The organism is Vibrio sp. LaRot3, from assembly GCF_027587025.1.
Taxonomy (GTDB): Bacteria; Pseudomonadota; Gammaproteobacteria; order Enterobacterales; family Vibrionaceae; genus Vibrio.
This window is the reverse complement of the sequence record NZ_JAPPTI010000001.1, coordinates 402,115-459,785: the sequence shown is the minus strand read 5'-3', so window position 1 is coordinate 459,785 and position 57,671 is coordinate 402,115. Positions and strand designations below refer to the sequence as shown.

The following is a 57,671-nucleotide window of genomic DNA, read 5'->3' as shown; positions in this document are numbered from 1 at the left end:
GCTCGGGCACTAAGCCTGCAGAAAGATTAGCCAAATACGCACAGGTGTTTCATACCGTTGAAGGCAATACCACTTTCTACGCAACGCCTAATGGTCAAACGGTAAAAAACTGGAAAGACGCAACTCATGAACAGTTTAAATTTACCTTTAAACTGCCAAAAGCCATTACCCACCAACAAATGTTGCGCGGTTGCCAAGCGCAACTGAAAGAGTTCATGCTAATCATGGCGCCACTGCATGACAGAATAGGTCAGTGGACCATTCAATTACCTGCTGCATTTGGCCCCGAACACCTCCCTCAGCTAAAACGTTTCTGTGAGCTGTTTCCGCCCGGTTTCCCAATTGGGGTTGAGGTTCGACACCCAGAGTTTTTTGCCAAAGGAGAGGCGGAAAAAGCACTCAACCAATGGCTGATTGAAAAAGGCTATGACCGCATCATTATGGATAGCCGCCCAGTATTTTCTGAAGTCGCTAAGCCAAGCCATCCTCACTATGAGTCCTTGCTTGATGCACAACAAAAGAAACCTCGTGTACCCGTACATGCCATCGCGACAGCGAAGCAGCCCATGATTCGATTTATTGGCTACCCAGAAGCTGCGCAAAACATCGCATTCTTCAAACCATGGCTAAGCAAATTACCCCATTGGATTGAGCAAGGCTTAACCCCTTATGTGATGATCCACACATCTGATAATGTCGTCGCGCCAGAGCTTGCGTTGCAACTCTACCAGCAGCTACAGCAGCAGACTGCCCTGCCCGATTTAGCTGAATTTCCAGCTCATGCGGGCAACAATCAAATCAGCATATTTTAACCAAAGTGACAGGCTTAGGTATAAAGCATGACATGGCGCGGTTTTTCTCTTAAAATACGCGCCTTTTTTAATGTCTGTCGCCCAGCGAAAATCGCTAGGCAGAATGAGAAACGAGTTATGAATCCAAAAAGCAATCCAGATACCATTTTTTCGGCGCCAATCGACAAAATTGGTGATTTCACGTTTGATGAACGTGTGGCGGAAGTTTTCCCGGATATGATTCAACGTTCTGTCCCGGGCTACAGTAACATTATCTCTGCGATTGGTATGTTGGCAGAGCGTTTCGTTAAGCCACACAGCAATGTGTATGATCTTGGTTGCTCATTAGGGGCTGCGACGCTTTCTATGCGCCGTCATATTAACCAAGAAGGTTGCCAAATCATTGCCGTCGATAACTCATCGGCTATGGTTGAGCGTTGCAAATTGCACGTTAACGCTTACCGCAGCGATACCCCGGTCAATGTAGTGGAAGCCGATATTCGTAACATCGAGATCGAAAATGCTTCTGTCGTGGTACTAAACTTCACATTGCAATTTCTATCACCTGAAGACCGTTACATCCTACTTGAAAAGATCTACGCTGGTCTGCGTCCGGGTGGCATTCTTATTTTATCTGAAAAATATGTATTTGAAGACCAAGTATCGAATGAGCTTTTGATCGATCTTCACCACGATTTCAAACGAGCAAATGGCTACAGCGAGCTAGAGATCAGCCAAAAACGCAGCGCGATTGAAAACGTAATGCGCCCAGATTCTAAAAAAGAACACAAAGAACGCTTTGCTAAAATCGGCTTTACTAGCTTTGATGTTTGGTTCCAGTGCTTTAACTTCGGTTCAATGTTTGCGATTAAATAATCGCAACTCAAAAGCACATGACGTAACCTGTTTCCCAAATGGAGGGGAAACGCAAGATGACACTTTTACACAATTAACTCAGCGATAAACTCACTATGTTTAACTTTGCAAATTTTTACCAACTTATTGCCCAAGACACTCGTCTTCAACCTTGGCTAAACGTACTACCTCAACAGCTAACGGATTGGCAAAACGCAGAGCACGGTGACTTTGGTCGTTGGGTTAAAGCACTGAACAAAATCCCACAAGGTGCGCCTGATCAGATTGACATTAAAAACTCGGTCACTCTCACCAACGACACCCCGTTCCACATTGGCGAACAGAAGAAATTGGAAAGCTTACTACGCACTTTCCACCCATGGCGCAAAGGCCCATATACGGTTCATGGCATTCATATTGATACCGAGTGGCGCAGTGATTGGAAATGGGATCGCGTGCTTCCACACATCTCTCCACTTAAGAACCGCAGTGTACTTGATGTCGGTTGTGGTAATGGCTACCACATGTGGCGTATGCTCGGCGAAGGTGCGCGTTTAACGGTAGGGATTGACCCATCGCACCTATTCTTAATTCAGTTTGAAGCCATCCGTAAGTTAATGGGTGATGACCAGCGTGCTCACTTACTGCCACTTGGCATTGAACAACTACCTAAACTAGAAGCATTCGACACAGTATTTAGCATGGGTGTGCTATACCACCGTCGCTCTCCTCTTGACCATCTGATTCAACTGAAAGATCAACTGGTCTCTGGTGGTGAGTTGGTACTTGAAACCTTAGTTATCGAAGGTGACGAAACCTCTGTGCTTGTTCCTATCGATCGTTACGCTCAAATGCGCAATGTGTATTTCTTCCCATCAGCAAAAGCGCTAAAAGTCTGGTTAGAACAAGTTGGCTTTAAAGATGTTCGCATTGAGGATGAAAACGTTACCTCTATCGGTGAGCAGCGCACTACGGAGTGGATGACACACAACTCGTTACCCGATTACCTCGATCCGAACGACCCATCGAAAACGGTTGAAGGCTACCCTGCGCCACGCCGCGCTATCTTAGTCGCGACCAAGCCATAAATTTATTCGCGGATTTCTCTCTACGCGAGAGATTTAGTCGCTAAAGTTGAATCACACCTACACATTTGACATTGATTTAACGTACAATTCTGGCCAGATGTTTAATCTATCTGAAAAATATAAGGATGCATTTTTTGCATCCTTATTTTGTTTGCAGTTTGGCCTTTAACTTCACACTATTTTTGGCAGAATCTCTCAGCAAGATCGTCAATTTATGTAGTTTTGCTTTGCTTGGTCTAAACTCAAAACGTTAATTAACTCATACTATTATCATTTAGTTGATGAAACGAGCTTCATCGGCACTAATAACAATAACTGTAGGCGTTTGAATGTTGATCCGATTAACCCCTTTTTTGGCTATCGCGCTTCTTTCCGGATGCACGCTAACCAACAGTGAACAAAACACCCAGCAAACTCTCACCGCCATCAATGCGGTAGAGACCAATATTTCAACTCAAATAGAGTCGCTCAATCAGCAATTAGTCTCTCAAGCGCAGCAAATCGAGCGCTTAGAGCAACAAGTGACTTCGCTCGACTCTCAAGCCCGCTCTTACCATAAAACGACGCTTGCTCGCATCAAAAGCCATGACTCTCAATCTGCCGCACCCGTCGTCAAAGCGACGCCAGCAAAAACATCTCAAAGTGTCGTGTTAGGTGAGATAGAAAAAGTCACCATTGATGCAATCGACCAAACATTCGAAGCGCGTGTAGACACAGGCGCAGCTACCTCTTCTTTAAACGCTATCGACATCGAACAATTTGAACGCAACGGTAAAAACTGGGTGCGCTTCCACCTCTCTGATGGCTCTACTCCAATGAACGACGAAAACTGGATTGAAGCACCCGTCATCCGTTTCGTGAAAATTCGCCAATCAACCAATGAAGAAGTGGAACGCCGCGCCGTTATCGAACTTTGGGTAAAAGTGGGCAGCATTCATGAAAAAGCACAGTTTACTTTGGCTGACCGTTCTCAAATGAGTAACCCAATTCTGTTAGGTCGTGAGTTTATTCGCGATATCGCCGTTGTTGATGTCAGCAAAAAATACGTTCAATCAGCAGAAGAACAGAAAAAATAAGGCTATTTATGACCTCGAAAGTCCCGTTTTATATTTCCGTAGTGCTGCTTATTATCGTCGGCATTACGCTCAGTATTTTTAGACACCAAAACTACGGTGTGCCATGGACACCAGGCGAAACACGCCAAGTATGGGATATTGAAGCGCGTGTTGAATTTGACGCACAAGCAAAACCGGTAAAAGCCTCTCTTGCAGTGCCGGATACACAAACGGGATTTACCCTAGTCAGTGAATCTTCTTCCTCTCCGGGTTATGGCGTTGCTTACGTTAACTCTGATGCAGGCCGCCGCGCAGAATGGTCGGTACGTCACGCTACCGGCTCAGAGACGATTTACTACAAAGCTCAGTTTTTAGTTGACCCACAAGCCAAGGTTGACCCTATCCCGCCGAGCGAAGAAATCATCACGCCTACATTTGATGGCCCAGCAGAAGCCGCAGCGATCGCATTGATTGAGCGAGCGAACAAACGCTCCGCAGATAACATCACTTTCGCGCGTGAGTTGATCAAACAGATCAACGATGGCGATAGCCAGAACGCAGCTCTACTGCTTAACAACATGTCAAAAGTCGAAGCGGTAGATAAGGTATTAGCGCTAAGCAATATTCCTAGCAAAATTGTTGGGGTTATTGAGCTAGAAGATGGCCGCCGCCGCCAAGCGATTCAACACATGAACCAAGTTTGGCAAGATGGTCAATGGCACCTATTCAACCCAAAAAGTTCAGCACAGACTATCGCGCCAAACATTTTAATTTGGGACGAATCTAATGTATCGCTGCTCGATATCATGGGCGGCAATAACAGCCAAGTGCACTTTTCTATGATCGCGCAAGAGGTCTCTCCTCAACAAGCCACATTAGATAAAGTACAAGCAGATGGCCTACTCAATCTATCGATTCATAGCTTGCCGCTAGAAGAGCAAGCGATGTTTAAGACCATCATGCTGATTCCAATTGGCGCTTTAATTGTCGTGTTCTTGCGAGTAATCGTCGGTCTTAAAACGTCAGGCACTTTCATGCCCGTTCTGATTGCAGTGGCGTTCGTTCAGACCCAGCTTGTCACCGGTATCATCGGATTTTTGCTGATTGTAGGTACGGGCTTGATTATCCGTAGCTATCTTTCAAGACTCAACTTATTACTGGTTGCCCGGATATCCGCGGTCATCATCACGGTAATCATGATTATTTCCGTCTTCACCGTGGTGGCGTTTAAGATTGGTTTGACCGAAGGTCTATCCATTACTTTCTTCCCAATGATCATCCTATCTTGGACGATTGAACGTATGTCTATTCTATGGGAAGAGGAAGGCCCTAAAGAAGTCATCATGCAAGGTGGCGGTTCACTACTGACAGCGGTTTTGGTTTACCTAGCCATGACGAACCCGTTCGTTCAGCACTTAACCTTTAACTTTATTGGTCTACAGCTGATCGTATTGGCAGGCATTCTGCTACTCGGTACTTACACGGGTTACCGCATCACTGAACTGCGTCGCTTCAAGCCATTAGCTGAGGACTAACCTATGTTTTCCGCTATCAAAGAGCGCTTTACTTCACCCTATAAGCTACGCCACAAGGGTATTATGGGCATGAACCAACGTAACCACAGTTACATTGGTCGTTATAATGATCGCTCTAAATACCCTTTAGTAGACGATAAGTTAAAAACCAAAATTATCGCCCAAGCAGCAGGTGCAACCGTTCCTAAGCTGATTGGTGTGATCAATAATCAAGCTGAAGTAAAAACCATCCATGACATGGTGAAAGAGTGGCCGGGTTTTGTGATTAAACCAGCCCAAGGCAGTGGTGGTAAAGGTATTTTAGTCATTACGTCTCACAAAGATGGCGTGTACACCAAGCCATCTGGATCGACGATCGGCAAAGAAGACGTGGAGCGCCATATCAGTAATGCCTTAGCGGGATTATTTTCTCTGGGCGGTAAAAATGATGTGGCTGTCGTTGAGAACCTGATTAAGTTCGACGACTGCTTTGACGGCTTTAGCTACGAAGGCGTGCCAGATGTCCGCATCATCGTCTTTAAGGGTTACCCCGTGATGGCCATGATGCGCTGCTCTACGGCAGCATCTGATGGCAAAGCCAACTTACACCAAGGTGCAGTCGGCGTAGGGTTAGATATAGCGACAGGCCGCGCCATTCGTGCGGTTCAATTTGACCAACCGATTACCCATCATCCAGATACTGGTAAAGACTTACTGACGTTACAAGTTCCTCATTGGGAGCGTTTGCTCATACTGGCTTCTAGCGCTTGGGAAATGACTGGCCTTGGTTACATGGGTACAGACATGGTGTTAGACAAAGAAGAAGGGCCAATGGTACTTGAGTTGAATGCTCGCCCGGGATTGGCAATTCAAATTGCTAACGGCTCTGGTTTGCTGCCTCGCTTAAAACACATCGAAGCAATGGGCACACCGGCGGAGTATCCAAAACCTGCCGAGCGCGTGGCCTATGCGGCAAAACAATTTGGTTCAAACCTATAATTTATCCAACACAAACCGTCTCTATAGGCCACTGATTTAGTGGCCTTTTTTACATTTCCAAACCATAGAAAACAACGATAAACATTAAAAAATTATCGTTTTACGATAATTTGTTATTGATCTTTATTTTATAAATCCATATTATCCCCCCATCCAATCAATACGAGGAATAATAAATGGATAACCTATCTGGCATTCGCAAAATCAGTCAACGCTTGCTGATCTGTCTTTGGGCTGTACTAATCATCAACCCAGTGTTTAACGCTGTTATGTGGTTTGGTGCTGTTTTTGATGTCAACAATGAGTTCTTTATGGCGGACTTTCCATACTACCTTGAGCTACCTCTTGATATAGGCCCAGCATTGATTGGGTTCGCTGTATCAAACATCACTGTAGTGGTTGCAAGTATGATCGTTTGGCAACTGATTACCCTTTTCCGCCTATACCGAGATGGCAAAATCTTCGCTATGGACAATGTAAACTGTTACCACAACATTGCTAACTACATCATTTTGTACGTATTTGCCGGTTTTGCTGTTGGATTATTAATGGGTCCAGCGTTAACCTATAACCTTGAAGAGACTACCGTGAGCTTCGGTTTAACGGATAGTGACATCACATTGCTTATCATCGGTATTATGATTCGACTCATCGCCAAAGTAATGCGTGAAGCGAAAGGCTTATACGATGAACAAACTCTGACTATTTAAAGTGATTTTCTATGCCTATCATCATTAACTTGGACGTTATGCTCGCCAAGCGAAAAATGCGCTCCAATGAGCTTTCTGCATTAATCGGTATTACTGAGCAAAACTTATCCGTATTAAAAAACGGGCGGGCAAAAGCAGTCAAATTGGCGACTTTAGAAAGCATTTGTAAACATTTAGATTGTCAGCCGGGGGACATTCTAGAGTTCGTTGCAGAAGCAGAAGAGAAATAAAACAACAAGTAAACGTGGTTATCCACGAGTATGCAAACATAAAACAAAGGGCACCAATCGGTGCCCTTTCGCTATTTAACTCACGGCTAAAGTTCTTCGATTAACTCTTGAACTTCCGTTTTTGCCTTTGGCTCTTGGCCAAAACCGCGCAAACCAACCACGTGTACGTGTTCATGATCTTTAAACACTTTACGAACCAGTTTATAGGTGGTGCCTTTCTCTGGGCTGATGTTCTCAGGAGCAGCGATAAGCAACTGCATATCCAAACGGTCACAAAGCTCGAATAGCGTCGAGATAGATTTCGCATCCAGACGCGCTGCCTCATCAAGGAACAACAAGCGACATGGCACGATATCTTTACTGCGCAAGCGGCGTGACTCTTCTTCCCAGCTTTGCACCACCATCAATAGAATCGACTGACCGGTACCAATCGCCTCACCGGTAGACAGTGCGCCTGATTCCGCTTGTAACCAGCCATCCGAACCACGGTTGACTTCCACACTTAGCTCTAGATAGTTACGGTAATCAAGTAGCTCTTCACCCAAGACTTGTGGTGAACGTTGACCCATATCGATATGTGGATTCACACGTTGGAATAGCTTAGCCATCGCTTCAGAGAAGGTGTAACGCGGGCTTTCAAACAGATCTTTATGCTGCTCTTGCTGCGCTGCTAGACCATGAAGCAACACTTCGTGGCTCTCACGTACTTTCACGTTTAGACGTACGCCTTTCACCTGACCGAACGAAATGTTCGATAGGCCTTGGTTCAGCATGCGAATACGGTTTTGCTCACGCTGAATTGTCTTCTTAATGATGCTAGCAACTGAATCAGAGCTAATCGCTAGACGGTTTTCACGCTGAGTCAGTTCTTCAGTTAGACGAGCCAGCTCTACTTCCATTTCTTCGATAGCTTCAACAGGGTCATCTGTACGAATAATGTCTTGGCGAATACGTTCACGTAGGTGTTGGTACACCGCAATGTAGAACAGTACTTTGCGCTCTGGATGAGCTGTATCTTCTGATAAGCGCAGCGCATCACGAAGGTCATCGTTGTCTGCCACAGCAAGACGAAGTGCACCCAATGATTTATCCGACATTGAACGCAGCTCTGCCGCTGACAGGTAAGCCAGTTCACGCTTGTGCAGACGACGCTCTACATCGTTCTCACGAGCTAGACGCAGAACTGAACACCAGCCCGCTTTCGCTGCAACCACGAAGGTGCGTAGCTCGGCATACTCTTTTTGAACTTTCTTAAGACGCTTAGCCAGCCCCTTCATCTCAAGCTCAGTTGAAGTGATGGTACGTTCGTATTCACTCTTACGATTACGAGAGCTGTGTAGGCGTTCTTGTAGCTCGTCACGACGACGCTGTGCACGCTCTTGTGCACCCTCATCAGCAGTAACACCAAACTCTTGCAGCTCTTGCTTGAACTCTTGAACTGTTTCTTGTTTAGCTTGATGTGAGCTCTTCAATGACGCCAATACTTGGTTGTACTGGTTCATCTGGCTTTGCGCTTGTTTCAGCTCTTCACGGCCACGTGTACGTGCCGATTCCGCCTGTACCAGTTTCGCTTTTAGCTGTTCGCTTAGCTCACTGCTCTTGTTCAATAGGTCAACTGAATCTGAGTACGCAAAGTAGTGACGACGCTCAACCAAATCTGCCAACGCAAACAAGTTTGTTTTCAGCGTTTGTAGCTCTTGGTCAGCACGTTGATAGTTCGCCGTTAGTGCATCAAATTGCTCTGGGTCAGCATCCAGCGCAGAGACAATTGATTCAAGCTCTTGCACGGCTTTGCCATGTTGAGCAATGAATGCTTTCGCTTGAGAAAGCTGCTCTAACTGCGCATCAAGCTCAGCAAAACGCTCGGCTAATGTCTCGTCTTCTACCAACGCCATGGTCGGCGCAAGTTTATCTAGCAGTGCGATGGCCTGCTTGCTCGCTAAAAGCTGACTGCGTTGTTGCTGTTCTTTGTTGTCGAGATCAGACAATAGACGCACAACTTGATTACGCTTATCACGTGCTTTTTGCAGAGCTTGCTCAGGATCTGATTCAAATGCGACTTGAATGTGCTTAGCGACAAAGTTGTTGAACGCTTGGTATAGACGCTGCAATTTCTGCGAATCAAACGCAGCTTTCGCATGCTGCTCAACCACTTCTTCACGCTCGTTACGTAGCAACTCTAAACGTTGTTCACGCGCTGCACGGCCAAACAATGGAATTTCAGGTAAACGAGAGTAACGCATTTGGCGTTGGTTCATACGAACACAAACAGCGCCTTCTAGCTCTTCAGCATCAAAACTGCTGTCATCAAATGCATCTACATCACCTTCGATGATGTAAAGGTCTTCTGGACAGTCGTCCAGTTCCACCAACTTCTCTTCGATACCCGACAGGTCAGAAACAACAATTGCGTGACGTGCTGGGCCATACATCGCACTGAAATACGGCGCATCATCAATCGTGATGTCATCGTAAATCTCAGAAAGCAGTACGCCACCAAGCGTATCCGCTAAGCCTTTCAGACGTGGGTCATTAGAGCCACCCGGTGAAGCGAGACGTTCAATCTCACCATCAAGGAAAGTGCGACGCTCAGCTAACTTATCTTTTGCGATAGATTGCTGCTTCTCTTGTTCAAGAACCGTCTGCATGTGAGACATGACAGCTTGGCTATCTTCTAGCTCAGCGCCACTTTGTTCACGCAGACTTTCTAGCGCATCACTTGCCGCAATCCACGTTGGTGCGATGGCTTCAAGTTTGTTGATTTCAACCGTTGCATCTTGTTCTAGCCGACGCTGTTCACTGCGCTGCTCACGCACCTCTTCCTGCGCCACTTCTAGCGTTTCAATTTGCATGGCGTGACGCTCACGCTCTTGCTCAAAACTTAGCTCATCGGTTAGTTGAGCTTGATGCTGTTTTTGGTACTCATCAGCCAATTGCTTTGCTTGGCGCTGCTGAGCAATAGAACGTTCTAAGTCACGATGCTGCGCACGCCATTGCTGCTCATTTTGTGCTAATTGCTTAGCATCACGAGCTTGGTTAATGGCTTGCTTAGCGTGATCAGAAGCTTGGTTACGCGGGCAATCGCCCACAATGTTTTGAACCAATTTAAGCGCAGTTTCAAACTGCTGAGCCGCAGCCGAAGACATATCCAATTTGTGTTTAAGCGCAAGAAGTTCAGTGGTTTGCTGCTGTTCTTTGTTCTTTAATTCACTAACTAGAGATTGCGCGCTTTCCGCTGTTAATGACTCATCATCAAGCAGTTGTTTCGCTTTATCTAACGCTTGCACCGCTTGTTGATATTGCAATGCACGAGTTTGCTGTACGTCTAGCGCTTGTTGGTAATCAGCAAGTTGTGTTTTTAGGCTATCAACTTCTTCTTCACTAACGGTGGCTTGCTCTTCAGCCATCAGAACGCGCTCTTGCGCTTCTTCAACCACCATTAGCTGCTCTTCAAGACGCTCGTTTAGCTCTTCCAAATCTTCTTGGTAGCGCTCGATCTTCTCTTGTTGACGCAATGCGTTTTGCACCAGTTGCAGATGGTCTGAAGCAGCTTGGTAGTCTTGTTCTAGTGCTGATTCACTCTCTACCAGAAGCTCTAGCTCTTCTTGAACTCGGTTCAGTAGCTTGTTCTGCTCTAGCAAGGTTTCGCGTGAGCCAAATAGTTCAGAGCGCAGCGATAGGGTTTGCTCTAGCTTGTTACGACGATCATTGGCGTGGCGCATGTAGTCTGCGGCAACGTAATTGGTCGATTCGGTAATCAAGTGTTTGAACAGGTCGCGATCCGCTTGCGTGGTTTTGATCGCCTCTAGCGTCATGCGGTTTTCACGCAGCGCAGATTCCATATCTTGGAAGGCTTTCTTCACGCCGCCATTTTGTGGCAACAAGTAATCACGTAGTGAGCGAGTAATCGCACTTGAGATACCACCGTACAGTGATGCCTCAATCAAACGATAGAATTTAGAACGATCTGATGAGTTACGCAGTTTCTTCGGAATCACACCGAACTCAAACATTTGCGCATGGTAATCCACAATCGATGGGAAGGCTTTAAACTGAACACCTTCGTATTGCAGCGCACTCTCTTTAACATCATTAATTTGACGTACACGAGCTTGCGTATCTGAAACGCTTTCAATCAATAGATCGGTCGGCTTCACATGGCTTGGTAGACCTTGGATAACAAACGGTTTGATATCTACTTTCTTATCACGGCCCGCCACTTGCTGCAGCTTCACCGCAAATAGCAAACGCTGATTACGCGAGTTAACCACATCCAGAGCGGCATAACATGCGCCCGGTTGTAACTTACCGTATAGGCCTTTATCGCGTGAAGATTGGCTACTGCCCGCTTCAGTGGTGTTGCGGAAGTGCAGTAACGTTTGGTCAGGAATCAACGCGGTAATAAACGCCGCCATTGTGGTCGACTTACCAGCACCGTTACCACCAGAGAGAGTGGTAACTAGACCATCAATATCAAAAGTGCGAGCAAAGAAGCCGTTCCAGTTGATCATGGTCAGCGATTGATATTTACCTCTTTCAATCATGCTTCACCTTCTAATTCTTGTTGTTCTTGATCGTCGGTTTGATCTTCTTCATTCAATAGACTGCCTTGGCTTGGCTCTTTGGTGTGCACCACTGCTTCACCATCACGAATCAAGCGTAGCTGTGCTTCACGCATATCATCGCCCACGCGAACATCTGCACCGAAGCGGAACACCGCTTCGCTGATACGGAACTTGCCCGTTTCACCGATGTTAATCACCATGCCTAAACGACGTAAACGACGTAGCGAAGTGCGCACTTTTTCGAACAGCTTTTCTTTATCTAAGTCTGAACCCGTTGCACGGTTGGTCACTAACTTCATCAACTTAGTTTCATCAGCAAGTTGAAGCAGCTCATCGTACATTTCTTGATTAGTGAAAATACCTTCGTGAGCCAAACGCTCAGGGCTTAAGTAAAGGAAACACAGCACCTTGCCCACCAGCATATCCAGCTCTGAGAGCACACTACGGCCAATCAAAGAAGTGGAACGCGGACGCAAGTAAAAGAAACCTTCAGGTGCTTTCACTAGCTCAGTGTTGTAACGCTGATAAAACAGTGCCAACTCAGTTTCGAAATCCGCCAGTAACGCGTGATTGTCTAAATCTTCCGTTGAAATATGACGCCCTGCTCGCAGCATGCTATCTAGCGCTGGGAACAAAGGGTTAGAAATTGCTTTTGCCAGATTCTCTGACATGTATTCATTAATATCTGTCGATGACATTTGCTTGTACCTTTGCACCAAATTCGTTGATCGCTTGCCAATCAGGCTGAACCGCTTGGTAGTCGGATTCTGAATAACCCAGACGTACCGCTTGGTCGACAACGATGCGTGCTAAATCAAAGTGATGAGTATGTGGGTGTTGCGCTAAGTAATCACGCAGAACGATGCCAAGATCGATTGGTGTACCCTGCTCTTTGTGTACTTTAAGCATGTCACCAATACGTTCAGACAACTCATCATTGACCTGTTGAAACTCTTCGTATTCGACTTCCATTGGCACTTGGCCTGTTACTTCATCGTCACGCAATACCAGCGCTTCATCACGCAGGTCTGACAGACGTTCAGCATCGGCATAGGTTAAGAACCATGGAGCATCGAAATAATCTTTAACCGACTGACGTAGACGCGAGCTAAACGCGCGGTTCTTATCCATATCAATTGCAGTACGGATAAACTTGTGTACGTGTCGGTCGTAACCAATCCAAAGGTCAATCGCTTGTTGACCCCAGCTAGTAATGCGGTCGAGCTTCATCTGCAAACCAAACAAGGTTTCTTCAACGAAATCGAGCTCTTCATCACCGTAGACAATTTCTTGGATATCTAGGATTTGAGTTTGTAACTCATCACCAGCAGCTTGGAGGGTGTCTTGTAGCTCTTTTAATGTGTTGGATGTCTCTGATAACAGAGCTTCACAGTTGTTGATGGCGTCTCGCCAGTCTTTATTTAGCAGCTCAGCAATTTGGTTTTTCACCGATTGCTGCTGCTCATCCATCACACGTTGGTTGAGGTCGATTTGATCAAAAATCTCACCCACTGAGTATTTTAAAACGCCATAAACGTTCTTCTTCCAGTGGCCTGGCGTACCGCCTTTTTGCGCCGCTTCAATGGCCTTCGCCATTTCATCCGCGACCATAGACAACTGAATAGAAAGCTTAAGCTTAGAGAATTCACGGTGGCGCACGTAGTAATCGGTAATACCAATCGCCAGCGGAGATAAGCGGTAGATACTCGCGCCGTCCGTAATTTCACTAGTAAAACGGCTAATTAAACGCTGCTTTACCATTTCATTGATGGCATTGTTGGCACGAAATGCGGACGCTTCGCCCGTATCTTCAAATAATCGAGTGACGATAGTAAACGCATCGTGGAGTTCACCTTCACCCAATTCTTCATCAAACCTTTCATTGCTAAGCACTGCGATAGCAATCAAGAAAGCCAATCTTTCATTGCTAAGGTTCAATGAGAAATCGTGTTGCTTAACCCAGCCAACCAATTCATCGATTGGCTGCTCAGCAACATTGAGAGTCATCTCACTCATTGTTATTCCTGTTTATGTTTCTTTCTTGCCCATACATGAATGTATCGGCCTAGTGAGAGGTATGGCTCTTGTCGACATAATTGTTGTTCTAAAGCCAATACATCTTCTAGCTGGTAATCGCCCATGTACTGCATATTCCCGATGTAGTCACTAAAGCAGCGAATGCCAGATTTACCGCAAATTTCAAACCCTGCGTCTTCAATCCACTGATAGACGTCTGCTGGGATTAAGCCTTTTTGCGGCTGTAATTTGAATCTCTTGCGGTGCGGCATGCCATCCAACACATGCGGAATATTGCCACACACAACGTTTTTGTAGACTAACCCATGGTGGTTATAGAACATCACTGAAGCGATACCACCCGGTTTCACCTGATCTAATACTTTCTCAAGTGCAGGCTTTGGGTCTGCTAACCATTCCATCACCGCGTGGAACATCATCAGATCCACTGGCTGGTCTAAATGGGCGTCAATCTCCTGCACCGGAGAATGAATCAGCCGATACTGCTCAAGCAGCTGGTTTTTTTCAATCTCTTGCTCTGCTAATTGGAGCATTTCAGAAGATAGATCACACAACGCGACTTGATGTCCGAGTTTGGCAATCTTTTGCGACATTTGTGCTAAACCGCCACCCGCATCCAACACTTGAAGCGTTGTCGAGTCAGCGTTTAACATATCTAGGGCTTGCTCAAGATCTTGCCAGACAATGACTTGGCGAATCTCGCCTTTGTCAGAGCCGTAAATATTTTTTGCAAATTTGTGGGCAATATCGTCGAAATTGCGGTCTTCAGTCACAGCAGCTTGGGTTATCATGTCTAATCGTGCTGCTATTCTGTCACAAGAAAGGCAGATATAAAGAGGGATTCTCTTAAATTATCATCAACTGGTGTTTTTTCGGACTATTTAAGTATGTTTGAGCTGAAAAAAGTCGTATCTTCGTTGCTCATGCCTTTACCAGCTATGCTGATTATCGGTTTTCTCGGGCTAATGTTGATTATGTTTACGAGAAAGCAGAAAACAGGCTGCTTTGTTGTACTTTTCTCCTTCATTGGGATTTTCCTAATTTCTTTCCAACCCGTCGCTTCTCGTTTGCTTGCACCGATTGAGCGTCAATACACAGGGTTCTTACCGGTCGATAAATCCATCGACTACGTTATGGTTCTTGGCAGTGGTCACGTGGTCGATGACCAAATTCCACCCACTTCTGAACTAAGTCGCACTGCGTTGATGCGCCTTGCAGAAGGCATTCGTATTTTACGTATCTACCCAGGGTCTAAACTCATCCTTTCTGGCTACTCTGGTGGCTCTGAGGTAAGTAATGCTCGCATGATGGCCAAAGTTGCACTGGCGCTTGGCGTTTCTAAGTCCGATATTATTTTGCTCGAAACAGCAAAAGATACGTGGGAAGAAGCAAGACAAGCCGCAGCCTTTGTACAGCGTAAAGAGCTGGTATTGGTCACCTCGGCAAGTCACATGCAGCGCGCGTTAAATGAATTTCACGCCGCAGGCATGCAGCCTTACCCAGCTCCAACCAATTACCTTGCACAAAATGAAATTCATCAGTTTTGGAGTAAATACACGCCAAAAGCTATTTACCTAGAGCAAACCGAGCGCTACTGGCATGAAACTTTAGGTACAGCATGGCAAAGCCTGCGTGACTGGGCTTCAGACTATGAAGAAAAAAGCTTAGAGTCAGCGGAAAGCCAGCTTTAAGCCCCCAGCAGATACAAAAAAACCGAAGCCATTGCTTCGGTTTTTTTATTGATTCGAGACTTAAGTTAGTCGCCTGCGAACATGTAACCTTCACCGTGGACAGTGACAAAGATTTGCGGGTTCTTAGGGTCGAACTCCATCTTCGCGCGCATACGACGAATCAATACGTCGATCGTTCGATCATTGGGTGCATCTACGCGATGGCTGATCATATTCAGAATACGTTCACGGCTTAACACTTGGTTCGGGTATGAAGAAAGTGCCACTAACAGTTCGTATTCTGCTTTAGTTAACTTAACTGGCTCACCATTACGGCTTAGCGCACGGCGCTGAACGTCAAACGTCCACTCACCAAAACGCACCGTGTTACCATCGTTTTTGCTTTGTTCAGCAGCAGAATCTGAGTTACGAGCAGAAGAAATGCGCCATAACAAGTTCTTAACGCGAACTAACAGCTCACGAAGCTCAAACGGTTTGGTTACGTAATCGTCTGCACCCATCTCAAGGCCAACGATCTTATCAATGCTATCCGTGCGTCCTGTTACCAAGATAATTCCAATGTCTGACTGACTGCGTAGTTCACGCGTTAACATCAGACCATCCTCTCCAGGAAGGTTGATATCAAGCATCACTAGGTCAATGTCGTTATTTTGTAGAGTTTCACGCATCTGCTCGCCACTTTGAGCTTCGCTTACGGCATAACCTTCATTTTGAAAGTAACCAACCAGCTTACTGCGAGTTACTGCGTCATCTTCTACTACTAATACGTGATAGCTCATCTAAACCACTTATTTTACATTGGGAAATGTTATCAAGTGTATTCTATTCATAATCAGTAACATTTCTAGTATTTGTTAAATTAAAATCAAGAAAGATGATTTTTTATTGATTCAAAACAAAATTAGCCCATCCGTTCACAATTCGCCATTTTTACTCACACTCTTACATAATGTGTGTTATCGCTATTCACTTTTGTCCGCTAGAATAATAAAGATAAGAAAATTAGGAGCATGTTTGATGCAAGAGCTAAAAGCGTTCAACGAAAAACGCGCTGAAATCTACTGGTGGTTCTCTAGCCTTTTCGCTAAAGAGTTGACTGAAGCTGACCTAGAGCAATACCAAAGCCCTGAAATTCGTGGCTTTCTTACTGGCTTAGGTGAAAACCCAACCCTTAAACCAGCGACAGACAAACTGATCGATGCATTAAATCGCCTGATTGACCGTGAAGACGCGCAGTTAGAGCTTGCGGCGGACTTTTGTGATTTGTTCTTAAAGTCAGATAAAGACTCTGCCCTACCCTACGCCTCAATGTACATTGGTAAGACGGGTCTATTGAACGATGAACCTGCAAAACAAATGGACGAGCTATTAGCAAAACATGGCGTAGCGGTAGATAAAAACCTTAATGAGCCAGCGGATCATATTGCCATCGAGCTCGATCTTCTGGGCAACCTTATTATTCGCTCAAACGAGTTAGAGCAAGAACGCCATTTAGAAGATGCGCTGCATGAACAAGAAGCGTTTATTCGTCAGCATATTTTAAGTTGGGTACCTCAATTTAGCGCGAAGAGCCAAAAATTTGATGAGTTCGGTTTTTATGCTGCTGTCACCGCGCTATTAGTTGCCTTCTTAGAGTTAGATTGCAATTATTTGCTTGGTGAAGAGTAACTCGATCACAAACACCGCTATAACCGTACAGGTGACGGGTAATTTTCGTTGCTCCTTTGAGCAATGCGGTCTAAAATCGTGATCGCAAACGATAAAAATCAAAATGTACTCAGGTACCTTTATCAATAATTATTAATTTAATTGTCTGAGTACATATAAACAAACCGCTGTAAAAGAGCGGTTTTTGTTTTTCTAATACTTACTGCCAATATGATTCTTTGCCAATCTGAACAAGTAAGTGACCGTTTATTTTAAACCTATAAACATTTACTTTCTCAGGTAGGTATTAAGTTATATACCTACGTGGCAGCTATAGATAGGACAGACCTTATGGCCACTATTAAAGATGTAGCACGCTTAGCCGGCGTATCAACTACCACTGTTTCTCACGTAATTAACAAAACCCGTTTTGTGGCTGAAGCCACTCAAGAGCGTGTGATGGAAGCAGTAACAGAACTGAACTATGCACCAAGCGCTGTTGCACGTAGCTTAAAATGTAACACTACCCGTACTATCGGTATGCTAGTGACTCAATCGACCAACTTGTTCTTCTCAGAAGTTATCGATGGCGTAGAGAGCTACTGTTACCGTCAAGGCTACACACTTATCCTTTGTAACACTGGCGGTATCTACGAAAAGCAACGTGACTACATTCGCATGCTGGCTGAAAAACGCGTAGACGGCATTCTGGTTATGTGTTCTGACCTAACTGAAGAACTGAGCGAAATGCTGGATCGTCAAAAAGACATTCCTAAAGTCGTCATGGACTGGGGCCCAGAAAGCTCACAAGCAGACAAGATCATCGATAACTCAGAAGAAGGTGGCTACCTAGCAACTAAATACCTTATCGAGCACGGTCACAAAGACATCGCTTGCCTAAGCGGCCATTTTGAAAAAGCAGCATGCCAAGAGCGTATTCAAGGCTTTAAACGCGCTATGGGCGAAGCTAACTTAGCCGTTAATGAAGATTGGATTCTAGAAGGCAACTTCGAATGTGATACGGCTGTACTCGCAGCAGATAAAATCGTTGCGATGGACAAGCGCCCTAGCGCTATTTTCTGTTTCAACGACACAATGGCACTTGGCCTGATGAGTCGTCTGCAACAAAAAGGCATTCGTATTCCTGAAGACATGTCGGTTATTGGTTATGACAACATTGAACTTGCTGAATACTTCTCACCGCCGCTGACCACTGTTCACCAGCCTAAACGCCGTGTGGGTAAAAATGCATTTGAAATCTTGCTAGAGCGCATTAAAGACAAAGATCACGAAAAACGTGTCTTTGAGATGCATCCAGAGATCGTTGAGCGCTGTACAGTCGCGAAAAAATAAATAAACTCTTGAATTGTAAAATAATAGCCGGCAGCACAAATGCCGGCTTTGTCGTATTTTTCGGCCAATATTCTTGCATTGAGATCACACTTGTTGCATAGTATGTGCACTTCGAACAACACGATTTTTAATCTGTAGCAGAGCAAATTAAGTCACGCACAGGGCAAACCATTCTGAAAAGATGGGACGCAAAGCCACCGGCCTACACATGAAACATGCATGGCAGCGGGGTTACCGATGGTAAAAAATGCAAACGTTAACCGATTACTGACAACCTTTCTGCATTTCTTTGCTATTCTCTCGGACCTGATCTGGTGGCGTATACTCATACACCGAGAAAGTACAGAATGGATAAACCAACACTTAAAGATTCTATGCGTCTATTTGAGCCGCTAGGACGAATCAAATCTCGCTCCATGTTTGGTGGATTTGGCATTTTCGCAGACGACACTATGTTTGCACTTGTCGTTAATGACAAACTTCATATTAGAGCTAATGATGCTTTAGCTGTTGAATTCAAGCAGCAACAACTTGAGCCTTACATTTATCACAAACGCGGTTTCCCTGTGGTAACCAAGTACTTTGCATTGAGTGATGAATGGTATCAAGACAACGCAGCAAAGCTCGAAGTAGCTCGCAACGCTCTTTCTCAAGCTAAGAAAGAAAAAACGACCCAAGCCAAGGCAAAACCAACGCGCATTAAAGACTTGCCAAACCTACGTTTAGCCACCGAACGTATGTTGAAAAAAGCAGGTATCGAATCCGTTGCAAACCTTGAGCAAACGGGCTCTGTTGAGGCATTTAAAGCGATTAAAGCAAGTCATGATATCGAAGTGAATATTGAGCTTCTATGGGCGCTAGAGGGCGCGATTAATCGCACTCACTGGTCTGTTGTTCCTCAAGAGCGACGCCAAGAGCTTCTCGCTCGATTAGGGCACTAAATAAAACCTAACTGAATTAGCCAGCGATAATCGCTGGCTTTTTTTTGAAAGTTTTTTATGACTTTGAAGTTCTTATACTTTAAGTGGTCGAAAAGATTGATTAGCAAACTTGATACCTAATACAAACATAGACCAAACTAAACATAAAAGAATAAAGCTCAGGGGAAGGAAGAGATGAATAAAAAACTGATATTAGGCATTATCCTTATCGCACTCATCGCACTGCTCATCACTCAATTTGGCGATCAGTTCACTCTCGAAAACGCCAAAGCACAACAAGCAGCGTTAGCCGATTTCATCAGTGAAAACTTCCTCGTTGCGGCAGCGATTTACTTTGCCACTTACGTCGCGATTACTGCGTTTTCTATCCCCGGGGCGGCGGTAGTCACTTTACTTGGTGCTGCCCTGTTTGGCTTTTGGACCAGTTTGCTATTGGTATCATTCGCGAGCACCTTAGGCGCCACTCTTGCTTTCCTAAGCAGTCGATTCTTGCTGCGTGATTGGGTACAAGGGAAGTTTGGTGACAAACTCAATGCGATTAACCAAGGTGTTGGGCGTGATGGTGCCTTCTACTTATTCTCGCTACGCCTTATCCCCGTATTCCCATTTTTCCTAATCAACCTACTGATGGGGCTTACACCGATTTCAACCGCTCGTTTTTATCTAGTAAGCCAAATTGGGATGCTACCGGGCACAGCGGTTTACCTTAATGCCGGTACTCAACTGGCACAAATTGAAAGCTTATCTGGCATTGTATCGCCGTCAGTATTGGCGTCATTCGCCCTATTAGGCGTGTTCCCTATCATTGCCAAATGGGTGATGGCGAAATTCAAACAGTCGCCTGAAACGCAAAATGGAGGCGCTTAGTGAAAGTTTACTCTGCAGCTAACCCGCCCGAAGCTCACATTGTCTGTGAGCTTCTACGATCGCATAACATTGATTGTGAGGTAAGAGGTGAAGGTATTTTCGGCCTGCAAGGAGAACTCCCCTTTGGTGAGACCAGCGAGCCTTATGTTTGGCTATTAGATGCAAGCCAAAGCGCGCAATCAAAAGCGCTTATCCAACAATTTCAACAAACTCATCACGATCAGCAACCCTGGCAATGCCAACAATGCGGCGAAAGCAATGAAGCTCAGTTCGCAATTTGTTGGCAATGTGGTGAAGCTTGTGCAGAGCCGGTAGCGCTTAACTCACAACCTGCTGCTGAATAAAGTTAATCGAGTGGTGATTGAACTCATCTGGGCGTTCAATGTTGCAAACATGACCACAGTTTTCAATTTCATGTAGCTGGCTTTTATGATGAGCGGCAACCATCTCTTTGACAGGTTTAATGAACATATAGTCTTTGTCGCCCATCAGATAAAGAGTTGGGACTGGTATCTCCTTCTCTTTAAAGTAACGCATTAGTGGGTTTACTTCAGAAGCTAACCTAAACCAGCGTTTAAACTCTTTCTGACACAACTTCTTCGCTTCACGAATAAATAAGTGACGTGATTGTTTCTGAGTACGTTGCGGCATCACAATGTAAGCAAACAAGCTATACAACCACATGTAAGGCACGATGTGTTTAAACATATTGCCTACCTTAACCAACACCTGAGAGCGCGTATCTAGGCGAGTCACTGCCCCACCTAAGACCATCGATTTAACTCGTTCAGTCGCAAGCTCCGCTAGGTTACGAACAATGATTGTTCCCAAAGACATACCGACAAAATGAGCAGACTGTATTTTAAGGTGATCCAGCACTTTTAAGATGTCCATCGTTACCGCTTTGAAGGTATAGCGATTAGTCATGAGCTCTTTTAACAATTGATTGGATTTTCCGTGACCGCGAAGGTCAATCAGCAACAAGTTAAAATGTTGCTTATACGCTTTGATTTGCTTAAACCAAATAGATGAACTGCCCCCAGCACCATGAACAAAGACTACCCACTCTTTGCTATCGGGGTGTGGATAGGTTTTATGAAACAGTAATTCGTTACTCGTCGACATCTATTATTATTCGAATGTTATCTAGAAAAAAGAAAAGCAGACTATCACAAAGTTGTGAATCCTTAATTCAGCTTAGGTCAATTTATGTGGAGTCAAGACGATAAAAATGTAAAAAAAGGCGTCAATAGACGCCTAATTGTTTAACTTTAGAGTATCGACTCAGTAGCGAAATGCGCTGTGATAGAGCGATAAATACTCGTCTGCGGCACGTTGCCAAGAGAACTCTTGTTCCATGGCGTACAACTGCAAGCGCTTCACTTCTTGCGGTTGTTGTGCATAAAGAAGTAGTGAACGTTGCAACACCAACAACAGTTCAATTGGGTCAGGATCGTTGAAGATAAATCCAGTCGCTTGATCAGGTTGCTGCTCGTAGTCAACCACACTGTCTTTCAAACCACCTACCCCACGCACGATAGGCAGGGTGCCATAAGCCATTGAATAAATCTGGTTCAACCCACAAGGTTCGAATTCAGAAGGCATCAAGAAGAAATCAGATCCCGCTTCGACCAAGTGCGCTAGCTGATTGTCGTACGCTTCTACAAACATGATCTTATCAGGATAACCTGAGGCAATATGTTTTAGATGAGACGCCAGTAGCGGGTCACCAGTGCCGACAATGGTCATCTGCACATCATGCTTTAAGAAACGCTCCAAAATAGGCAACAAGTAATGCACGCCTTTCTGGTTAGTGAGTCGACACACCATGCCATACATTGCCACATCGCGGACAGGCAAACCAACACGCTCTTGCAACGCTTTTTTACAGGCATTTTTACCACGAGTCATGCTTTGACGGTTGGCTTTGTAGTTGATTGGGATAAGGCTGTCTGTTTCAGGGCTCCAAGCCGAGTAATCGCAGCCATTCAAGATGCCCACTATATCGTCTGCACGATATTGGAACTCTTGCGCCATACCATGGCTACCAAGATCCGTTTTAAGCTCTTGAGCGTAAGTTGGACTCACTGCATTGATCTTATCTGCGGTCATCACCCCCGCTTTTAACATGGTCACATGAGTAGAGCTCACTTCTGCATCAGGGGCAAAACGCTGCTTCATTTCTGGTACAGATTGCAACTCTTCATAGCTGAACACACCTTTAAACACCGCGTTATGAATTGAAATAACGCTCTTGGTATTAGCAAAGAATGGATTCGCGTGATAACGATGCTTCAAGAAAAACGGTACGAAACCTGTGTGCCAATCATTGGCATGAACGATATTGGGTTGGAAACCCAGCTTAGGCAACATATCCAAGCTCGCTGCGCTAAAAAACGCAAATCGCTCACCGTTGTCTGGGTATGCTTGATTGTACTCTGAGTACATCTCTTCGCGGCTGAAATATTGATGACACGCAATGGCGTAAACTGGCGTTTCACCAACAGAGAGTTCACGAACTTGATAAGGTGTATAAGGCGCAAAATCTAGCTTGGTATCAAGCACGATTGGCGCATCATTTATATTTGGGATTTTACTATAGGCAGGAAGACAAATTCTTGCATCTTGATTTAGCGCTCGGAGGGCTTCAGGCAGTGCCTTGGCTACATCAGCCAAGCCACCGCTCTTGATTAGTCCTTCAACTTCCGAGGCTACAAATAGAATCGATAAATTCTCAGTAGCCAACTTTTTCTCCTTTAGCGATCACCACAATGCCATCCTCTGACACGTGGTACTTCTTGCGATCTTCTTGTAGGTTGACACCAATTTGAGTGCCAGGGGCAATGTCTGCGTTTTTATCAACGATCACGCGGCGTAGCACACAGCCCTCACCGACCTTTACGTCGCCTAACAAGATACTCTCGCTGATATCGCATGTCGATGCGATATTACTGCGGAAACCCAGTACTGACTTTTCAATACGAGAGCCACGCACCAAGCTACCATTACAAACCAAACTATCGATGATTTGAACACGACCGTTGTCGGAATCGGTAAACGTCGCTGGCGGCAACGGCGGGTAATAAGTATGCAGAGGCCATGTACGGTTGTAGAGCGAGAACGGAGCGTCTTTCTTTAACAAGTCCATATGTGCTTGCCAGTAAGCATCAATAGTACCTACATCACGCCAGTAGACTTCTTCTTTCTCACCTGTAATTTTGTTGGTGCTAAAGTCGTAAACAAATACATCACCACGAGGGAACATATTTGGAATGATGTCTTTACCAAAGTCGTGGCTCGAATCTGGTTTATCGGCATCTTCAATCAATTCAGAAAACAGTGTTTGAGCTTCAAAGATGTAGTTACCCATTGAGACCAAAGCGTGTTCTGCATCCCCCGGGATAGATTTAGGATTCTGAGGTTTTTCTTCGAAGCCAATCATACGACCTTCCGCATCGACCTCAATCACGCCAAATTGTGACGCTTCTGATAAAGGCATGCGCAGCGCAGAAACCGTCAAAGACGCTTCTTTATCTTTATGGAAATCCAGCATTTGCTTAATATCCATCTTATAAATATGGTCTGAACCGAAAATACAGACTTGGTCTGGTTCAGCCAATTCCATAAAGCGAATATTTTGATAGATAGCATCTGCCGTACCTTCGTACCAACGTTTTCCCGTACGCATTTGCGCTGGGATTGGGTCGATAAATCGGTCGGTAATACCGTTGATATTCCAGCCTTTTTTCAAGTGATGGAACAGGGATTGAGATTTGAACTGAGTCAGCACATAAATGCGCATTAAATCAGCGTTGATAAAGTTGTTTAAAGCGAAATCAATAAGGCGGTAGCTTCCGCCAAAAGGAACCGAAGGTTTACTGCGGGATTCAGTTAAAGGGCGTAGACGAGAGCCCTCTCCACCAGCAAGGATCATTCCTAAAACACCAGCCATTCGTTATTCTCCATATTATTTTTTTGCCTAGATGAGCTAATTGCTAGTCCATCTTTTTCCTTGTATTGGGATATACCCAGATTTTTAGGCGCTGTTATTATATTGGGCAGTTTCTACCCTTTCTTGTGCAAGCCGTTGTTTATTAAGTTATCGCATCTGAGAAAGAATACAATTTAAAATACGCTATACCTCTCGACGCTCACAGGTTGCTTTTCAACCACCTGACCTAGATCACATATTGACCTTTGCGGCATACAGCTTTTTAACATCACAAATACAAGCAGATGACCTCGCTCGCCTTGTTGTTGCAGGTTTTATAATACATTTGGCAAGTGTCACTTTTGTGACTGGCAATTTAAGCTGCGACAATGAATAGCTTGCAGAACCTCGTTCCTTATAAAGAGCTAATAATGCGAATTATCAGTTCAATATTGGTTATTAAAACCGCAAATTTTGCCCATAAAAAAAGCAGCGATTAATCGCTGCTTTTTTGCTGTCACTCTACTTTGAGTGGTTATTTCTTCTTCGCTGGCTTTTTGCGCTTGTCAGTGATTTCCCACTTACCATCGATATACAACGCAGTGTAACCAGAAGGCTTGCCATCCACCTCAGAGCGAACATAGTTCTCTTTTGACTTACGGCTAAAGCGTACAACCATTGGTAGACCATCAGGGTCTTGAGCTGGCGCTTCTGTTAAGTAATGGAACTTAGGCGAAATACGATCTTTAAAGCGAACTAACTCTTCCACTAATGGCGCGCGAGTTTCGCGTGATTTAGGGAATGTGCTGGCCGCTAAGAATAGACCTGACGCACCATCACGAAGAACAAAGTACGCATCTGAGTTTTCACATGGAAGCTCAGGGATATGCACTGGATCTTCTTTCGGTGGAGCAACTTCGCCATTCTTCAGAATCTTACGAGTGTTCTTACACGTTTCGCTGGTGCAATCCATGTACTTACCGAAACGACCATTCTTAAGCACCATGTCACTGCCACATTTGTCACACTCAACAACTGGGCCATCGTAACCTTTCACTTTGTATTCGCCGTGCTCTACCACATAGCCTTCACAGTTCGGGTTGTTACCACAAACATGTAGCTTGCGCTTATCATCAATGAGGTAAGCATCCATTGCCGTTTCACAAATTGGGCAACGTTTCTTAGCACGCAGAGCTGCTGTCTCTACGTCTTCCTCAAGAACATTAATAATGCCATCTTCATCACCTAAGTTGATTGTGGTTTTACAACGCTCTTTTGGCGGTAACGCATAGCCAGAACAACCTAGGAATACACCGGTTGATGCCGTGCGGATACCCATTTCACGCGAACAAGTAGGACACTCGATATCGGTGTAAACGATATGATTAGGCTTCATACCACCTTGTTCTTCGTCTTGCTCTGCCTGCTCTAATGCGCCAGAGAAGTCGGTGAAGAAGTTATCTAGAACGCCTTTCCAATTTGCATCACCTTCCGCAATTTGGTCTAACTTCTCTTCCATTTTAGATGTGAACTCATAGTTCATTAGCTCATTAAAGCTACCATCTAGACGGTCTGTAACAATCTCACCCATCTTTTCTGCATAGAAACGACGCTGCTCAACTTTTACATAACCACGATCTTGAATGGTTGAGATGATAGAGGCGTAAGTAGAAGGACGGCCAATGCCACGCTTCTCTAATTCTTTTACCAATGCGGCTTCAGTAAAGCGTGCTGGTGGCTTAGTAAAGTGCTGCTTAGGCTCTAAGCTTTGCAGATCAACTTTGTCACCGACTTGTACTGCAGGCAGAATTTGGTCTTCGTTTTTACCTAGTGGACGCTGTACACGAGTCCAACCATCAAACTTCAGAATACGACCTTTCGCTTTTAGCGTGTACTCAGCCGCTTTCACGCTTACAGTGGTTGAATCGTATTTTGCAGGTGTCATCTGACACGCAACAAACTGATTCCAAATTAGCGCGTACAGCTTGTGCGCATCTGCTTCCATACCATTTAGGTCGTCCGCTTTAACAGCCACATCAGAAGGACGAATCGCTTCGTGCGCTTCTTGTGCGCCTTCTTTGCTGCCGTAACGAATTGGATTTGATGGCAAGTACGCCTCACCAAATTCGTTTTCAATGAAACCACGTACAGTATCTACCGCTTCCGAACTCAAGTTCGTCGAGTCGGTACGCATATAAGTGATGTAACCTGCTTCGTACAAACGCTGAGCAAGCATCATGGTCTTCTTAACACCGTAGCCTAGACGAGTACTCGCTGCTTGCTGCAATGTTGAAGTAATAAATGGGGCTGACGGTTTGCTTGAAGTTGGGCGGTCTTCACGCTTACACACTTCATATTGCGCTTTCTCAAGCACTGATAGCGCAGCGTTTGTTTCAGCTTCATTGACAGGCTTAAACGCAACCCCGTCTTTCTGTGCAACTTGCAAACGGAAGTCAGTTTTATCTTGAGTTTTGGTGTTTGCGTGTACATCCCAGAACTCTTCTGGAATGAATGCTTTGATTTCTCGTTCACGCTCAACCAGTAACTTAACCGCTACCGATTGAACACGACCAGCCGATAGGCCGCGCGCTACTTTTTTCCAAAGCAGTGGGGAAACCATGAAGCCAACAACACGGTCCATAAAGCGACGTGCTTGCTGAGCATTAACACCATCCATGCTTAACTCACCAGGTTTCTGGAAAGCTTGCTGAATCGCGTTTTTAGTAATTTCGTTAAACACTACGCGTTTGTATCGCTCTTCATCGCCACCGATGATCTCACGAAGGTGCCAAGCGATAGCCTCTCCCTCGCGGTCTAAATCGGTTGCGAGATAAACGCTGTCTGCGTCTTTCGCCAGTTTCTGTAACTCGGCAACCACTTTCTCTTTGCCCGGCAGAACTTGATAGTTAGCATCCCAGCCATTGTAAGGATCGATGCCCATCTTCTTGATAAGCGATTTACGATCTTTTTCTTTTTTAATGCGCGCTTTTTCTTCGGCACTCATGCCTTTGGTTGAAATTGCTGCCGCTTTTTGGCCGGTGCTTTGCCCAGCAGTCGGGAGATCACGTACGTGACCCACACTAGACTTTACGATGAAGTCTTTTCCGAGATATTTATTGATGGTCTTCGCCTTGGCTGGCGACTCCACAATAACGAGTGACTTACCCATAACTGACTCAAGTGTCCTTTAATGACTTATGCGCTATAGCTTAATACAAATAACGCACAACATACTTCAAATATTGCTTCTTTTTTTACTATCGAGCGAGATGACGAGAAGATCAATATCTTTTTTAAATTTAACTTTTGACTGCTCGACAAATCGACGATTAGTCCGATAAGAGCGAGTCGCTGTAGTAACAATGATAGAAAGGACGAGGCCGAGAATTCATTGCGTATCAAGAAGTGCCACATACTAAACGGGACGATTACAATTCTGCCAACCCAGAAGACAGATTTATGTTGCCCGTCACAAAACATTTTCTTTCTCGCTATAAAGAAAAATCGCGCAAGTTATTGGAAATTTAGCCAATGAAGGCATACAATCGCCCGCAATTATCGCCCTATCAACAGGTATAAGTCATGAGCGAAAAAAAAGCTATTTCTCAGTTTGATCTGCTATTAATTGCCAACCAAATCATCCAAGAGCACGACGATTTTATCGAAGGTATGCGCGCTGACAGCGTAGAAGAAAAAGAAGGCGTGCTGGTTTTTAAAGGCAACTACTTCTTAGATGACAACGGTCTACCAACCATGAACACAACAGCTGTGTTCAATATGTTTAAGTACCTTGCGCATCATTTATCAAAAGAGTTTACGTTAGAAAAGTAAGCCGCCCCGCAAACAATAAAAAGCCAGAGCAATCGCTCTGGCTTTTGTTTTTCACCCCGATTCATCAAATTAGCAGCTTAGCGCAGCCAATTTATCGAAGTAGTCTGGGAATGTTTTCGAAGTACATTTTGGATCTTTGATAGTCACTGGTGTGTCACTCAGCGCAACCAAAGAGAAACACATTGCCATACGGTGGTCATCATACGTATCAACCGCCGCATGAGTTAACTGCGCAGGCGGAGTAACGATAATGTAATCTTCACCCTCTTCCACTTCTGCACCCACTTTACGAAGCTCTGTCGCCATGGCTGACAAGCGATCTGTCTCTTTTACGCGCCAGTTGTACACATTACGAATGGCAGTCGTCCCTTTCGCAAACAGTGCTGTGGTTGCAATCGTCATTGCGGCATCTGGAATATGATTGAAATCCATATCGACCGCATTCAATTCACCCACGCGAGAAATAACGTAATCGTCGCCCCATTCAATCTGCGCGCCCATTTTTTCTAGCGCATCAGCAAACTGAATATCACCTTGAATACTGTTTTTGCCAATCCCCGTCACCTTAATTGCACCGCCTTTTATCGCAGCTGCAGCTAGGAAGTAAGAAGCTGATGAAGCATCCCCTTCAACGAGGAAATCACCAGGGGCAACATACTGCTGGCCAGCTCTAATCACAAACTGTTGGTAATTGCGATTATCTACTTCCACCCCGAACTGCTTCATGATGTGCAATGTGATATCAATGTACGGCTTAGAAACTAACTCTCCGACAATATTGATCGTTACATCATCTTTTGCCAGCGGTGCCGACATCAAAAATGCGGTTAAGAACTGGCTTGAAATTGAACCATCAATCTCAACCGTACCACCTGCAAGGCCAGTACCTTGAATCTTAAGCGGTGGATAGTTTTCGTTCTCTAAATACTCGACATGAGCACCGGCTTGCTTCAACGCATCAACAAGGTGACCGATTGGGCGCTCTTTCATGCGCGGTTCACCCGTTAATACGTATTCGCCTTTACCCAAGCACAAGGCAGCAGCAAGTGGACGCATTGCTGTACCTGCATTACCGAGAAACAGCTCTAACGACTTCGCACTATCAAACGCACCACCTAAACCTTGGACTTCACATTCAGTTTTATCGGCAGACAGCTTATAAGAAACGCCTAACTGTGTTAGGGCATTCAGCATATGACGAATATCGTCACTATCAAGAAGGTTAGTAAGACGTGTAGTGCCTTTTGCTAGCGCTGCCAGTAACAGAGCGCGATTAGACACACTTTTTGAACCCGGTAAGTTAACCTCACCATCGACTTTATTAATTGGTTGTAACGTAAGGCTTTCCATTAAAAACTACTATTCCTTGCTCGCTCACTTCCATAAGAGCGATGAAAAATTCTTCGTAGTTTCAGACTATCGAAAAACCTTACTTAAAACCAGAGCAAAAAAGCTTTCAGCGCGACTATTTTTCCCGCTATCCATTTGCCTTCTATATATAGAGGGAATCAATACTCTTTATCGACTCGAACACCGTCATTAAAGTAAAGAATACGTACTCTGTCGCCTCGCGAAAACAACATGGCACTGTCGACATCTTGTATCACGTTAATGAGCCGTTTATCTTCGGTTTCAATCAACAACTCAACCAGTTTATATTCGACTCGATACACTTGATTAGCACGATTACGAGCAATACTTGCGCCCGCAACCGCGCCTACTGCCGTGGCCACTTCTTTACCAGAGCCGCCCCCAAATTGATTACCGATCACACCACCAACCACTGCGCCCAGAAAAGTCTCCCAGCCGTTACTTTCCGCTTTAACAATATCTTGCTGAGTTAAGTATCGAACCGAGTCAACCTTACCAAATACCACTTCATTGACAGGTCTTGCTACATTTCTCTCGTACGCTGCATTGGCAAACAAGGGAAAAATCAATAATATCCATAGCCAGTTTTTAAACATAATTAGTTCCTCATCATGGCGATTTATCTGACCGAACTTGAAAGCGATAGTTTTGCTTTTCCATCCCCTTATGGGGCACTAGAAGATCCGAACGGTTTACTTGCTTTTGGTGGCGATCTTAACCCAAAGCGGATTTTAATTGGCTACCAAAATGGTATTTTCCCTTGGTATGGCCCTGGTGAACCGATTTTATGGTGGAGCCCTTCTCCGCGAGCCATCTTTACTCCTAAGACATTTGCCCCCGCAAAAAGTCTTAGAAAATTTCAAAGAAAGCACCAATATTCTGTCAGCATTAATCGCGCTACCGAGCAAGTGATTGATTATTGTGCGTCTTTACGCCCTTCAGAAGAAACATGGCTCAACGAAGATATGCGTAACGCTTATAAAGCTCTCGCTAAACTCGGCAAATGTCACTCTGTAGAAGTATGGCAAGAAAACCAACTTGTTGGTGGCTTATATGGGATTTCAGTGGGCAGGCTCTTTTGCGGTGAATCCATGTTTAGTACCGCGACCAATGCATCCAAGATTGCGCTTTGGCACTTCTGCGCTCATTTTAGCCGCCACGGAGGTGAGCTAATCGACTGCCAAGTGCTCAATCCACACACCGAGTCGCTAGGGGCAACAGAGCTCGAACGTGATGATTTCATGCAAAGCCTGCTATCCTTAAGAGAAAAATCGTTAGAGGAGCACTGTTTTGTCCCACAATGGCTTGATCATCCAGAGCATTGTCTAAAATGAGTTCTGACTTACAGCAAATTAGAATTGGCCTATCGACTAGCCATCCTTGCAGCTATCTTGCCGATAGAGAAGAGCGCGTGGCCGTCGCCTTAGATCCAACGCTGCACTGTTCATCAAATTATGAGGTTTTGCTCGCCAATGGATTTAGACGCAGCGGAGACACAATCTATAAACCCCATTGTGAGCATTGCCAATCATGCCAAGCAATTCGCATTTCAGTGCCCAGTTTCACGCCATCTCGCAGCCAAAAGCGTATTCTGAGCAAGTGTAAAACCTACCATTGGCAACTCAAAGAGAGCATGGACCAAGAATGGCAATCGCTCTATTCTCGCTATATTGAAAAACGTCATCGCCATGGTTCTATGTACCCGCCGAACCATGATAGCTTCAATCAATTCTCAACATGCTCGTGGCTCAATACGCAGTATTTACATTTCTACGATCAAGACAAGCTGATCGGCATTGCAGTGACTGATGTGCTCTCAAACAGCGTCAGTGCGTTTTACACCTTTTTTGACCCCGATTATGATATTTCACTCGGTACATTCGGCGTACTATTACAGTTGGAATACTGTCGCAGACTTGGAAAACAGTGGCTCTATCTTGGGTATCAAATCGACGAATGTTCAGCAATGAACTACAAAGTCCGGTTTCAGCATCATCAAAGGCTAGTAAATCAAACTTGGCAAGGGTAGAATACGCCCCAACTTTACTTAATTCATTTTTATCGGCGCAAGAAGCCGGTCGAAATTATCCATTTTATAAAGAGGATTAAATGGCTAAAGAAGACGTAATTGAGATGCAAGGCACTGTCCTTGATACTCTACCAAACACAATGTTCCGTGTTGAGCTAGAAAACGGCCACGTAGTTACTGCTCACATCTCTGGTAAAATGCGTAAGAACTACATCCGTATTCTTACTGGTGACAAAGTAACTGTAGAGATGACTCCATACGACCTATCAAAAGGCCGCATCGTCTTCCGTGCTCGTTAATCTCTCAAGTGCTTAAACAAGGCACATTAGATTAGTCGAATACAACAAAAAACGGAGCCAATGGCTCCGTTTTTTGTGTCTGCTATTTATTTAGCGCTTCTTTATAGTGCTGACGACATACCGATACATATCGGTCGTTACCGCCAATCGCGACTTGATCGCCTTCCGCAATCGCAACACCATGTTCATCAGTACGAATCACCATGTTGGCTTTGCGGCCGCAATGGCAAATTGTCTTCAGCTCAATCAGTTTATCAGCCCATGACAGAAGGTATTTACTGCCTTCAAACAACTCACCTAAGAAATCGGTTCTTAAGCCATAACACAATACTGGAATGTTCAGTTTATCAACCACTTCGGTTAATTGGTAAACTTGCTCTTTACTCAAAAACTGACACTCATCGACCAAAATACAATGACGCTTTTCCTGTTCGTTTAAGGCTGCGATATCCGCAAACAAATCACTTTCTGCGTTAAACAGCTGAGCATCTGACTGCAAACCAATACGAGAGCTTACTTTACCTATACCATAGCGATCATCCAGTGCTGCTGTAAAAATCACTGGGTTCATACCACGTTCTTGGTAGTTAAAAGAGGATTGAAGAAGAGTTGTGGACTTACCTGCGTTCATTGCAGAGTAATAAAAGTACATCTGTGCCACTGATTGTTTCCCGCTTAAAATATTATGAATCTAGTAAAATCTAACAAAAAGGGCTGAATACTCAGCCCTTTAGAATATTGTTTTACGTTGTTACTTACGACGCCAAGTCGTGCCCTCAGCCCCATCTTCCAGCACGATGCCCATTTCTGTCAGCTTATCACGAGCCATATCGGCGTTCGCCCAATCTTTATTAGCACGCGAGTCATTGCGCAATTTAATTAGCGCTTCGATCTCAGCCACTTCATCATCACTGCCTGCATCGCCTTTTAAGAAGGCTTCAGGGTCTTGGTGAAGAATACCAATCACATCTGCTAGCTCACGCATTAGCGAACCTAGTGCACTTGCTTGTTCAACATTTTCTGTTTTCAGACGGTTAATTTCACGCGCCATATCGAACAGCACTGAGTACGCTTCTGGTGTATTGAAGTCATCGTTCATTGCTTCTGTAAAGCGAGAGACATACTCTTCACCACCAGCCGCTGAAATTGATAGATCCAAACCACGTAGAGCAGTGTATAGGCGCTCAAGAGATGCGCGTGCTTGGTTTAGGTTTTCTTCACTGTAGTTTAGTTGACTACGGTAGTGACCAGACATCAGGAAGTAACGAACTGTCTCTGCATCGTAGTGAGATAACACGTCGCGGATAGTAAAGAAGTTACCAAGAGACTTAGACATCTTCTCTCGATCAACCATTACCATGCCACTATGCATCCAAGTGTTCACGTAATCAGTACCGTGCGCACAGCATGATTGAGCGATTTCGTTCTCGTGATGTGGGAACGTAAGGTCAGAACCACCACCGTGAATGTCGAAATGGTTACCTAGAATAGAAGAGTTCATCGCTGAACATTCGATGTGCCAGCCTGGGCGACCTGGGCCCCATGGAGATTCCCATGTTGGTTCACCTGGCTTAGACATCTTCCAAAGCACGAAATCTAACGAACTGCGTTTCGCTGTTTCAATCTCAACGCGAGCACCAGCTTGCAGCTGCTCTAGATCTTGACGAGACAGTTTGCCGTATTCATCGTATTTCGCGATTTCAAACATAACGTCACCGTTATCAGCAACATAAGCAAAACCACGTTCGATTAGCTTTTCAACTAGCGCAATGATCTCTGCAATGTATTCAGTTGCACGCGGCTCAACATCTGGGCGCTTCATATTTAGCGCGTCGAAGTCAGCGTGCATTTCACCAATGAGGCGCTCAGTGAGTGAGTCACAGCTCTCACCGTTTTCGTTTGCACGTTTGATGATTTTGTCATCAATGTCAGTGATGTTACGAACAAAAGTCAGATCGTAGCCTAGGTAACGTAGGTAACGAGAAACAACATCAAAAGAAACGAAGGTGCGGCCGTGGCCGATGTGACAGAGATCGTAGATGGTTACCCCACAGACATACATGCCAACTTTGCCAGCATTGATTGGTTTGAATTCCTCTTTCTGTCTTGTGAGTGTGTTATATATCTTTAACATGATCTCTATCTTTAAGTGGGTGAAATAAAATGAGTGTTTGAGTATATCAATTTGACATCGGTTACGTAATCCCTGAAATGTTCAAAAACACCGCATAAACGCCGATATTCAAATCTCACCGACCACTTTTCACGTATTAAAACGACAAAACTTACGATAGAATCAGAGTTTGCTTGTTGAACCCTTGGTTCAACAACCTGTTAGACACATATAAAAAACCAATGTAAAGGACATAATCATGATCACCCTTCACACTAATTTTGGTGACATCAAAGTTCAGCTTAACGAAGAGAAAGCGCCTGAAACTTGTGCAAACTTCCTACAGTACTGCCGTGATGGTTTCTACGACAACACTCTTTTCCACCGTGTAATCGATGGTTTCATGATCCAAGGTGGTGGTATGGAGTCTGGTCTACGTGAAAAAGCTTCACGCGCACCAATCAAGAACGAAGCAAACAACGGTCTAAGCAACAAAGTAGGTACGCTAGCAATGGCTCGTACTATGGAACCGCATTCTGCTAGCTCTCAGTTCTTCATCAACGTAAACAACAACACTTTCCTAGATTTCCGTAGCGAAAGCCTAGATGGTTGGGGTTACTGTGTATTTGCTGAAGTTGTTGAAGGCATGGACGTAGTAAACCAAATCAAAGGTGTAAGCACTGGCTCTTACGGCATGCACCAAGATGTACCACTAGAAGACGTGGTAATTACTGGCGCGACAATCGAAGAATAATTCGAACCAGTCTAGATAAGGGTGCTACGGCACCCTTTCATTTATCTAATGGCTCTTTTCGCTTACACTTTCTATAACGCTGGTTTACTACAGGTTTTGCATGACCACTCTTTTCATTGCTGATTTACACCTATCCCCCTCAACGCCTGAGATTAATCGCTGCTTCATCAATTTCATGCGCAAAGAAGCGATAACAGCGGATGCCCTATACGTACTCGGCGATCTATTCGATTTTTGGGTTGGCGATGACGACAAAAGTGACTTTGCGAACATGGTTCGTGCCGAGTTCAAACATTTAACGGACAACGGCGTACCTTGCTATTTTACTAAAGGCAACCGAGATTTCTTAGTCGGAAAACGCTTTGCAAAGCAGACCGGAATTCAGCTTTTAGGCGATGAAACCGTCATCGATTTATACGGTAGAAAAGCGGTGCTTTTGCACGGCGATACACTTTGCACGTTAGACACCAAATACCTAGAGTTTCGCGCTAAGGTGAATCAACCTTGGTTACAATGGTTGTTCAACCGTATTCCGATGTTCATCAAACGAAAAATCGTGCGTAAAATTCAGATGGGCGCGCGCAGTGACAAGAAAAATAAAAGCCTTGATATTATGGACGTTACTCCGAGTGAAGTCGTCAAAGTGATGCAACAGCATCAGGTTGATCTGATGATCCATGGTCATACACACAGACCAAATATGCATCATTTTGATTCAAACGGCCAAAAGATGACACGAATAGTTCTCGGAGATTGGTACGAACACGGTTCAATTTTGTCTTGTAACACGGAAAAACAAGCGCTTGAGACCCGTAGTTTTGATACCGAACAATGTTAGTTTGAACTAGTTCAAAGTAATAATTGTTATATCGCTTATCATTCGCTTAGATAAAACCTAGGTTGATGTATATCTTGAAATACTCTTACTTCGCTCGACAGCCCATATTAGACATCGAAAAGAAAACGATTGCCTACGAACTATTGTTCCGAGATGGGCCTAATAACTCCTTTCCAGATATTGATCCTAACTTAGCGACTAGCCGACTTCTTTCCGATCATTTCTTAACCGCCCAACAAGACGCCATTGGTGACAAACTTGGATTTGTTAACTTTCCTTATTTAAGTTTGATCAATGAAGTACCGGCTCTATTTCCCTCTAAAAGCCTAGTGGTTGAGATTTTGGAAGATTGTCCGCCGACTGACGAGCTGCTCAGCGCCGTTCGCTCACTGGCAAAACAGGGTTATCGCATCGCGTTAGATGATTTTGTTCCCAGTAAAGAGTGGCGTGCATTCTTACCTTATATTTCGATCATTAAGTTTGACATTCGTATTGTGCCAATCGAAAAAGCGAAGCTTTACATTGAAAAACTTGCTAAGACCAAGATTGAATTTCTGGCTGAGAAAGTGGAAACCTTTGAAGAATTTGAACAAGCCAAGCTTGCTGGATTTAAGTACTTCCAAGGCTATTTCTTTAGCAAACCGGAGATTATTCAAAAAAAGTCTTTAGAGCCTTCGCTTTTGACTGTGATTCAGCTCATTACCGAAGTGGCGAACAGCGAATTAGACCTCGTTAAGATTGAAGACTTAATCGCTAAAGATGTCACCTTGTCATACAAACTACTTAGCTTTGTAAACTCTTCTTACTTGATTACCAAGAAGATTGAATCTTTTCGCCAAGCGCTCATCTATCTAGGCGAAGAGCGATTAAGGAAGTTTATCTCTTTGGTGTCCATTTCAACCACTAATGACGATAAGCCCGATTACCTCTATACCTTGTCGATGCAGCGCGCCAAATTTTGCCAAAAAATAGCGCAATGCCCGTCCATGCATGTATCGTCGTCACAAGCGTTTTTGACAGGCATGTTCTCTCTGCTCGACTCACTGCTCGATCGACCACTAAAACAAATTGTGGATGAAATGCCGATTGAAGAGTCCGTCACCCATGCACTGTTAGAGCATCAAGGCAAGCTAGGTACTTTGCTATTACTCGCTAAAGCTTATGAGAAAGCAGAATGGGATAAAGTGGAAACCTATACTGCCCAGCTTAATCTAGACGAAAACCAGATCGCCAACTGTTACGAAGAGTCAGTAAAATGGACTGCCGAACTGCTTAACGTCGAGCTGTAAAGGTTTACATCCCCTATCGAGCTCAATACACTTAGCCTCATCCTACTGAGGCTAATGTCGGTATTCCCATGAATTCATGCCCTTGCGGCGCAGCAAATCACTATGAAGATTGTTGCTACCCTATCCACCAAGATCATTCTCAAGCCCATACTCCTGAGCAGTTGATGCGTTCTCGCTACAGCGCCCACGTCAAAGGCTTAGTCGATTACGTGATCAATACTTACCACCCAAGCTGCCAAGCGGAAGAACAACGTGATGCCATCGCCGAGTCTATCGCAAGCGACTGGGCCAAACTGGAAGTCATCAGCGCGGAGCCTAGCTCGCATGAAGATGAAGGCTTTGTGACATTCAAAGCATACTTCAACCAAGAGGGTAAACAGTACTGCTTAGAAGAGCGCTCTCGCTTTGTTCGTGAAAATGAGCTTTGGTACTACATTGACGGTGAATTTCCTGAGCCAGAACAAGACCCTCGCTTAAACCAACCAGTTCAAAGCCTCAAAGTGAGTCGAAACGACCCCTGTATTTGTGGCAGCGGTAGAAAATTTAAAAAGTGCTGCGGGTAAAACGAAAAAAAAGGTAGATGATCACTCATCTACCTTTTTAATATGTGCCCCAACCAAGATAACTCATTGTTGCCATAAGAAAACTTCTGGTTGGTGTGCTATCTTGAACAAATTGTCATCGTTAGTCTGCTTTGTTCGGATTTACTCTAACAATGTCACTTTGGTCGGCTTGAAACTGTTTTTTGAGTTCAGCTTTGGATTTAAAACTGATTTCACCACCCTGCGCTACCGTCATGTGCTCCGCGGCGCTGTTATGTTTTGATTGGTAGAGCATTACCGCTTGCATGCAAGAGTCGCGTTGTTGTTGAGTAAGTGTTTCTCCTTCAGGCCACTTACCCGTTTCAACGGCATACAACAGACGTTGGTAAGCTTCTGGGGTGATGGCATTGACTAACTGCTCTGCGTCCATGATTTATCCTTATCATTGTCGTTTGAGCAAAACATAACTGGCTCAATAATGGAGTCAAGTAGACTTCCATCAATAAGTGTAATTGATCACAAGCATTAAATTATGAATAAACTAAAGTTGGTTGCCACGATTGGCCTTAGCTTTGCTCTTGTAGGATGTTTCGAGAGTAGAAAAAACACAGAACAATTATGTGCTGATAATCCAGCACTCCGCTGTGAACAGCTCAACATGGATGACGGCCAATGCCGTGTCGCTCGTACTGACTTGGTATGGCATCGCTTCGAAGTGTTAAAAGCTCCTACCGATCAAAACAAAATTGAGGAGTACCATATTCTTGCCGAGTATGAAAAATGCCTCTCTCTCGCAGCGCAAATTCAACCTATCGACCAAAACAGTCGTAAAGACAAACGCTTCACTGCTTTGATGCATTCAGGCGAAGAGAAAACGCGATTGGTTCAAGAGCTAAAACGCTCAACGTCCCCTCAGGCGCTTTACTTCTTATGGAGTCAAGAAGGCGATGAACAAGCTCAGCGCCTGTTCTTAAGAATGGAAGGCTCGCCTGCGCTTGAAACCTCAGAGATGCAATACGCACTTGCGACCTTTTATACGTCTCGCGACCAAGAGAAAACTATTCACCTCTTACACCGCGCACTAGAATTGTCAGACGGCAAAAAGGTGAATACCGATATTCTCAAATCTTTAGCGAGCATTAATTTCAGTCTGAATCGCAAAGAGCAAGCTTACATTTGGGCTCAAGTGGCCAGCAATTTTGATGTTGCGATTGCTTCGGCGAGTGGCCGTCAACTGATGTATGGCTTTGTACAAGAAAAGTATGATCAGTTAGATGATGTCGCAAGTGAAGTAGAAGACGCTATAGAAGATGGCGCATTCCGAGCAAGCATGCTCGCTAACTTTCAATAACGCCAACATCAACTTGAAAGGATAAAACAATTAGCGGTGAATTATTCACCGCTTTTTTGTGGATTGTTGAAAATTAACGACACAGAATTAACACAGTAACGCTCACCCGTAGAAGGCGGTCCATCATTAAAAACGTGGCCTAAGTGGCTATCACAGGCAGAACAACGAATCTCTATTCGCTTCATTCCGTGACTTAGATCCTCTAAATAGCGAATCGCCTGTGCGTCAATCGGCGCATCAAAACTCGGCCAACCACATCCAGAATCGTACTTATTGTCTGATTGAAATAATTCCGCATTACAACAAGTGCAGTGGTATATGCCACTTTCTCTGTTATGCAGTAACGTGCCACTAAATGGGGCTTCTGTTCCTTGTAGTCGGCAAACTCGATACTGTTCATCAGACAACGTCTCACGCCAGTATTCATCTGGCTTGACGACATTTTTAGACTTCTTTTCCATCTGATTACTTCTCCATTTTGTACTTTATTATTATCTAAATTTCAGTGAAAAACTTGCACCAAACAGCCTTTGTAGCACATACTTTCTCACCGAGATAGCGCGATGTAAAATCCAGGATAGGATTTGAGTCGCCACTAGCATTTTACGTCAACTGGATAGGATAAAAATCTACGATCCGTATAAAAGATAACCGTTTGCGACTAATTGTGAAAAAAAGCGTCTGTTTTTTTTGACTTTAAACAAGTTAAGTCCGATTATCTGTTGCAGATGTTTACTGGATTCTGTAATTTTACTACCAGTTATCTTTAATCAGAAATTAAGTTGTGGAGCAACTATAATGACTATCAAAGTAGGTATTAACGGTTTCGGCCGTATCGGCCGTTTCGTTTTCCGTGCAGCGCAAGAGCGTAACGACATCGAAGTAGTAGGTATTAACGACCTAATCGACGTAGAGTACATGGCATACATGCTTAAGTACGACTCAACTCACGGCCGTTTCAACGGTACTGTTGAAGTTGAAGGTGGTAACCTAATCGTTAACGGTAAGACTGTACGTGTTACTGCTGAGCGTAACCCAGAAGATCTTAAGTGGAACGAAATCGACGTTGACGTTGTAGCTGAAGCAACTGGTCTTTTCCTAACTGACGAGACTGCACGTAAGCACATCACTGCTGGCGCGAAGAAAGTTGTTCTAACTGGTCCTTCAAAAGACGCGACTCCAATGATCGTTATGGGTGTTAACCAAGACACTTACGCTGGTCAAGACATCGTATCTAACGCTTCTTGTACTACTAACTGTCTAGCACCTGTTGCTAAAGTTCTTAACGACAAGTTCGGTATCGTATCTGGTCTTATGACTACAGTTCACGCTACTACAGCAACTCAAAAAACTGTAGACGGTCCTTCTGCTAAAGACTGGCGCGGTGGTCGTGGTGCTTCTCAGAACATCATCCCATCTTCAACTGGTGCTGCTAAAGCTGTAGGCGTTGTTCTTCCAGAACTAAACGGCAAACTAACTGGTATGGCTTTCCGCGTACCAACAGCTAACGTTTCTGTAGTTGACCTAACAGTTAACCTAGAGAAAGGTGCATCTTACGAAGCTATCTGTGCAGCAATGAAAGAAGCTTCTGAAGGCGAACTAAAAGGCGTTCTAGGCTACACTGAAGACCAAGTTGTTTCTCAAGACTTCATCGGTGAAGTTCAAACTTCAGTATTCGATGCTAAAGCTGGTATCGCTCTAACTGATAACTTCGTTAAAGTTGTATCTTGGTACGACAACGAAATCGGTTACTCAAACAAAGTTCTAGACCTAATCGCTCACATCTCTAAGTAATTTCTTAGGATGCGCAATTAGCGTATGAATTTTAAAAAGGCGACTTTATAGTCGCCTTTTTTGTATCCGCAATTTCTGTTGCCATATTGACTAAGAAAAGGACTTAAACGATGGATTTAGTCTCACTCCCTGCACATACCGTTCTCTCTGACAACGTTACGATTGTAGAAAAAGACAACGTAAAAATTGTTCGTATTATCCATGACAAAGCAATCGCCGGTATTTCGTTGTTTGGCGGCCATGTGGTGTCTTATCAGCCAGCAGGTCAACAAGATCTGATTTGGATGAGTAAAGACGCTGTATTTGATGGTGTAAAAGCACTTCGTGGCGGCATTCCTGTTTGCTGGCCATGGTTTGGCCGTATTGCTGCGCCTGCACATGGTTTTGCACGTAGCACGGTATGGGAACTGGTTGAACACCGTGAAAACGAAAACGGTGTTATTGTTGAACTTGCCCTATTCCCAAGTGAAGAAACTCACGATATTTGGCCACATATGTTTGATGCTCGACTTCTAGTTGAAGTGGGCGATGAACTGAAAGTGACATTAAAAGTCACCAATATCGATGACGATGCTTGGACGTTCTCTGGTGCGTTACACACCTACCTAAACGTGGGTGATATTGAAAAAGCACAAACGACAGGCATGGGTGGCGAGTACATCGACAGTCTGCTTGAAGACAAGGTTTGCCAAGGCGGTGATACGTTAGTGCTAACTGACACTATCGACCGTGTCTACACAAAACCTGAAGCGGTAATTAAAGTCTCTGACCCTGTCATCGACCGCGTGATCAATATCGAAAACCAAGGTCATAATTCAGCCGTGCTTTGGAATCCGTGGGCGCAAGGCGCTCAAGGTATGGGTGATATGCAAGACGATGGCTACCAAACCATGCTTTGTGTTGAATCTACGGTTTACGCACCAAGCATCAATGATGGTATCACTCTTCAGCCTGACGAAAGCTACGCTCTCAGCACAGTTATCTCAGCAAGCTAATCCAATAAAAAGGCAGTGATATCTTCATACCACTGCCTTTTCTATTATTAAGTCGATTGCTAACTCGCCAATACGATTACACTTTAAACTTGCTGGTAATCTCCGTTAAGCTTTCCACTACTGAAGAAAGGTTGCGGGTCGACTCTTCCGTTTGCATCGCATTTTCATTGGTGTGCGTAGCCAAGCCATTTACGGTAACTACCGATTGGTTTATCTCTTGGGCTACCGCGTTTTGCTCTTCCGCTGCGGTTGCAATCTGCGCGTTCATATCTTGAATCATATCTACTGAGCTTAAAATGGAGCTTAGCGAATCTCTGGCTTTGGTTGCCATTTCAATTGCGCCTTGGGTTTGATTCTGACTTTGCACCATAGAGTCTACCGCTGTTTCCGCCACGGTTTGAAGCTTGCTAATCGTGGTATTGATCTCTTCAATACTGTTTTGAGTACGGCTAGCTAAAGAACGGACTTCATCCGCCACGACCGCAAAACCACGCCCCTGCTCACCCGCACGCGCCGCTTCAATGGCTGCATTAAGCGCAAGTAAGTTTGTTTGTTCTGCAATGTCTCGAATCACGTTCAATACGTTTGCCACATTACCTGTTTCATTTTTCAGTTCAGTGATGGTCTCAGCTACTACCTCGATATCTTGACCAAGCTTATTGATCACGTCTGACGTTTCGGTAGTCACTTGTGCACCAAGCTGTGCGTGCTCAAACGCATCGGTCGCCGATGTAGACGCGTGTTGTGCGTTACGAGAAATCTCCTCCACCGTTGAAACCATCTCATTCATCGCTGTCGAAGTAAGCTCCATTTGCGAGATCTGGTCTGTCGAACTGCTACGGGTATTTTCGGCAAGACTCGCTAACTCCGTTGACGTGCTTTCAATTTGATTAGACTGAGTGTTAATACGACCAACCATGGCTCTTAAGTTTGCCACCATAGATACGGTTGCTGCGTATACTCCGGTGTCATTACCTTTCGCTTTTGCGTCTACGGTTAAATCCCCAGCCGCTATGCGCTCGATAATGTGTTGAATGTGTTTTGGCTCACCACCAATCGGTACGTAGATGAGCTTTTGAATCACAACGTAAATCACACCTAAGCAAATTAGAATAAAAGCCAACGCAGACCACAGAGAGAACTTCAGCATCTCTTGACTTGGTGCGAGGATTTCCTCCATCGGCTCATAAGTAAATACCGTTAGGCCGTGAGGGTTAGGTCCGTTCTTTGTACCAATATGCTCATCACTACCATTTATTTGATAAGTAATGTGTGAGCCATCAAAATCTCGGTACATAGGTCGAACTTCGTAGATATTCTTACTCAACAGATCCGGATATTGGGTGAACAAAATGTTGTCATTGCCATCAATTAAGAATAATTGCCCATCAGGCACATTTTCTTCAACCAGTTTTAACCACACATCCGACGAAATATCCGTGCCCGCAACACCGATGAAGACGCCATCTTTCATCACTGGAATGGTTAAAGATGACAATAATTTACCAGAGATTTGGTCTACACTTGGTTCTGTCAGCACAAATGGCTTGCCTGATTTTGGTCCAGAAAACCACTCACCAGTTAACCCCATACCGCTAAACTTCTCTCCGGTATGCTCTAAAGACGAACCATCTTCAAATACAATGTAAGTTGCAGTCGCGCTTGCGGTCTTATTCAAATCGCTAAGCATTTTAAACATGGTCTCTTCATTTAAAACCTGACCATTTTGATATTGCATAGCTTCACTGACCGCACCTAAACGCGCTTCAATGTTGCTTACGTACTGCTCGACCTGAATCGAAACAGAAAGACCTTGTTGTTTTCTAAAATTGACCGATTCTTCAAGGTTATAATTTTGAAAGGTGTTGTAACTAAATAGCGAAACGCCAAGTACGGCGACGACTAATATGCCGCCTATAATTAACGTCAGCAGCCGCTTTAGCGTCATTTTACTTAAATCCATAGATAGAGCCCAAATACCATTAATACTTATTTATAGTTATGATTTATCCAAATCTTCACGCCAACGAGCTCTCGAACAGAGATCCCGTTAACGGCACACTCCAATGCATACCCAATATTCATATATAGACATAACCGATCATAACACCTTCTATTTATTCCATAACTTGATGCTATACACAGAGTTAACTTTGGAATCATTCCCAAATGACCAAATAATCAACTAAATAATTAAACTTGGCTCAAGATCATATCTATTTCTCTATCGAGGCCGTTTTTTGCTACACTCCACACCAGTTAAAATAGGTTAAGATTTCCATGCCGTATCAATGTCCACTTTGTCATCAACCACTGACATTTTCAGAACGCACGTATCGCTGTGCCAATAACCACTCATTTGACCTCGCGAAAGAAGGCTACGTAAACTTGATGCCCGCGCATCATAAACGTTCGAAAGATCCTGGTGACAACAAAGAGATGATGCAAGCTCGTCGCCGTTTCCTCGAATGTGATTACTACCAACCGATGAAACAAAAGATCGCTCAGTTGTGCGCTCAGTTTGTTCAAGGCACCGATCATCAACTTCTTGATATTGGCTGTGGTGAAGGTTACTACACTGACGAAGTAGCTGAGCAATTGTTGGCCCAATCAGCGTCGGCACAAGTATTTGGTTTGGATATCTCAAAAGTAGCCATCCGTTACGCATCCAAGCGCTACCAGAACTGCCAATTCAGCGTTGCCTCAAGCCATCGTCTGCCTTTCTCTGATCAAAGCTTAGATGCGGTTCTGCGCATATACGCGCCATGTAAAGCACAAGAGTTACAGCGCTGCGTTAAAGATAACGGCGTCGTGATCACCGTATCACCCGCTGGCCGCCACCTGTATCAACTACGTGAGCATATCTACCATGAAGTTAGGCTGCACGACGAACAGCCTGAGCAAATTGAAGGGTTCGAATTAGAGCACCAAGAAGTGCTCAATTACATCATGCCGTTACAGCAAGGCCATGCTTTTGACCTTTTGCAAATGACGCCGTTCGCTTGGAAGGCCAGTGACGAACTACGTGACATGCTTAAATCCGCTCAACAGTTTGATTGCGAAGTAGACTTTATGATTCGCGTCTATCGAAAACTGCCGGCACAAGATAATTAACTTCCACCAATCAGTGCCAATGGAATAAACATTGAGCATCACTGAGGTCTCTATTACTCTCTAAAAGTGAACAAGGTTAACCTCACTAATGAACTCTGGGTGGTTAACCTCGTACTCTACACTTAACTAGGATGGTTATTAGAGGCCCTAAATATGAACAAACTTTTGTCTGTTTTCCTTGGCGTGTTCACTCTCACGGCCTGCGCAGCAACCTCTCCATCGCCTTCTGCCGCTCCTGTTATCAGTTTCTATGACTATCAATTCGCAACCCCTGAAGGTCAGCGAATAGAGTTATCAAACTTACCTCGCTCCATTGCTAATGCTGATGTTGTTTTGGTAGGCGAATGGCACACCCATAGCGCTGTACACCGCTTTCAGACTGATCTTCTAAAGCAGCTTAGCCAGACAGACCGCCCAGTGACGTTATCCATGGAGCAATTCTCTCGGCCTTATCAAGCCGTGATTGATAACTACCTAGCCAGTGAAATCGGTGAACGAACGTTCATTAAACAAACACAAGCGTGGCCAAACTATGAGAGTGATTATCGACCTTTAATTGAGCTCGCTAAGCGCAATAAAATGGCAGTTATCGCCTCTAACGCGCCAAAATCTATTGTGCGTTGTATTGGCCGAGAGGGCATTGAGTATCTAGACAGGTTAGACAACACGCATCGCAGTTGGATAGCCAATGAAGTCAACACGCAAGACTCCCCTTACAAGTCGAAATTTATGGCCTCAATGCACCACGGAAAACCAGAGCAAACCGAAAAACACTACGCAGCACAAATTACATGGGACGAGACCATGGCAGAAAGCATTGTGAATCATCTGGCCGTACACCCTACTCATCAAGTCATGCATGTTGCCGGTAAGTTTCATACTGAAGGCGGTTTAGGCATTAAGGCCTCTATCCTGCGCCGAAATCCAGAGCTTAACGTCGTGGTTATCACTCCCGTCACCCAGATCGCCTCAGACAACACTGATTTTCAGTTACTGGTCCTCGAACCACCGCAACGCTATGTAAAACACGAGCACCAAGTCGCCGCTTATCAAACCATCACCCACCGTAACAAAAAGTTACACTGCCAATAAGCGTACAAATACGAGTGAACAAAAAGTGGCTTGTTTTTTGCTTTGTAATTTTTGATTTGATCAACGAATAATTCATCAAAGTTTTAGTTACGTTGGTCGATACATTAGTTGAGGACCGTTACAGGAGATAATTATGACACCAGTAGGAATGGAGCCAGCTAAGCTGACGCCTGCCCAACAAGTCAAGCCTCAAGCCAAGCCAACTGAAGCAGCGAACAGCCCTGCGCCACTAAAAGTAGAGCAGAATAAAGTGACGCTATCTGAAGAAGGCAAAGCCTTGCTTGCCGCCTTACAAGAAATAGAAAAAGAAAGCTCAGCGGCTAAACCTGAAAAATCTGTCGGCGAAAAAGTTGAATCTTTTGCGCACGGAGCTCTGGGTATGGACCATCCGGATAAGGTTAAAGAAGAGGAAGACGATTCATATTCAGCGGGGCAATTAGTTTCCGCAGCGGCAACCATTGGTGGTTTGATTTTGATGCTTGCTTGATATTTTTATCAAGCAAGTGCCGCTACATTAACATTTATCTTCACGACAAAATTGTCTGTTTGTCCGTTAAAAGCCTGACCGCACATAATGGTCAGATACTTTATTATGGATGAACCCTGTCGTGAAAAACTCCTTCGCGCTTATCGACAAGCCGACCTTTTTTGGTGCAATTACCCTTCTTTTGGCTGTTGTTATCCCTTTAATCTTGTTCCCTGAGCAAGGCGCTGATTGGATAGCCGTGGCTAAAACCTTTATGACCGATAAACTCGGTTTCCTATATTTAGCTCTAGGTCTATGTGCCTTCTTCTTTATGATCTATGTTGTGTTTAGCGACATGGGACAAATTAAGCTAGGTGACCCTGACGAAAAACCTGAATTTGCGACCTCCTCTTGGGCGGCGATGCTGTTCTGCGGTGGTATCGGTGCCAGTATCCTTTATTGGGGCTGTATTGAATGGGCTTACTATTACCAATCACCACCTTTTCAGTTAGAGCCGGGTAGCGAAGAAGCCGTTCGCTGGGCCGCTACATACGGCATATTCCACTGGGGCCCAATTGCATGGGCTATCTATCTGATTCCTGCTCTTCCTATCGCCTACTTCTTTTACGTTCGTAAACAGCCTGTTTTGAAAGTCTCTAGCGCACTCATGCCAGCCATTGGTGAAGAGCGCAGTAAAGGTACTGTGGGCAAAATCGTTGACGTACTTTTCATTTTTGGTTTGTTAGGTGGCGCAGCAACAACACTTGGCCTTGCAGCCCCTCTGATTGGTGAAGGCCTAAACTACTTATTTGGCATTCCGCAAACCACCTTTAGCCAAATTGTGGTGCTATTAGTTTGTACTGCGATTTTCGGTTACTCCTCTTATGCGGGTATGGAAAAAGGCATCAAACTACTCAGTAACATTAACTTCTGGGGTGCGATGGGTCTTTTAGCATTCGTATTAGCCGTTGGCCCTACCATCTTTATGTTAGAAACCGGTTTAGACTCCATTGGTCGCATGCTGTCTAACTTCTTTTTGATGGCGACATGGGCTGAACCGTTTGGTGGCTATGGTCCGTTTGAGAACACCCACTTCCCACAAGATTGGACGATTTTCTACTGGGCTTGGTGGTTAGTTTTCGCTCCAAGTATGGGCTTGTTTATTGCACGTATCTCCCGCGGTCGCACAATCAAGCAAATGGTGTCAGGCTCCATTTTCTTTGGCTCACTAGGCTGTTTCCTATTCTTTATGGTATTGGGCAACTACGGCTTATCGCTACAGCTATCGGGTGAGTTGGACATCGTTGGTATTCTCAATACTGAAGGCGCGACCAAAGCTATCTTCTCTATGCTTGAAGCCTTACCGATGGGCACTTTGGTTATCGCGGTATTTACTCTACTTTGCGTGATCTTTACTGCGACAACGTTTGACTCCATCTCCTACATCTTAGCTTCAGTCGTGCAAAACAACGTCTCTGAAGAACCAATGCGCTGGAACCGCCTATTCTGGGCATTCACGCTTTCATTCTTACCAACCGTACTGATGTTTATGGGTGGACTAAGTACGCTGCAAACCGCCGCGATTGTGGGCGGCTTACCGTTGCTGGGTATCTCAGTGATGCTGATGATTTCTGCCGTACGTGCAACTTCATTAGATTTACGTCATCAAGAAGATTACGTAGAGCCAACCATCAATATTGAAGAGCTACCAGAGATGGACCCTTGGTCATCGGAAGGTATCGCACTGGCTCGCTTTGAGAAAAGCCGTGACGCGGCTCAGGATGCGGCTGAAAGCGAACGTGAAGCGATGGCGAATTTAATGAAAGTGAAGAAACGTATTCGTGCTTTTGCTCTAGAACACAGCGGTGCCGAAGAGTTTGCCGACCATCACTTGCCTACTGAGCTACAAAATGAGCTACAGACGGCTCTTGAAGCAGTCAACAAAGCTCAAGATGCTAAGCAGGCAGCCTCTGAGCAAGCACAGCAAGCGCGTATTGAGTTTAATAATGCCGTGGTAAACGGCGCCGCTTAATTTCTTTAACCTCTTCTCCTTCCTTAAGTCAAAGCCCACTTCCTAGTGGGCTTTTTTTATAAAGCAGCTGTTTGTGACAAATAGGTGAAGTTTCCATTGCAGTAACAATAGTGCAATCACTCCATGATTAACTGAGCCCGCTTTTATGGAGAAGGAATATAAAATGAAGCACCTAATCAAGCCGCTTGTTACGGCTATCGCAACCACCACCATTACATTCAGCGCTACCTCTGCTGAAATCAAAAATGTCATCCTTATGATTGGAGATGGCATGGGTCCGCAGCAAGTGGGCCTATTAGAAACCTATGCGAATCAAGCACCGAACTCAATCTACAAAGATCAACCTACCGCCCTGTTCAAACTCGCAAATGATGGGGTAATCGGCTCTTCTCTCACTCATCCAGAAGACGCGATCGTGGTTGACTCTGCATGTTCGGCTACCATGCTAGCGACAGGGCAATACACCGCCTCGGAAGTTATCGGTATTGACTCAAAAGGCAATCATGTAGAGACAGTGCTCGAAAAAGCAAAACGGTTGGGTAAAGCAACCGGGCTTGTATCTGATACTCGTCTTACACACGCCACGCCAGCAGCCTTTGCTGCGCATCAACCACACCGTTCACTGGAAAACAGCATTGCCTCGGACATGCTAAATACTGGTGTAGATGTGATGCTCTCGGGAGGTATTCGTCACTGGATTCCTAAATCAACCAATGACAAAGGCGACACGTATCAGCAATTGAAAACGCTAACTAAAGGTGACGTCTATTTAAAATCGAAACGTAAAGATGAGCGCAACTTGCTGCTTGAAGCGCAAGACTCCGGTTACAACTTGGCGTTTAACCGCAAAATGCTTGAACAAGCCAAAGGCGACAAGTTACTCGGTTTGTTTGCTTATTCAGGCATGAACGATGGCATTAAATACAGCCAAACCAAAAACGACCCAAACCGCACTCAACCAAGCCTAAAAGAGATGACCGTCAAAGCAATTGACCTGTTATCTAAAGATAAAGATGGCTTTTTCTTGATGGTAGAAGGTGGCCAAATTGACTGGGCAGGCCACAGTAACGATGCAGGCACTATGCTGCATGAAATGATCAAATTCGATGAAGCCGTAAACTCCGTTTACGAGTGGGCGCAAGGGCGTGACGACACTATCATTATTGTCACTGCCGATCATGAAACCGGCTCTTTTGGCTTTAGCTATTCTTCGCAAGAGCTACCAAAACCAGAACAACGTTCAGGAAAAGCATTCAAAGACCGCCCTTATGCGCCTAATTTTAACTTTGGTCAGTTTGAAATTCTCGACGGCTTATACAATCAAAAGCAGAGTTATTACGGAATGATCAGCGAGTTTCAAAAGCTCGAAAAAGCGCAACAAACACCTGAGAAACTGGCTGAAATAGTCAATGCGAGCAGCGATTTCCCTATCACGGCAAAGCAAGCAGAAAATGTACTGAAAAGTAAGCCAAACCCATACCGTCTGGCTGGTCACAAGTACCTATCTAAAGAGCAAGTACCTGCCATTAACGACTTTGACGCATTCTTCCCTTATAACGATCGTGGCAATATCTTAGCTCGCGAGCAAGCAACCGCGACGAATACCGTTTGGGGCACGGGTACGCATACTCATACGCCGGTTAATGTGTTTGCATGGGGGCCAGCAGAGAAAATCTTACCTGTATCAAAAATCATGCACCACTCAGTGCTAGGTGACTACCTATTAAACATGGTCAACTAAGCTGCCTGCATTCACTGCGGCAACCATATTTAGCAAGGTGCAAGCACCCATAAAAAAGAGCGCTAATGCGCTCTTTTCTACTTTACGACTCTGGCTTATCCACCATGTGCAAATGCACATCTTGTTGTGGGAACGGGATAGAAATACCTTCTCGGTCAAAGCGTAATTTAACCTCTTTGGTGACATCCCAATAGACATCCCAATAATCATCGGTTTTCACCCATGGGCGAACAATAAAGTCGACCGATGACGTATTCAACGTATGCACTTTGATCATTGGCTCAGGTGTACGCAATACCGCAGGATGAGAGGTCACAATCTCAGTAAGAACGCCCTCAGCTTTAAGTAAATCGTCTGCATAACCAATCCCAAACACCATATCAACGCGGCGGATTCGCTCATGAGTCACGTTTTTAATGACGTCACCCCAAATTTTACTGTTTGGCACGATGATAATTTGGTTGTCAAAGGTTCGAATCGTAGTGTTCACTAGGCTCATGTGGCTTACCTTGCCATCTACGCCACCAGCAAAAACAAAATCTCCTACGTCAAATGGACGATAAATCAGTAGCATCATACCGGCTGCAAAGTTAGATAAGGTATCTTGCAAAGCAAAACCAATAATGACACCGGCAATACCGAAACCGGTCAATATTGGAGCTAGGTTTAGGCCAATCTGCGAAAGACCAACCATGATACCAATCACCCACACAGCCTTGCCGGACATGGAGACAAAGAAATCTTGCATTAACTGTGACAGTTTGAGGTTTTTCGACACCACCGTCTTCGATACGATTTTACGCGCCACCCGTGCGATAGCACTGGTAATCAATAAAATTAAAATGAAGACTAACAACTGGAAAAAGTGTTGTGGTGCATTGTCTGCTAACCAATTAAACGCACCGGATGACCAGCTAGAGATGATCGAAATAATCACCTTACCATTTAACAAGTCTTGGGTAATGCTACCGGTCACTTCAAACACTAAACGTTTATATTCCGCAGTTTCAATCCCCAAATGATCACCAATCGGAATCAGAGATTTAAGGCTATTGGTCGCGATGTCTAAACGCTGCTTAATGATTAGCTGGTTAAGTTGGATAGATGCTTTTTCAGACTCAGGACTGGTCGCTAGCTGACTGGACGTAAAATCTTGTTGCTGATTAAAGTATTCAACCGAAGCGGAAAGCAAACGCAAACGACTATTGGTCGCCTCCATTAACTGCTGCTCTAACTTAGTATCTGGCTTGTTGAGCTTGCTCAGCCAAGTAAAGTTTTGCCAACTCGACTGATACATCGAATCGAGATAGTTTTGCAGCTCTCTAAGATTGTTGATGAGTGGTAACTTATCTTCCGTTTTCGCTTTATTAATCGCTTCACTTAGCTGACCGATTTTTTCATCCAGATATTCCGTTGCACCTTGGGTGTACTTTTTCTGTTTTTTAATCTGCGACAGTAAAAAGGCTTCTGGCAAATCACCACTCTGCACGGCAAGGGCTAGCTTTTCACGTAGCTCTTCGTTTTTGTGGAACAATTGCAATTGAATCGCATCGCGCTCATCGCCACTCGCGGTTGCTAGACTACGCGATAAATCAGCGATATCACTGTTGATTGAGTTAATGGCTAACTCTGTCTTTGTGGGTGTAATGACTTGTTCTGTTTGCTCTGCATGGGCAAACACAGAGCATAAGCTAAACAGCACAATCAATATTAGGCGTGGCAACATAGAATCCTCACTTATAAAGCCATAACGCGAAGCCTATCAATAAGTTATGAATCTAACATCAAAAAGGCGTCAATATTGAGTGTATACCAGCAAACTATCACACGGGGATTTTCTCTTCGTTATAGTGCTCCCGAGCCTAGAAACAACAAAGCCCTCTAAATAGAGGGCTTTGTCTATAAAATCGAATCTTAGCGATTTGGATGGTTCAAAACTTGCAAGAATTAATTTTTGTTATTATGAATCATGAGAGAGGCCAGTAATATCAATGGGTTCATGGATTTCTCAACAAAAAGCCCTTTATCTAAGCAAAACCTGAGAAAATCACCCAGAAATTCTCAACTATACCATCAAGTCGATCAAAGCTATTCCCGACATTTAGTTACTAATCGGTGCTCTACTCCTTTGCATCAAACAACCGCGACTACACAACAGACCATCCACACACTAGACCATCCGCTGAAACTCGTTTCTGGACAAAACCTTGTTACGAATCTCATAAGGTCGAAACGCTTGGATAACTTCAACTATGGAGAAGGGTTTAAATTATCTTTAAAATGATGATCAGGTCAATTTTGCCAGGACAGCAGCTCAAACCTAACCTTTACCAGAGAAGTATTTCTTCAAACTCGAAGGCAAAAACACCTGCTTCTTAGCTCGGGTTATTGCCACATATAGAACCGCAAGCTCAGCATCTAGATCTGCTTTATCATTGTCAAGCACGTAAGCATAATCGGGTGATATAACAACATAATCCCACTCCTTACCTTTTATTGAGTGAGTAGTCGAAATCACTTTCATTGCATCAGATTCTGGAGAGTTATATTTTTCAATTCGTTCGATGACTTCTAGCACTCGCTCACCAAACCTCTCATAAAGCTTCATTCCAAAGTAGACATCGGGATCTGGGTTATCCTTAAGTTCATTTTCTAAAAATGCATACGATGGAAAGCCCATTAAGTACGGGAGTCCTATTTTGTCAAACTGCTCCTGCGCTAAGTAAATTATGTTTCTTATTACATACTTTAGATGGCCAAATTCCGTTTTTATATGAACCCTAGTTCCTGCATTTAGCTCTGAGTCTGCGATGTGAATTACACCAGCTCTAGTCCTCGTTAGAATAGCGCCATTGTGGTGTGGTATCGGAGCATCATCATCAAAATACGATATCTTCGAATCAACTGAATCCAACCCTCGAATCTTAGTTTGTGGTGGCTCACTATGCTTAGAAAGCAGTGTATTAGATGCATCAGCAATGGCGGCGCCGAACCGAAAGCTTTGATCGAGAGGGTAACCGTCTTTCCCGAACATCCCCATTGAGTTTATCGCCCCACGCCAACCAAAAAGCTCTTGATATCGGTCTCCTACAATATTGATATTCCGATCTTGATGGTTGTTAAGTACCTGAAGGAAGGCACCATTAATATCTTGTGCCTCATCTACAATAATATTAGTGTAATCATCAGACATTGAAATTTCAGGGCGTAAAGACCAAAACTTCATCAAGTGAGAATATGTTGCAGAATGCTCTGTCCCAGCTCTTCCGGAAAGTAAATAATCCCAGTAATTTCTTGACCACGAAAGTATTTTACTTCGGGCAGAAGGATTGATCACGGAGTTGGGAACAAATCGGTCATCTAAATCGCTATAGAGACTCTGGCAATAATCTAGCAGTGTTCTTGTAACCAATTTAGCAATGCCATGTTGTTGGATCTTTCTGCCGTGACCAATTTCCAAACGAATTGCAGAACCTATTACGTCTTTCATTTGGTACACAGGAGCACTCCAATTCCCCTTGTAATTAAAAATATGCTTGAATGGAGCATGCTCCAGTGCATATTGGACAGCTAAGCCATCTTGGGTATGTGCGTGCCTTTTCGAAGTGATTTTTCTCCTTGCATCGTCTCTATTTTCCGTGAGAAACGATGTGTATAAGCTATTCCGTTCACCTAGCCGATCTATCATCAATTTGCATGTAGTTGACTTACCTGTGCCAGCAAATGCATTTATCTGAATTCCTCTTTCACAGTTCTCAACAATTTCTTCCTGTTGCTTATTAGCTTTTATGTTAAGAGAGTTTTTTGAAGTAACAATCGAAGTAAGGTTAATTTTCCGCTCACTTAGATCTCTGGTTTGTAGTTGTGAATTGGCTTCTTTGTTGTCGGGAAAGGACTGTAATTGCTGGGCCGACACTGCAAGTAATGCATTCACTTGATGAGGGTCTTCTTTGAACCTAGCGGCTAAGTATTCAATCGCTTCACAAAATTCATCTTTGCTCTTGGGGCTATCGATTATAGCACTATCCATGCCTACAGCTCTTACTCCGATCTCCATTAGTTTTTTAAGTTCACAAACACTCAATCGGTCTAATATTAACCGAAGAAGTTTCTCTTCAACTAAAAATGTTACCGATGTGATGGCTCCAATCATTAATAGCTCCTTATTTAAGCTAGCCAACTACACATGATATATAATGTTACTGTGCAAGAAGATATCGATTCCTGATCGTCCGAATAGTATCACCAATGATGAGCTTATCTTCAGGAAAATCTAAAACTACATTGATAATGTCTGCCATAGCTTGATTGCTGAATCTAAATCCGATAGGTAGCTGATTTTGCTCATCAAATTGGGCGTCAAACGCCAGTACAAAATCTTTATGGTCTGACGCTCTTCCATCTAGTACCGCATCAGGGATTTCAACATGTCGTGGTATCGGTTGAAGCTCTTCAAACTCACCAATGGCTTCTACGACATCAGCCCGTGAAGGCCAGTATTTAAGATCATATTGGTACGCCAGACTTTCAAGCTCATTTTTAACGTAAGCTCCGAAAAGATAGTTATGCTCTCCGCCTTGCACCAACGAATCGATTGCTGTTTGATAATCATGACGGCGAAAACCAGATAACTCATACAATTCACTCTGGCGTCTTAACATACCGGCCAGACGACATGAAAGCTCCGAGATATCTTCTTGCAATTTGAGTAGCTCACGCCTATTGGTTCTAGCTTGGATAAACTCTTCCTTCGCAAAATCTTCGCTCATCCAGATATGTTCCAATGTTAACCAAACAGCTTCAGCATTTGGCCTTTCTGATTCATAATGGATTGCTAGTTTGTCAGCGTAGCCAAACCGATGGATTAGCTCGTTGAACACCCTTTCAAGATTTGATGCCTGATCAATCATCCGTTGCATAATTGGCCAGCGATTCATCCAAATTTTTTTCTCTCGGTTATCTTCAAGTTCCCTTTCTATAAAGGCTACGCAAAAGTCAGTTGGTGAGTTTGTAGGTAATTTCGTCACGATAAGCACCTTTAGTTTCTTTATTTTCGTACTAAGATATCGCTTAGTAAAACGAGTTACCGTGTCTCAATATTTTTATTTATTGGCCTTCAGACACGCATACCGTCTGTCATTGAATTGGACAAAATCTAGTTAGACCTTTTGCACTAAGGCGAGCACTTCAGATAACTTTAGTTTTGGGAAAACGAAGTAGATTGCCTATTGACCGGAGAAGGGGCCATATGTGTTATGCTGCATTTAGCAACATATATGATTTAACGAACAATGACAGCTCTTTATCTGCTTCAGCTTCTTTTTGAAGCTCGGCTAGTGCTGCTTCACGTAAAGCTTGCGAAGATGTTCTAAAACAAGCATCAATAGTACGTTTGAGTTCTTCAATTTTAACCTGTCTCTTTTCTAGAAGGTCAGGCCTGTTCAGGTTAAGGTCATTTATTGTCAAATCTCCTCGTTCACTCCCATTCTTTGAGAATAAATAGGTTCCATAAGCTACGAGATGCTGCTCAGGGTCTTCATTATATGGGTTTATGTAGGGAGTATCTTCATGATATTTATCTGATTTTGAGTTGTTACATTTTGGACATGCGTAGCCAAGGTTTTCCCAAACAAACATTAGTTCAGGGTATTTATCTTCGGCTTTTGGTTTGATGTGCTCCACATGAGCAAAATCGATATGAGAAATTTTGCACTCACAATACATACATTTATCATTGCTTGCGTCTTTTAATGCGGCCTTATTATCAGGATGCTTGTAGTTGTTCGCTGCAAGGGCTGCTGGGTTTGGGCAATTTGGGCGAAATAATCTAATCACTATTTTCCCTCCATGAATTTTTCAATAGCTTGAGGGAGTAACTTTTCAAGGCCGATCTCAGCCAAATCTTGACGCATTAATGTAAAGACCTGTGGGTCAGCAGAACTAGACTCATATTTTTTATTAATCGAATTTAGTTTATCTTCTACCCATATAGGCATTGTGAAAGACACGCCTAAAATTTCATCAAGCACTTCAATAGCATTCTTCGCTTGATGATGCAAATCAAGTTGATGTGAATCAACTTTACCAACCGAATTATGCTTTAACGCATATACTGCGGAGTCTTTAACAGAACCAACAACTAAAGGGCTATGAGTTGATACAATAAATCTCGCATTCGGAAAAGCATTTACTAGATCAGGCAAGACTTTTCTTTGCATTATAGGATGTAAATGGTTTTCAATTTCATCAATAATCACTGTAAAGTCAGACTTATCTTTAGTTGAAAACATGTAGATTTGCCAAGCTATATCTATTAAGGCGCTAATACCACCAGAAGCTGTTTCCAATACAAACTCATCATTACCTCCGTTACAAACAAAAACCACCTCCATGTTTCGAATTTCGATTTCTTCAAACCCAATACTTGCTGGTAGTATTTTTCTTAAAACCTTTTGAAATCCTTCAAAATTTTGTATTTGCTCGTCATCTGAAGGCATGATCGCCTTGTTAGCGTTATGAACGCCATAGCCTTGAATTACCCAGCCTATCAGGGTATTTTTCATGAAAAAGCTACTAGGTTGTCCTCCATTCCCCTGATATCTTTGCATATTACTTTGAGAAACTTCCTGAAAGGCATTTTGCTTATTTTTCTTGGTGGTTGGAATACTTCCTACTTGTTGGTATTTAAAAATGGGTCTATGCGAAGGTATATAAAAAGAATGAAGATTTTGTTGTTGCTGAATCTGGACATGGTATTGCGCTGAATTACCGTTGTTCACTACTAACGGAGAATTCGCATTGTTAGAGTATGTAATTCTTCCAATAGAGTTATTGCTCCCTTTATCTGCACCGGAAAAAAAGCGAAAGAAATATTTAACTATTCCTGTGCTAGATTCTGTCTTAGGTGTAGCTAATGAAACGCTACTCCAGCCACAATGCTTAGCTAAAATATTTAGAATGGTTGTTTTTCCACTACCATTACCGCCAGTCAATATCGTTACTCGATCATGAAATTCGATATCAACCTCTTGAAATTGTTGCCATTCGTTTAAACATACTTTCTTAATATACATGCGATTCCTTATTCATGCAGCATAACAGTTTATTAGATCCCAATAGTGGGGTAATTCCCCCCCACACTTTGGGATTTTTTGCGCGTCCGCCGGACACTTGGACTTAGCATAAGCGCATGTTTTTGAATAGAGTATAATTATACATCCCAAAATCACGAACGAGAAAATACGACGAAGTGGGGTATTTTCTACACACCTCACGATTGGTATTAGAAAATCTATCGATAATTATCGGGATGAGATGGAGCAGTTAGCTTTCGCTAGCAAGAAAAGGGGCATTTTTGATTTTGACTGATTTGTGCAACAGGCCGTTGCACAATTAGAAGATTGGACTTATTGCAGAATTTGCAACAACTGAGGTTTTCCTCGAAACCTTAGTTATTGATACTAGAAAAGGATGTATCCGAGTGTTAAGCCCACAACCATTATAATGATACTGGTTAATGTCATATTGTTGTCGACCCATTCATCAAGCTTACTCATTCGCAGTTCCTCTTTCTTTGCTAATCATGTCAAAACCATGTTCAACACCATAAATTACCTCACGTAAGAGTGCCTTATTTGGTGAGTTCAAATTAGCAATGACTCGACCAATTTCATTGCCCAAGTCACAAAACTCAATATCACCATCTGGAAGGCTATCAAGTGCTAACTTGAGGTTTGAAAGAAAAAT

The 57,671-nt window shown here is 44.1% G+C and carries 52 protein-coding genes and 1 riboswitch (2 of these 53 only partly in view); of the genes, 30 read left to right on the top strand and 22 right to left on the bottom strand.

What is annotated here, in order from left to right; all coding sequences use genetic code 11:
• The 8 genes from OH461_RS02240 to OH461_RS02205 all read left to right on the top strand — a co-directional run.
• Nucleotides 1–812 carry the 3' portion of a DUF72 domain-containing protein gene (locus OH461_RS02240; protein WP_270019840.1) on the top strand. The gene continues 70 nt to the left of window position 1, outside the view, so only the last 812 of its 882 coding nucleotides appear in the window; its start codon lies off the left edge, out of view; it ends in the stop codon at nucleotides 810–812.
• 117 nt (nucleotides 813–929) lie between these two features.
• A complete protein-coding gene (gene cmoA / locus OH461_RS02235) occupies nucleotides 930–1,667 on the top strand; it encodes a carboxy-S-adenosyl-L-methionine synthase CmoA (protein ID WP_270019011.1) in 738 nt (245 codons plus the stop codon).
• 95 nt (nucleotides 1,668–1,762) lie between these two features.
• The gene (gene cmoB, locus OH461_RS02230; protein WP_270019010.1) at nucleotides 1,763–2,734 is read left to right on the top strand and encodes a tRNA 5-methoxyuridine(34)/uridine 5-oxyacetic acid(34) synthase CmoB; all 972 of its coding nucleotides are present in this window, start codon (nucleotides 1,763–1,765) and stop codon (nucleotides 2,732–2,734) included.
• 329 nt (nucleotides 2,735–3,063) lie between these two features.
• Nucleotides 3,064–3,810, top strand: coding sequence for a putative ATP-dependent zinc protease (locus tag OH461_RS02225; RefSeq protein ID WP_270019009.1), 747 nt, complete (start codon nucleotides 3,064–3,066; stop codon nucleotides 3,808–3,810).
• Nucleotides 3,811–3,818: 8 nt separating this feature from the next.
• Nucleotides 3,819–5,324, top strand: coding sequence for an inactive transglutaminase family protein (locus OH461_RS02220; protein WP_270019008.1), 1,506 nt, complete (start codon nucleotides 3,819–3,821; stop codon nucleotides 5,322–5,324).
• A 15-nt stretch (nucleotides 5,325–5,339) separates the two neighbouring features.
• Nucleotides 5,340–6,302 carry an alpha-L-glutamate ligase-like protein gene (locus OH461_RS02215; protein ID WP_270019839.1) on the top strand — a complete coding sequence of 321 codons (963 nt, stop codon included), beginning with the start codon at nucleotides 5,340–5,342 and terminating at the stop codon, nucleotides 6,300–6,302.
• Between the two features lie 176 nt (nucleotides 6,303–6,478).
• Nucleotides 6,479–7,012, top strand: coding sequence for a DUF2975 domain-containing protein (locus OH461_RS02210; protein WP_270019007.1), 534 nt, complete (start codon nucleotides 6,479–6,481; stop codon nucleotides 7,010–7,012).
• A gap of 11 nt (nucleotides 7,013–7,023) precedes the next feature.
• Nucleotides 7,024–7,242 carry a helix-turn-helix domain-containing protein gene (locus tag OH461_RS02205; RefSeq protein WP_270019006.1) on the top strand — a complete coding sequence of 73 codons (219 nt, stop codon included), beginning with the start codon at nucleotides 7,024–7,026 and terminating at the stop codon, nucleotides 7,240–7,242.
• An 86-nt stretch (nucleotides 7,243–7,328) separates the two neighbouring features.
• On the opposite strand, the gene mukB is transcribed toward OH461_RS02205, so the two are convergent.
• Genes mukB through cmoM form a run of 4 tightly spaced genes read right to left on the bottom strand, consistent with a single transcriptional unit; the run spans nucleotide 7,329 to nucleotide 14,635 of the window.
• Nucleotides 7,329–11,786, bottom strand: coding sequence for a chromosome partition protein MukB (gene mukB / locus OH461_RS02200; RefSeq protein ID WP_270019005.1), 4,458 nt, complete (start codon nucleotides 11,784–11,786; stop codon nucleotides 7,329–7,331).
• The gene (gene mukE / locus OH461_RS02195) at nucleotides 11,783–12,505 is read right to left on the bottom strand and encodes a chromosome partition protein MukE (protein ID WP_270019004.1); all 723 of its coding nucleotides are present in this window, start codon (nucleotides 12,503–12,505) and stop codon (nucleotides 11,783–11,785) included. The genes mukB and mukE overlap by 4 nt, the downstream gene beginning before the upstream one ends.
• A complete protein-coding gene (gene mukF, locus OH461_RS02190) occupies nucleotides 12,486–13,823 on the bottom strand; it encodes a chromosome partition protein MukF (RefSeq protein WP_270019003.1) in 1,338 nt (445 codons plus the stop codon). The genes mukE and mukF overlap by 20 nt, the downstream gene beginning before the upstream one ends.
• Before the next feature lie 2 nt (nucleotides 13,824–13,825).
• Complete coding sequence (gene cmoM, locus OH461_RS02185; RefSeq protein WP_270019002.1) at nucleotides 13,826–14,635, bottom strand: tRNA uridine 5-oxyacetic acid(34) methyltransferase CmoM; 810 nt, start codon at nucleotides 14,633–14,635, stop codon at nucleotides 13,826–13,828.
• A 96-nt stretch (nucleotides 14,636–14,731) separates the two neighbouring features.
• Here cmoM and elyC point away from each other — a divergent pair, with 96 nt between their 5' ends.
• Nucleotides 14,732–15,535, top strand: a complete 804-nt coding sequence (elyC, locus tag OH461_RS02180) for an envelope biogenesis factor ElyC (protein WP_270019001.1) — start codon at nucleotides 14,732–14,734, stop codon at nucleotides 15,533–15,535.
• A gap of 65 nt (nucleotides 15,536–15,600) precedes the next feature.
• Here the strand turns inward: elyC and torR are convergent, their stop codons facing one another.
• Nucleotides 15,601–16,314, bottom strand: coding sequence for a two-component system response regulator TorR (torR, locus tag OH461_RS02175; protein WP_270019000.1), 714 nt, complete (start codon nucleotides 16,312–16,314; stop codon nucleotides 15,601–15,603).
• Nucleotides 16,315–16,552: 238 nt separating this feature from the next.
• On the opposite strand from torR, the gene torD reads away from it, so the two are divergent.
• The 5 genes from torD (at nucleotide 16,553) to OH461_RS02150 (ending at nucleotide 20,687) form a co-directional block, all read left to right on the top strand.
• Nucleotides 16,553–17,203 carry a molecular chaperone TorD gene (torD, locus tag OH461_RS02170; RefSeq protein WP_270018999.1) on the top strand — a complete coding sequence of 217 codons (651 nt, stop codon included), beginning with the start codon at nucleotides 16,553–16,555 and terminating at the stop codon, nucleotides 17,201–17,203.
• 330 nt (nucleotides 17,204–17,533) lie between these two features.
• The gene (gene purR / locus OH461_RS02165; RefSeq protein ID WP_270018998.1) at nucleotides 17,534–18,535 is read left to right on the top strand and encodes an HTH-type transcriptional repressor PurR; all 1,002 of its coding nucleotides are present in this window, start codon (nucleotides 17,534–17,536) and stop codon (nucleotides 18,533–18,535) included.
• A 152-nt stretch (nucleotides 18,536–18,687) separates the two neighbouring features.
• A riboswitch (cyclic di-GMP riboswitch) is annotated at nucleotides 18,688–18,774 on the top strand.
• A 108-nt stretch (nucleotides 18,775–18,882) separates the two neighbouring features.
• A complete protein-coding gene (locus tag OH461_RS02160) occupies nucleotides 18,883–19,476 on the top strand; it encodes a TfoX/Sxy family DNA transformation protein (protein ID WP_270018997.1) in 594 nt (197 codons plus the stop codon).
• A 174-nt stretch (nucleotides 19,477–19,650) separates the two neighbouring features.
• Nucleotides 19,651–20,343 carry a TVP38/TMEM64 family protein gene (locus tag OH461_RS02155; RefSeq protein ID WP_270018996.1) on the top strand — a complete coding sequence of 231 codons (693 nt, stop codon included), beginning with the start codon at nucleotides 19,651–19,653 and terminating at the stop codon, nucleotides 20,341–20,343.
• Nucleotides 20,343–20,687, top strand: a complete 345-nt coding sequence (locus tag OH461_RS02150) for a putative signal transducing protein (RefSeq protein WP_270018995.1) — start codon at nucleotides 20,343–20,345, stop codon at nucleotides 20,685–20,687. The genes OH461_RS02155 and OH461_RS02150 overlap by 1 nt, the downstream gene beginning before the upstream one ends.
• Here OH461_RS02150 and OH461_RS02145 read toward each other — a convergent pair.
• The 4 genes from OH461_RS02145 to topA form a co-directional block, all read right to left on the bottom strand.
• On the bottom strand, nucleotides 20,662–21,468 hold the full coding sequence (locus OH461_RS02145; RefSeq protein ID WP_270018994.1) for an alpha/beta fold hydrolase: 807 nt from the start codon (nucleotides 21,466–21,468) through the stop codon (nucleotides 20,662–20,664). The genes OH461_RS02150 and OH461_RS02145 overlap by 26 nt on opposite strands.
• A 159-nt stretch (nucleotides 21,469–21,627) precedes the next feature.
• Nucleotides 21,628–23,088: a glycogen synthase GlgA gene (glgA, locus tag OH461_RS02140; RefSeq protein ID WP_270018993.1), complete on the bottom strand. Its 1,461-nt coding sequence runs from the start codon at nucleotides 23,086–23,088 to the stop codon at nucleotides 21,628–21,630.
• Nucleotides 23,078–24,295: a glucose-1-phosphate adenylyltransferase gene (glgC, locus tag OH461_RS02135; protein WP_270018992.1), complete on the bottom strand. Its 1,218-nt coding sequence runs from the start codon at nucleotides 24,293–24,295 to the stop codon at nucleotides 23,078–23,080. Before glgC ends, glgA begins: the two co-directional genes overlap by 11 nt.
• A gap of 514 nt (nucleotides 24,296–24,809) precedes the next feature.
• Nucleotides 24,810–27,443 carry a type I DNA topoisomerase gene (gene topA / locus OH461_RS02130; RefSeq protein ID WP_270018991.1) on the bottom strand — a complete coding sequence of 878 codons (2,634 nt, stop codon included), beginning with the start codon at nucleotides 27,441–27,443 and terminating at the stop codon, nucleotides 24,810–24,812.
• A gap of 413 nt (nucleotides 27,444–27,856) precedes the next feature.
• On the opposite strand from topA, the gene OH461_RS02125 reads away from it, so the two are divergent.
• Entirely contained in the window at nucleotides 27,857–28,105 is a 249-nt protein-coding gene (locus tag OH461_RS02125) for a YciN family protein (protein ID WP_260258868.1), read from the top strand.
• A gap of 69 nt (nucleotides 28,106–28,174) precedes the next feature.
• Here OH461_RS02125 and aroA read toward each other — a convergent pair whose 3' ends face one another.
• Together aroA and OH461_RS02115 are read right to left on the bottom strand one after the other, a co-directional pair.
• Nucleotides 28,175–29,455, bottom strand: coding sequence for a 3-phosphoshikimate 1-carboxyvinyltransferase (gene aroA / locus OH461_RS02120; protein WP_270018990.1), 1,281 nt, complete (start codon nucleotides 29,453–29,455; stop codon nucleotides 28,175–28,177).
• A 158-nt stretch (nucleotides 29,456–29,613) separates the two neighbouring features.
• Nucleotides 29,614–30,072 carry a glycine zipper 2TM domain-containing protein gene (locus OH461_RS02115; RefSeq protein WP_270018989.1) on the bottom strand — a complete coding sequence of 153 codons (459 nt, stop codon included), beginning with the start codon at nucleotides 30,070–30,072 and terminating at the stop codon, nucleotides 29,614–29,616.
• A gap of 15 nt (nucleotides 30,073–30,087) precedes the next feature.
• On the opposite strand from OH461_RS02115, the gene aat reads away from it, so the two are divergent.
• The 3 genes from aat (at nucleotide 30,088) to infA (ending at nucleotide 31,804) form a co-directional block, all read left to right on the top strand.
• Complete coding sequence (gene aat / locus OH461_RS02110) at nucleotides 30,088–30,810, top strand: leucyl/phenylalanyl-tRNA--protein transferase (protein WP_270018988.1); 723 nt, start codon at nucleotides 30,088–30,090, stop codon at nucleotides 30,808–30,810.
• The gene (locus OH461_RS02105; protein ID WP_270018987.1) at nucleotides 30,807–31,505 is read left to right on the top strand and encodes an arginyltransferase; all 699 of its coding nucleotides are present in this window, start codon (nucleotides 30,807–30,809) and stop codon (nucleotides 31,503–31,505) included. Before aat ends, OH461_RS02105 begins: the two co-directional genes overlap by 4 nt.
• An 80-nt stretch (nucleotides 31,506–31,585) precedes the next feature.
• Nucleotides 31,586–31,804 carry a translation initiation factor IF-1 gene (gene infA / locus OH461_RS02100; protein ID WP_001040192.1) on the top strand — a complete coding sequence of 73 codons (219 nt, stop codon included), beginning with the start codon at nucleotides 31,586–31,588 and terminating at the stop codon, nucleotides 31,802–31,804.
• 82 nt (nucleotides 31,805–31,886) lie between these two features.
• On the opposite strand, the gene OH461_RS02095 is transcribed toward infA, so the two are convergent.
• A complete protein-coding gene (locus OH461_RS02095) occupies nucleotides 31,887–32,465 on the bottom strand; it encodes a thymidine kinase (RefSeq protein ID WP_270018986.1) in 579 nt (192 codons plus the stop codon).
• Nucleotides 32,466–32,555: 90 nt separating this feature from the next.
• Nucleotides 32,556–33,938 (bottom strand): cysteine--tRNA ligase, encoded by a 1,383-nt coding sequence (gene cysS, locus OH461_RS02090; RefSeq protein WP_270018985.1) that lies wholly within the window; start codon nucleotides 33,936–33,938, stop codon nucleotides 32,556–32,558.
• Nucleotides 33,939–34,176: 238 nt separating this feature from the next.
• Here cysS and OH461_RS02085 point away from each other — a divergent pair, with 238 nt between their 5' ends.
• From OH461_RS02085 to OH461_RS02070, 4 genes are all read left to right on the top strand, one after another.
• On the top strand, nucleotides 34,177–34,671 hold the full coding sequence (locus tag OH461_RS02085; RefSeq protein ID WP_260258876.1) for a peptidylprolyl isomerase: 495 nt from the start codon (nucleotides 34,177–34,179) through the stop codon (nucleotides 34,669–34,671).
• Nucleotides 34,672–34,771: 100 nt separating this feature from the next.
• Nucleotides 34,772–35,509, top strand: a complete 738-nt coding sequence (gene lpxH / locus OH461_RS02080) for a UDP-2,3-diacylglucosamine diphosphatase (RefSeq protein ID WP_270018984.1) — start codon at nucleotides 34,772–34,774, stop codon at nucleotides 35,507–35,509.
• 74 nt (nucleotides 35,510–35,583) lie between these two features.
• Nucleotides 35,584–36,798, top strand: a complete 1,215-nt coding sequence (locus OH461_RS02075) for an EAL and HDOD domain-containing protein (RefSeq protein WP_270018983.1) — start codon at nucleotides 35,584–35,586, stop codon at nucleotides 36,796–36,798.
• Between the two features lie 68 nt (nucleotides 36,799–36,866).
• Nucleotides 36,867–37,361, top strand: coding sequence for a YchJ family protein (locus tag OH461_RS02070; protein ID WP_270018982.1), 495 nt, complete (start codon nucleotides 36,867–36,869; stop codon nucleotides 37,359–37,361).
• Nucleotides 37,362–37,482: 121 nt separating this feature from the next.
• Here OH461_RS02070 and OH461_RS02065 read toward each other — a convergent pair whose 3' ends face one another.
• Nucleotides 37,483–37,770 carry a YeaC family protein gene (locus OH461_RS02065; RefSeq protein ID WP_270018981.1) on the bottom strand — a complete coding sequence of 96 codons (288 nt, stop codon included), beginning with the start codon at nucleotides 37,768–37,770 and terminating at the stop codon, nucleotides 37,483–37,485.
• A gap of 102 nt (nucleotides 37,771–37,872) precedes the next feature.
• Between OH461_RS02065 and OH461_RS02060 the strand changes: the two genes are divergently transcribed.
• Nucleotides 37,873–38,691, top strand: a complete 819-nt coding sequence (locus OH461_RS02060; protein ID WP_270018980.1) for a DUF2989 domain-containing protein — start codon at nucleotides 37,873–37,875, stop codon at nucleotides 38,689–38,691.
• Between the two features lie 41 nt (nucleotides 38,692–38,732).
• Here the strand turns inward: OH461_RS02060 and msrB are convergent, their stop codons facing one another.
• Entirely contained in the window at nucleotides 38,733–39,152 is a 420-nt protein-coding gene (msrB, locus tag OH461_RS02055) for a peptide-methionine (R)-S-oxide reductase MsrB (protein ID WP_270018979.1), read from the bottom strand.
• Between the two features lie 337 nt (nucleotides 39,153–39,489).
• Between msrB and gap the strand changes: the two genes are divergently transcribed.
• Together gap and OH461_RS02045 are read left to right on the top strand one after the other, a co-directional pair.
• Nucleotides 39,490–40,485, top strand: a complete 996-nt coding sequence (gene gap / locus OH461_RS02050) for a type I glyceraldehyde-3-phosphate dehydrogenase (protein ID WP_270018978.1) — start codon at nucleotides 39,490–39,492, stop codon at nucleotides 40,483–40,485.
• A 110-nt stretch (nucleotides 40,486–40,595) separates the two neighbouring features.
• Nucleotides 40,596–41,480: a D-hexose-6-phosphate mutarotase gene (locus OH461_RS02045; RefSeq protein WP_270018977.1), complete on the top strand. Its 885-nt coding sequence runs from the start codon at nucleotides 40,596–40,598 to the stop codon at nucleotides 41,478–41,480.
• Nucleotides 41,481–41,556: 76 nt separating this feature from the next.
• Here the strand turns inward: OH461_RS02045 and OH461_RS02040 are convergent, their stop codons facing one another.
• On the bottom strand, nucleotides 41,557–43,443 hold the full coding sequence (locus OH461_RS02040; RefSeq protein WP_270018976.1) for a methyl-accepting chemotaxis protein: 1,887 nt from the start codon (nucleotides 43,441–43,443) through the stop codon (nucleotides 41,557–41,559).
• A 317-nt stretch (nucleotides 43,444–43,760) separates the two neighbouring features.
• Between OH461_RS02040 and rlmA the strand changes: the two genes are divergently transcribed.
• From rlmA to OH461_RS02015, 5 genes are all read left to right on the top strand, one after another.
• Nucleotides 43,761–44,594 carry a 23S rRNA (guanine(745)-N(1))-methyltransferase gene (rlmA, locus tag OH461_RS02035; protein ID WP_270018975.1) on the top strand — a complete coding sequence of 278 codons (834 nt, stop codon included), beginning with the start codon at nucleotides 43,761–43,763 and terminating at the stop codon, nucleotides 44,592–44,594.
• Between the two features lie 153 nt (nucleotides 44,595–44,747).
• On the top strand, nucleotides 44,748–45,686 hold the full coding sequence (locus tag OH461_RS02030; protein WP_270018974.1) for a ChaN family lipoprotein: 939 nt from the start codon (nucleotides 44,748–44,750) through the stop codon (nucleotides 45,684–45,686).
• A 133-nt stretch (nucleotides 45,687–45,819) separates the two neighbouring features.
• Entirely contained in the window at nucleotides 45,820–46,173 is a 354-nt protein-coding gene (locus tag OH461_RS02025) for a hypothetical protein (RefSeq protein WP_270018973.1), read from the top strand.
• A 121-nt stretch (nucleotides 46,174–46,294) separates the two neighbouring features.
• Nucleotides 46,295–48,184 carry a BCCT family transporter gene (locus OH461_RS02020; protein ID WP_270018972.1) on the top strand — a complete coding sequence of 630 codons (1,890 nt, stop codon included), beginning with the start codon at nucleotides 46,295–46,297 and terminating at the stop codon, nucleotides 48,182–48,184.
• Nucleotides 48,185–48,347: 163 nt separating this feature from the next.
• A complete protein-coding gene (locus OH461_RS02015; protein ID WP_270018971.1) occupies nucleotides 48,348–49,925 on the top strand; it encodes an alkaline phosphatase in 1,578 nt (525 codons plus the stop codon).
• An 82-nt stretch (nucleotides 49,926–50,007) separates the two neighbouring features.
• Here the strand turns inward: OH461_RS02015 and OH461_RS02010 are convergent, their stop codons facing one another.
• The 6 genes from OH461_RS02010 to OH461_RS01985 all read right to left on the bottom strand — a co-directional run.
• The gene (locus OH461_RS02010) at nucleotides 50,008–51,651 is read right to left on the bottom strand and encodes a mechanosensitive ion channel family protein (protein WP_270018970.1); all 1,644 of its coding nucleotides are present in this window, start codon (nucleotides 51,649–51,651) and stop codon (nucleotides 50,008–50,010) included.
• Nucleotides 51,652–52,245: 594 nt separating this feature from the next.
• Complete coding sequence (locus OH461_RS02005) at nucleotides 52,246–54,078, bottom strand: UvrD-helicase domain-containing protein (protein WP_270018969.1); 1,833 nt, start codon at nucleotides 54,076–54,078, stop codon at nucleotides 52,246–52,248.
• 46 nt (nucleotides 54,079–54,124) lie between these two features.
• Nucleotides 54,125–54,952, bottom strand: coding sequence for a hypothetical protein (locus tag OH461_RS02000; RefSeq protein ID WP_270018968.1), 828 nt, complete (start codon nucleotides 54,950–54,952; stop codon nucleotides 54,125–54,127).
• Between the two features lie 226 nt (nucleotides 54,953–55,178).
• Complete coding sequence (locus OH461_RS01995) at nucleotides 55,179–55,760, bottom strand: HNH endonuclease (RefSeq protein WP_270018967.1); 582 nt, start codon at nucleotides 55,758–55,760, stop codon at nucleotides 55,179–55,181.
• Complete coding sequence (locus tag OH461_RS01990; RefSeq protein WP_270018966.1) at nucleotides 55,760–56,998, bottom strand: AAA family ATPase; 1,239 nt, start codon at nucleotides 56,996–56,998, stop codon at nucleotides 55,760–55,762. The genes OH461_RS01995 and OH461_RS01990 overlap by 1 nt, the downstream gene beginning before the upstream one ends.
• A gap of 475 nt (nucleotides 56,999–57,473) precedes the next feature.
• Nucleotides 57,474–57,671 carry the final stretch of a hypothetical protein gene (locus OH461_RS01985; protein ID WP_270018965.1) on the bottom strand. The gene runs 201 nt beyond the window's last position, so 198 of the gene's 399 nt are visible here — the last part of the coding sequence; the start codon falls outside the window, past its right edge — the gene reads right to left on this strand; it ends in the stop codon at nucleotides 57,474–57,476.

What these genes read in the sequence shown, in the direction of transcription:
- OH461_RS02070 (WP_270018982.1), top strand. Translation starts at nt 36,867, where the DNA reads ATGAATTCATGCCCTTGCGGCGCAGCAAATCACTATGAAGATTGTTGC.
- cmoB (WP_270019010.1), top strand. Translation starts at nt 1,763, where the DNA reads ATGTTTAACTTTGCAAATTTTTACCAACTTATTGCCCAAGACACTCGT.
- OH461_RS02085 (WP_260258876.1), top strand. Translation starts at nt 34,177, where the DNA reads ATGATCACCCTTCACACTAATTTTGGTGACATCAAAGTTCAGCTTAAC.
- OH461_RS02060 (WP_270018980.1), top strand. Translation starts at nt 37,873, where the DNA reads ATGAATAAACTAAAGTTGGTTGCCACGATTGGCCTTAGCTTTGCTCTT.
- torR (WP_270019000.1), bottom strand. Translation starts at nt 16,314, where the DNA reads ATGAGCTATCACGTATTAGTAGTAGAAGATGACGCAGTAACTCGCAGT.
- OH461_RS02105 (WP_270018987.1), top strand. Translation starts at nt 30,807, where the DNA reads ATGAGTTCTGACTTACAGCAAATTAGAATTGGCCTATCGACTAGCCAT.
- mukF (WP_270019003.1), bottom strand. Translation starts at nt 13,823, where the DNA reads ATGAGTGAGATGACTCTCAATGTTGCTGAGCAGCCAATCGATGAATTG.
- OH461_RS01990 (WP_270018966.1), bottom strand. Translation starts at nt 56,998, where the DNA reads ATGTATATTAAGAAAGTATGTTTAAACGAATGGCAACAATTTCAAGAG.
- OH461_RS02065 (WP_270018981.1), bottom strand. Translation starts at nt 37,770, where the DNA reads ATGGACGCAGAGCAGTTAGTCAATGCCATCACCCCAGAAGCTTACCAA.
- OH461_RS02125 (WP_260258868.1), top strand. Translation starts at nt 27,857, where the DNA reads ATGAGCGAAAAAAAAGCTATTTCTCAGTTTGATCTGCTATTAATTGCC.
- OH461_RS02010 (WP_270018970.1), bottom strand. Translation starts at nt 51,651, where the DNA reads ATGTTGCCACGCCTAATATTGATTGTGCTGTTTAGCTTATGCTCTGTG.
- OH461_RS02160 (WP_270018997.1), top strand. Translation starts at nt 18,883, where the DNA reads ATGGATAAACCAACACTTAAAGATTCTATGCGTCTATTTGAGCCGCTA.
- elyC (WP_270019001.1), top strand. Translation starts at nt 14,732, where the DNA reads ATGTTTGAGCTGAAAAAAGTCGTATCTTCGTTGCTCATGCCTTTACCA.
- OH461_RS02205 (WP_270019006.1), top strand. Translation starts at nt 7,024, where the DNA reads ATGCCTATCATCATTAACTTGGACGTTATGCTCGCCAAGCGAAAAATG.
- OH461_RS02015 (WP_270018971.1), top strand. Translation starts at nt 48,348, where the DNA reads ATGAAGCACCTAATCAAGCCGCTTGTTACGGCTATCGCAACCACCACC.
- cmoA (WP_270019011.1), top strand. Translation starts at nt 930, where the DNA reads ATGAATCCAAAAAGCAATCCAGATACCATTTTTTCGGCGCCAATCGAC.
- OH461_RS02220 (WP_270019008.1), top strand. Translation starts at nt 3,819, where the DNA reads ATGACCTCGAAAGTCCCGTTTTATATTTCCGTAGTGCTGCTTATTATC.
- mukB (WP_270019005.1), bottom strand. Translation starts at nt 11,786, where the DNA reads ATGATTGAAAGAGGTAAATATCAATCGCTGACCATGATCAACTGGAAC.
- aat (WP_270018988.1), top strand. Translation starts at nt 30,088, where the DNA reads ATGGCGATTTATCTGACCGAACTTGAAAGCGATAGTTTTGCTTTTCCA.
- OH461_RS02045 (WP_270018977.1), top strand. Translation starts at nt 40,596, where the DNA reads ATGGATTTAGTCTCACTCCCTGCACATACCGTTCTCTCTGACAACGTT.
- torD (WP_270018999.1), top strand. Translation starts at nt 16,553, where the DNA reads ATGCAAGAGCTAAAAGCGTTCAACGAAAAACGCGCTGAAATCTACTGG.
- OH461_RS02145 (WP_270018994.1), bottom strand. Translation starts at nt 21,468, where the DNA reads ATGTCGACGAGTAACGAATTACTGTTTCATAAAACCTATCCACACCCC.
- OH461_RS02040 (WP_270018976.1), bottom strand. Translation starts at nt 43,443, where the DNA reads ATGGATTTAAGTAAAATGACGCTAAAGCGGCTGCTGACGTTAATTATA.
- cmoM (WP_270019002.1), bottom strand. Translation starts at nt 14,635, where the DNA reads ATGATAACCCAAGCTGCTGTGACTGAAGACCGCAATTTCGACGATATT.
- gap (WP_270018978.1), top strand. Translation starts at nt 39,490, where the DNA reads ATGACTATCAAAGTAGGTATTAACGGTTTCGGCCGTATCGGCCGTTTC.
- OH461_RS02225 (WP_270019009.1), top strand. Translation starts at nt 3,064, where the DNA reads ATGTTGATCCGATTAACCCCTTTTTTGGCTATCGCGCTTCTTTCCGGA.
- infA (WP_001040192.1), top strand. Translation starts at nt 31,586, where the DNA reads ATGGCTAAAGAAGACGTAATTGAGATGCAAGGCACTGTCCTTGATACT.
- aroA (WP_270018990.1), bottom strand. Translation starts at nt 29,455, where the DNA reads ATGGAAAGCCTTACGTTACAACCAATTAATAAAGTCGATGGTGAGGTT.
- cysS (WP_270018985.1), bottom strand. Translation starts at nt 33,938, where the DNA reads ATGTTAAAGATATATAACACACTCACAAGACAGAAAGAGGAATTCAAA.
- OH461_RS02030 (WP_270018974.1), top strand. Translation starts at nt 44,748, where the DNA reads ATGAACAAACTTTTGTCTGTTTTCCTTGGCGTGTTCACTCTCACGGCC.
- mukE (WP_270019004.1), bottom strand. Translation starts at nt 12,505, where the DNA reads ATGTCATCGACAGATATTAATGAATACATGTCAGAGAATCTGGCAAAA.
- OH461_RS02155 (WP_270018996.1), top strand. Translation starts at nt 19,651, where the DNA reads ATGAATAAAAAACTGATATTAGGCATTATCCTTATCGCACTCATCGCA.
- purR (WP_270018998.1), top strand. Translation starts at nt 17,534, where the DNA reads ATGGCCACTATTAAAGATGTAGCACGCTTAGCCGGCGTATCAACTACC.
- lpxH (WP_270018984.1), top strand. Translation starts at nt 34,772, where the DNA reads ATGACCACTCTTTTCATTGCTGATTTACACCTATCCCCCTCAACGCCT.
- msrB (WP_270018979.1), bottom strand. Translation starts at nt 39,152, where the DNA reads ATGGAAAAGAAGTCTAAAAATGTCGTCAAGCCAGATGAATACTGGCGT.
- OH461_RS02210 (WP_270019007.1), top strand. Translation starts at nt 6,479, where the DNA reads ATGGATAACCTATCTGGCATTCGCAAAATCAGTCAACGCTTGCTGATC.
- rlmA (WP_270018975.1), top strand. Translation starts at nt 43,761, where the DNA reads ATGCCGTATCAATGTCCACTTTGTCATCAACCACTGACATTTTCAGAA.
- OH461_RS02115 (WP_270018989.1), bottom strand. Translation starts at nt 30,072, where the DNA reads ATGTTTAAAAACTGGCTATGGATATTATTGATTTTTCCCTTGTTTGCC.
- topA (WP_270018991.1), bottom strand. Translation starts at nt 27,443, where the DNA reads ATGGGTAAGTCACTCGTTATTGTGGAGTCGCCAGCCAAGGCGAAGACC.
- OH461_RS02005 (WP_270018969.1), bottom strand. Translation starts at nt 54,078, where the DNA reads ATGATTGGAGCCATCACATCGGTAACATTTTTAGTTGAAGAGAAACTT.
- OH461_RS02025 (WP_270018973.1), top strand. Translation starts at nt 45,820, where the DNA reads ATGACACCAGTAGGAATGGAGCCAGCTAAGCTGACGCCTGCCCAACAA.
- glgC (WP_270018992.1), bottom strand. Translation starts at nt 24,295, where the DNA reads ATGGCTGGTGTTTTAGGAATGATCCTTGCTGGTGGAGAGGGCTCTCGT.